Source organism: Neorhodopirellula pilleata (genome assembly GCF_007859915.1).
Taxonomy (GTDB): Bacteria; Planctomycetota; Planctomycetia; order Pirellulales; family Pirellulaceae; genus Rhodopirellula; species Rhodopirellula pilleata.
In genome coordinates this window covers 499,919-557,589 of record NZ_SJPM01000002.1, presented here as the reverse complement: position 1 = coordinate 557,589, position 57,671 = coordinate 499,919, and the positions used below count along the sequence as shown (strand labels likewise).

Genomic DNA, 57,671 nt, shown 5'->3' with positions numbered 1-57,671 from the left:
TGCAGTTGGGGGCGTTTGACTATCTCGCCAAACCTCTCGCCGTCGATCCACTTCGCGACTTGGTCGATAAAGCCATCGAGCAACGCAAGCTGACCTCGGTTCCGGTCGCGCTGTCTGCCGACGAAGGAAAACCGTCTGATTCGAGTGAGCTGTTCATCGGTCGCAGCAAAGCGATGCTGGACGTGTTCAAGGACATCGGCCGGGTTAGCAAGCAAGACGTGCCGATTCTGATACGCGGCGAGAGCGGCACTGGCAAGGAATTGGTGGCTCGTGCGTTGTTCCAATACAGCCATCGGTATGAAGGTCCGTTCTTAGCCGTCAACTGTGCGGCACTGCCTGACAACTTGCTGGAAAGTGAACTGTTTGGCCACGAGAAGGGCGCTTTCACGGGCGCGGAGTCGCGTCGAATCGGCAAGTTTGAACAGTGCAACGGCGGGACCCTGTTCCTGGACGAGATCGGCGATATGGCTCCGTCGGTTCAGGCGAAGGTGCTGCGTGTGTTGCAGGATCAACGATTCGAGCGTGTTGGCGGCAATAATGAGTTGACGACCGATGTGCGAATCATCGCGGCGACCAATCGACCGCTCGAACAGATGGTAGAAGACGGCGACTACCGCGAAGACTTGTTGTATCGTCTCAATGGTGTCACGATCGAATTGCCACCACTGCGTGATCGTAAGGATGATGTAAAATTGCTGATTCAGCATTTTCTCCGACAGGCGAAGGTGGAACTGAAGAAACCTGCACTCGAGGGACTCGCGCCAGACACTCTTGAATTACTGACGGCCTACGATTGGCCCGGGAACGTTCGCCAATTACGCGCCGTCATCCGTCGCTGCGTGCTGGATGCGTCGATGTCAGTGATTTTCTCAGACGTTTTACCGAAGGAGATCCAGCGACTCGATCCAAACAATGTCGATACATCCGCCAAACCCAGTAACTCGCCAGAAAACGGAGCGGGATTGCCCGCCTTGGTGAAACGGTTGCTCGCGGAAAAGTCGAGTAACATTTATGCCGAGTCGATGGAGTACATGGAACGCTATGTGCTTGTGGAAGTATTGAAAGCGACCGAGGGCAACCAAAGCCAAGCCGCGGAGGCGCTGGGGATTACCCGAGGCAAGCTGCGCGACAGAATTAATAGTTACGGGATTGTGCTCGAAAGCGGCGTCTCGATGCAGGGCGACGTTTAGGTATCTGTCCGGAGCAGTGAGCCAACGGCGCTAACCGCAGGTTCCGACTCCCTTAACCGGTGGCTTTCACCACCTTGATATTTCATCATCATCGGAGAATACAGTGACTGAAGAGCAAAGAATTCGTTTCGCGGAGGCGCTGCAACGACTCGCAGGCGACGAAGATTTGCTAATCGCGATGGGAGCGATGGTGCTGGACGACGCACCAGTGGTGATGGCGGAGTTGCAACAGCAGATCGAAGAGGCCCAGCTCTCTCAAGCGGCTTCGACTGCGCACAAACTGAAGGGGCTGCTCAGCACATTTGATGTCGGCGGTTGTCTCTTAACGATTCAACAAATCATCACGGCAGCCAAGGCGGACGACCAAGCGGAATGCGCCCAGTCATGGTCGAAGTGCGAACGCGAAATACGCGAGCTGCTCGCGGAAGTTCGCGCTGTGGTCGATCCGGTGTCGACGTGAACGACTCGATGAGTGATGAACGCAGCCGGGCCGATTACTTGGTTTCCTCAACGTTGACCATCGCCCTTTGCATCCTTCTCGTTTTTGCTGCACTTGCCCTGACGATCGTCGCTCGACACGTTTTGATCCTGATTTTCGGAGCAATCCTGTTTGCGGTGGTTCTCAATCGCATTGCATCGAAGCTGTTGTCCTGGGTTCCGCTTCGTTGGAGCCGCTCAGGAATGGTCGGTGTCGTGCTACTGCTGCTGGTGATGTTGTTGATCGCCGCGGTTTTTGGTTTTGCAGGTTCAATTGCGGATCAAGTTGACTCGCTTTCCACGCAGTTGAATGATTCGGTTTCGCGTGTTCGCGAAGCGGCCAAGTCGAACCCTCTATGGAAGCGGGCTAAGGAAAGCGATGTGGGCCTGAGTTCGCTGCTGCCAAGTTCCGATTCGTCGATGGGCGTCGCCCAAACTTTCTTCTCGTCGACGTTTGGGATTGCGACCGACGTACTGATCTTGTTGGTTCTTACCGTCTATTTCGCGGTCTCACCTGCCGCCTACCACAAACCGCTGATACGATTGGTTCCCGTTGCCTGGCGAGAACGATTTCGCGAGATGCTGAAACAATCGTCCACCACGCTTTGGCATTGGATGCTCGGTCAAGTTGTTTCGATGACGGCGGTGGGCGTCGCGTTCGGAGTCGGGTTGTGGTTCTTGGACGTGCCGATGGCATTTCAACTGGGACTGTTCGCTGGCTTGGTGACCTTCGTCCCAACGATTGGCGGAATCGCGGCGGTGGTGCCCGCGATGTTGCTCGCATCGGGTGAAGGGGCGTCGAATGTCTGGAGCGTGCTGGCGCTGTACGCGGTCGTTCAATTTGCCGAGAGCTATCTGCTGACGCCGATCGTTCAGAAACAGCAAGTCAACTTGCCGCCTGCGATGGTTATTCTTTCGCAAGTGATCGTCGGATTGTTGCTAGGTTTTTGGGGTGTCGTCTTTGCCACACCACTATTCGCCGTTGCCATGCTTTGGGTCAAAGAACTATATGTGAAAGACTGGCTTGAGAAGGACGAGGCCGGCGTGCCAGCCTCGGCAACCATGTCCGGTTAAACGAGACATCAGGAATCGTTTAAGCAACAATTCCTCAACCAAAGTCTGTCCGGATGATGCGCTGCAAACGCGGCGATGTCTTTGACTTCGGTTTCACTTCATTGGACTGGCAATAAGTCCAGGATTGCGGAGAAGCGACGTCGAAGTCCACGGGATGGTCAAGAGACCGGCGTACGGCGGCTTGAAACGAAACCTTCTCGAGCGGCTTCGCAACGAAAGCACTCGCGCCCGCCTGCATCGCGAGGTGCTGCACATTGTCGTCGTCCATACTGCTCATCACGATCGCCGGGATTCTGCGAATCGCAGAATCAGTGTCCGTTCGCATTTGATAAACTAGATGAAGGCCGCTTAACTCAGGCATGTCGATATCGGTGACAAGCAGATCGGGCGTTTTCTCGCGAACCGACTGCAACGCGGCGGTTCCAGTGTCCGCAACACAACAATCGAAATCCAGCTCGGTGAGCCATTGGGTGACTTGCTCGCGTATGGAACGCAGGTCGTCCGCAATGACGACCTGACGTTTAGGTTGCATATTCATGGCGAGTTTAAAGCTTTACCGTCGCGTTGATGTCTTCGTCGACGGTCGCTTGCTCACCGGACAAGTATGCCTTGCCCGCCCGCCACAAGTATTTGATGCCTTCCAACCCTGAATTGTCCCAGTACTCGCCCGAACTCGGATCGACTTTCAAAAGTACCAGCGAGGGGTCGTCCTTGCCGTCGGGGAACCAAACTCGCCAAACTTCCGTCCACATCGAATCTATCAAACGTCGATCTTCGTGAACGCTTGCAGTCCCCGATAGCGTCACAAACTTCCGGCCGCTCTGCATCGTCATCGCAACTTTGGAATCTTTATCCAGTGATGCGATCTTCCCTGAGTCACGGTTGGTCGCAAACCACATTGATCCGTCATCGTCCAGCCTTGCAACCGCCATCGGCCGAGCGTCAATTCCTTGAGCGTCATGCGTCACAAGCATGACGGTGTCAAAGCCCTGAATCAGCGACATCAATTTTTCGTTGGTATTCATCTTCGTTTCCTTTGAGAGAAGTGCAGGTGAGTGGAGAGTCTCCACGCAATCAACGTGCCGTGATTGAGTGTGCAATGGCCGGGAGACCGCGAAGTGACACTGCACCGCGAAAACGAATTGACTTGGCTTGGTAACCCGACGCGTTCGTTTTGAGGTTGCGATTTTGCTTCTCTTCCAGGCCGAAGGCCTAGTAATTTACCTAGCCCAGTCCAACGGGCTGGGTAATCGACGTGTTTATCCTTAAGGGCCGAAGGTCCGGCCGTTTGTGTTCTCATCCGTTTGCGGCGATCAAACTGCCGGGCCTTTGGCCCTACCATTTCCAATGTTCTCCAAAACCCAGCCCGATGGGCTGGGCTAGGCAAACGGACAGGGCTTCGCCCCTAAATCAAAAAACGCAACGTCAAGTCGTTCTCGAGGCACTAGCCCGTCATTGGATCCGTCGCCTTCTGGCTTGTCGTCTACTTCTGCTAGCCGTGCATCGTTTGGCACACGGAATGCATCCAGCACTCTGCAGTTCGTCGTGCGGCGAACGAAAGAACCTCCCTCAGTTTACGAGAAATGAAGATGAAATTTACATTGGCCGCTGCCCTGATGACTTGCTTTGCCGTCGCTGGCTGCGAAGAAAGTGTGCTGGATCAACAAGCCGATCGCGTTCGTGATGTCTCGCAAGAGCAAGCCGAAGGTGTTCGAGACATGACTCAAAACGCTGCCGAGGAGATCCGTGAGGGTACTCAAGCGAAGGCGGAGATGGTTCGCGATCGCTACGATAACGCATCCGATAGCGCCGAAGCAAAAGCCGACGCGATCGAAGAGCAAGGCGAAGCGGCCGCGGATAATTTGGAAGAACGCGGCGAAACCAAGGCTGACAATCTGGAAGCAACCGGCGAGCATAAGGCCGACGCCTTGGAAGCTCGTGACGAATAATTCGCTTGTAAAGCGATGCTTCTCATTCTTCTTTAGCCCGATTTCAAAGGTGCGACTATCTAACAGTGGTCTCTCCGTTTGTGTCGGGTTAAGGTGTTCACTCACGGTTGAATACGTTCGATGTCGAGTCCTCAAACCGAGCCGACGTGGCGATCTCAGTTGTCCACTCTTTTCACTCAGTGGGCTTCGCATGCAGACGATGCAGCGGATATCGCAATGCGTCGGTTGCGTAAACGCTGGGGACACGTCGGGATCCCGCAGATTCAGGCTTACACGGGCTATCGAACCGATGTTGGCACGCACGTTCGTGGTCGTGTACTCAACAACCCAGTGGAGCCACCCGATTTCGCCAACGATGATTGGTGGGATAACCTCATCGACACCTACCGGCGATTCGCTAGCGACGAGGTACCCAACGTTGCATTGGAAGTCACCTTCAATGGGCGATCTGTTCGCTGTATGAGCGACCGCGAAGGATACTTTCATGCAGTCGTGCCAGACGCAAATGAGAACGATCCTCGACCGTTTTGGTCAAAAGCGTTGGTGCGAATTGTCGGACATCCCAATGTTGAACCGGACGCTTCGATGACCTTCGCCCGCGTTCTCACGCCGTTGAATCTCGCTGATTTCATGGTCATTAGTGACATTGATGACACGATTATGCATACCGGTGCAACGGAGTTGTTAACGATGGCCAAGTTGACATTCTTTGCGAATGCAAAAGCGAGGCTACCGCTGCCGGGCGTCGCAGATCTGTATCAGCGTTTGCAGCGAGGTGGGGAGTTGTCGCATGAACCTCGCAATCCCATCTTTTATGTTTCCAGCTCGCCTTGGAACTTGTTCGATCTGCTGGAGGATTTCCTGGAAATCAATGGGTTGCCGGATGGGCCGGTACTGCTTCGCGACCTTGGAATCGACAAAGATAAGTTTCTCTCCAGCGGTCACGATCACAAACTCGAGAAGATTCGTGCGCTGATGCTCGACTACCCAAGCCTGCCTGTGGTCCTCTTTGGAGACTCAGGTCAGGAGGACGCGAGATTGTATGCGCTCGCGGCCGAGGAGTTCGGTAAACAGATCCGAGCCATCTTCATTCGCGATGTAGACCCGGGAATCGCAAGTTTGTTCGACGACCATGTTGAGCCGTCGATACGACGCTCCAAACATGCAGGAGTCCCGATGTACCGAATCGAATCAAGCGATGATGCGATCGAACGATTAAAGGCATTGAATTTGCTACCCAACTGAATCGCCTCTAGATCGCTCTCAAATAGATGATCCATGTCAAACGATGAGCGTCAATCGTCACGTTGACGACCAAGTACGCATCATTGGATCGAACTTAAAAGGAATTCCAAGTGACCAACGAAGACAACATCGTCACTGAAGTGAAGAACGCTGTGACCGACAACAGCGAGTCGATCGACAAGAAAGCTCCTGGCACGTCCTTTGGGATCGTTGCTTTAAGTTACCTGGGCGTTCTCGCCGTAACGTGCGGCGTCATCGGATTCGTGATTTGGGTTTCTCGGTGATTGAGACGCATTCGTATTGAAACCATCCCCCCTAGCCCACAGAAGTTGAATGACACCACAAATCGAAGCGACCCTTTCGGACCTGACCACCATGTACTGCAAGGCCCTCGCGACAGGCGAGATACTGGACACTGAACGAGTCGACGCCTTGGTAAAGAATTTATCGACCAACGGTTGGAAACGTCACTCTCAAGACCAGGCACCGTTGTCGACGCAAATCGAAGAGCGAGTGAAGCGACAGTGCCCCGAACCGTCGATGCACCGCGGCGCGGCGATCGGCGGATGGATGAAGCAGTTGGACCAGGCATACGCTAATGCCAGCCGCTACGAAGCGTCCAGTCCGGCGGACGAAAATCAAGACCAGCCCATGCCGCCGAGCACACAAGGCTAGCCGAATTGGCGATCGAACCGTTCGTCGAACTCGGTGAACAGGTTCGACACGCCGGGGCGCGAGAGTGCTTCCTGAACCTGACTAGCGGTCTTGTCGAGCTCCACTGGCACGTCGAGGTCGTTCGCGGTATCCACAATGGGGCGTGCCGCCGTTTTCGCCGAAGCCGTCGCACTCGCTTGCCAGTCTTTCACTCCGGCAAGTGCGTCGCTAATCGCCGCTCGGACGACTCGCAAGTCCATTCCAGCGAACGCAGCTTCGAATGCGACCCTCACGTCCGCTGCTGACGTACCCGGTTTGTCGAACCTACCGCTGCGGAGACAGCGATCTAGCGTTCGACCAAGCAAGACCATTCGCATTACCTCGAGCGGCACGCCGCGTACTGATGTGCCGATTGACACTAATTTACGAATTGGAAAAAGCAGTAGCTTCAGTGGGGCCTTCGCGACGACCCCGACGCAGCCGGTTAGACAGCCGCCATCGCCAGAGTAAAGTGGCTCGAGAGATTTCATCGACTGGTCGGTATCGTGTTTGGCGAGCGTACGCGAGATCACGAATCGCTTGCACCGATCTCGGACCAAATCGTCGACGAATGGTATCGGTATAAATCGTGCGGACGCCGAAACTATCCCAGCAATGATCCACTCGTGCATGAGTGATTCGGGCGCCTGGGGTGATTTGTTCAACGAGTCTGTCACCGCTAAAGCTCCTCGATAGAGAATGAATGAGTGTGGGCTATTGAGTGAACGACTTTAGGCAATCTAATCGTTTAACCGTTAGCCGAAGGCGTACGCAAGGCTTGCAACGCACGCCCTCGGCTGACGGTCACAAGGATGTCAGCCATTCTCACACGAGGTCAACGCGTAGCGAGTGAACAAACTGCAATTTTGGGACCACGGCGGGCACAAACACCTCCGGTACCAAGTCCAACAATCCCATGTCACGATTGAATTCGTTCGCCATCACCCCAACTCTTGCGTAACCGCGAATGAGGCCATCAAACGTATCAAGTTCCAAGTTTGTCACGCCAAAGTGGTTGGCGGTGGCGAGGACGGTGAGCATATCGTGATAAGCTCCAAAGGTCTCGGCGAAATCTTCCCAGGGGTGCATCGACGCATAGGCGGATACAAATTCCGTCCGCCAGTTCGAGGGTGCCCCTTGGTCATAGTATCGCTGCATCGCCGTCGAATAGTCTGGGTTTGTCTCATCGCCAAAGAGGGCATGGAACTCTTTATTGCGTTGACCGCGGACCAGTCGATCCCAAAAGTAATGTCCAAGTTCGTGCCGAAGATGGCCAACCAAGGTTCGTTGGGGTTCACCGAAATTCACACGAGCAATTTCGCGGGCGACGCTGTCGGCCTCGCGAATGTTGACAGTAATTCGACCGTCCTCGTGGCCAGTCATGACCGGCAAGTTCGTGTCTGCTTTGAACTCAAAAGATAGCCGAGGAGCCCCACCCTCCACTGGAAAACCACTACGCTCCATCGCATACAGCACCCGCTGTTTCGCACGCTCGAGTCGTTTCCACAATTCGATGTTGCCGGGTACCGTCAAATCCGGCAGAACCGTTGTCAGCCGGCAGTAGTCGCAAAGCTGCGAAGCCCCCGATGGGTCAGTTGGAACCAAACGATTGCAGATACCGTGGTCTACCCCATTCTTGCATCGTAAATAGGTAGTCGTGCAAGAGTCTCGATTGCACTGCACGCCATAAGTCGAACCGGCGTCCAAGGCGGTCAATTCATCGCAACTCGGGCACATCGCCACCGATGCGCCGCAGTTGAGACAGCGATCATTATGAAAAAACAGTTTGCTACCGCACTGGCACAGGTACGTTTTCAAGGAATGCTCTGCATTTAGAGTGACCTAAACTTAGTACTCTTGAAGCTGTTTCCAAAGAAGCTTGGCCGATTCGGCAAATACAACCGCGAGACGGACGAAAAAAAGCTGCCCCGTGATCACACGGGGCAGCCAATTATTTTAGCACCGTCTCAAATTTGAGATTACTGCTCAATGTCGCTATGAACGCCCGAGTGAGAATGGGCATTGCCTTTGACATTGTACATTTTATTCAGTCCGGCCATGAACTGCTTGTCTGCAGCACTTGGCCAGCGGTCTTGGTTGAAACCCTTGGCATTCTCAAGCTGTTGCTTGGTCACATCGAGGCACAGGTGGTAATCGTCGCCGTCTTGTTCCTTCGTGCATTTGAACGCTTTGAATGGGACTGCGAATAGTGAATCTCCCAATCCAAACATGCCGCCGTAGGAAACCGCGACGTACGCAATCTTGCCTGTCGATGCGTCCATCACCACGTCGTTGATTTCACCGATGCTTTCTTCCGCTTTGTTGTAGATATTCTGTCCGATCAATTGGCTGGCACGAATCTGACCAACCGCCGTCACATCGTCCAAAGTTCCAACTGCGGATCCGGAAGTGCGGCCGACCTCGTGCTCATCGGCACTTACCGAAGACAACGCGTTAAAGCTGAAGGCGGCGATTGAACAAACGGCAAGGCTGTGTGTGAAACGTTTCATCGTGGAGGTCTCCTAAGTCGTGAAGATTAGGGCTGCGAGTGCGAACCCTTTCAATGATGATTGATAATCGCAAAGGGTGTGCCGCAACGGATCAAACCGGTGACTTACCGCCGGTTGCACCGAAGACCTCGGCCGTGACGTAGCTCGCTTCGGGACTGGCGAGCCACACGTAGAGCGGTGCGAGTTCGATGGGTTGAGCTGGCCGCTCGAACAACGTCCCCTCACCAAACTTTTCAAACGCGGCCTTTGGCATCGAACCGGGGATCAGCGGCGTCCAGACTGGTCCCGGAGCGACCGCATTGACGCGAATCCCTTTCTCCATCGCCAATTTCGCCAACGCTTTGGTCATCCCTAGGAGTGCTGACTTCGACGTTGCATACGGCAGCAGTTGTGGCGACGGGTTGTATCCTTGAATCGAGACCGTGTTGATGATGCTGCCTCCCGGCGGCAAATGATCCAATGCAGCACGACAGAGCCAAAAAGTTGCATAGACATTTGTCTTGAAGATGCGGTCGAACAGTTCAGTCGACATATCGTCAATCGTCTCACGGGTTTCTTGATACGCGGCGTTGTTAACCAAGATGTCGATTTTGCCCAAGCCATCAACGGTCTTCTTGATCAACGATTCGCAAACCGATTCTTCCCGCAAATCACCCTCGATGGTGATCGCCTTCGATCCAGCTTGCTCGACCAACGCGCACGTTTCCCGAGCGTCCTCGCTCTCGGAAAGATAGTTGATCACCACGTCGGCGCCTTCACGTGCATAGCAAATCGCGATCGCCCGGCCGATGCCACTGTCCGCTCCCGTTATCAATGCGGACAAGCCTTTCAGCTTACCACTGCCACGATACGTTTCCTCACCGTGGTCCGGTGTTGGGTTCATTTCGCCGGTCGTTCCCGGCATCTCAATTGGCTGTTGCTTGGAGAACGGCGGCCTTGCATACGCTTGGCGTGGATCGATCAACTGGACAGCTTCTGTGGTGGTACTCATCAATCTTGCCTTCTGGTACATGCGAATGGTTCTGAGGAAGCAGACGCAACGAAGCACACGCCGTGCCACGCCGATGTCGCAGATAGAAAGGTGGTGGCACGTTATCTGCGTCGCCATTGATCCACGACACTTTCATTACCTCAACCACGGACAAAACGATGAACACGAAAAATCTTGATGGAAAACGAATCGCCTTCTTGGCAACCGATGGCTTCGAGCAAGTGGAACTGACCAAGCCGTGGGCAGCGATCAAGGAGGCGGGCGCGGACGTCAAATTGATCTCTCCAAAGACTGATAAGATTCAAGGCATGAACCATTTCGACAAGGGTGACCGCTTTCCGGTCGACCTGGATGTTGCCGATGCATCGGCCGAAGACTTTGATGGGTTGGTCTTGCCCGGCGGGCTGGGCAACCCCGATGCACTGCGAACGTGCGAAACATCGGTCAGTTTCGTCCGCGATTTTTTCAAGCAACACAAGCCGGTCGCCGCGATCTGTCACGGGCCGTGGGTGTTAATCGAAGCCGACGTCGTCCGCGATCGAAAGGTGACATCATGGCCGAGTCTTAAAACCGACTTGACCAACGCGGGTGCAACGTGGACTGACGAGGAATGCGTTTGCGACAACGGTCTGGTGACCAGCCGCAACCCAGACGACATCCCAGCGTTCTGTGCGAAGGCGATCGAAGAGTTTGCCGAGGGCAAGCACGCCAAGCAAACGGTTTGAATTGACACAACGACATTCGCTTTTATTCCCGATTCCGGATCCGAGACTGCATCAAAGCCGTCTCGTCTGCGGGATCGGGTTCCACTTTTACACGATAAGGCTTTTATGAATTGCAAAGACGACGCTCCGTTGAATCAAGTTCCTTGTCCTAAGTGTGGCGAACCGGTAGATGATCGAGCGGTGGGATGTCCAAGTTGCGGCGAAAAGATTTACGTCGAGCACCCCGCCGACATCACATCAACCAAGCACCCACCGCTGAGTCAATGACTTGCTTGAGTCAAAGAACGCTGCACCGCGCGAGCATGGATGCTGAGCGTCCACGCTGGCCGGTTGGCAGACATGATCAATCGCCCCCATCCCTGCCTAGGTGCAATTTTCACCCGTCTGCGAAAGAAAATGATCTGCTTGAGCTCAATTGGCATGGCAATCGCAATTGTAGTGTTTCCGCCGAGAGATGATTCCCATCGAACCGGCTAATTACCTTTCACCTCTTGGAGAATATCATGTTGAGTTGGGCACTTACCTTTTTGGTCATCGCGTTGATTGCTGGCGTCTTGGGCTTTGGCGTGATCGCTGGTACCGCGGCGACCATCGCGAAGATTTGTTTCGTCGTTTTCCTCGTCTTGTTCGTTATCGGCTTGGTAATGGGCCGTCGCGGACCCGTTGTTTGATCGAACATCGACGACGGCGTTCTGCCTCGGATTGTACGCGGAAGCGATTCCGCGTTTGGATGGTGTGTCGTTCCGATCTGGCCTTGCCGGTCATAAGTTCGTGGTTGCACGACGAGCGGCAAATCGAGCACCCAAGGCTTTTGGGCTGGCACTTAGACGAGCCGCGTCCAACGACAGCCATTCGCTAGCCAACTGTGTAAACGCCGAGTTGCATTTGCAGCACAGCGTCCAGACTGTTGAAGCGCGGTTGCCTGAGCCATCATTGGTCCTGTGGATTAGTGCACACGGCTCCGCCAATTCGCGTGCGTTCATTCGCCGTTTGGTTTGACGTCAGCTCGCAGCTGGAAAGAGTGACGTTCGACAATCCCATCGTTCAAGGCGGTTTTGAGTTCCGCATCGTCGTCGACGATCACTTGGCGAAGAAGCGTGAATTCCACACTCGCATCAAACTGCTTTGATGAGAAAGGCCAACGATCGACGTGGATGATGTCGTCGGTTTTGCGAATGTAATAGGTCGTTCCGCCCGCTGTTAACAATTATGAACTTGTAATTGCACACTCGACTGGAGATAACCGAATCTGACGTGTCTGCGTCGGATGTTGGTTCAACTTCAACGGTCATTTGTCCTTGGAAAGTTCGCTGTGCTACTTCAAAACGTTGTTGCTCTCATCGACTTTCAAGTAATAAGCCGGAATTTCTTCGCTGCCGTCACGCGTAACTTCGCTGCCGTCGATTTTCCGGGGCACTTTCTTGGTGAAAACGGATTGCACTTCGCCGCGCCAGTGACCGTTTCCCGGCGTGTCGGTTGAACTGTTTAACAGTTAGCCGGAGGCGTACCTTCCGCACTTCGAGTACGCCTTCGGCTGGCTGTTAAACGAAAGCAACTTGCCCCCGCAGTGAATCGGCAAGCCGTTTCCCCAATTCCACTTGACCTTCTGCCCTCGGGGTCCTTCGTCACGTTAGTTCTTTGCGTATCTGCGAGTCGACAAAATTATTTAGCCAACACAAAGGCAAAGGCTGTGCCAAAGTGTTAGTCGCAATGCGACTCCTTTACCCACTGAGGCCCTGAAGTGACGTGTCAATTGAGTGGGTTGCTTCGTTGGCCGATTTCGGTCCGCCATGTGCTTTCAACAACCAACGACGCAGGACGATGCCTGGGTACGACCCCCGCGGCTTGCGAGCAGACAGTTTTGAAAACACAGAGGGAATCGTTTGATGGGAAATGTAAATGGCGTTTTGATGCAGTTCTTCCACTGGTATTCGCCTGATGATGGTTCGCTTTGGCGAGAACTGGGGGAACGGAGCGAGGAATTGGCGGGCAAAGGCATCACCGCCCTGTGGTTGCCGCCGACCTACAAGGGCAACGGCGGGGTGAAGGACGTCGGGTACGCCGTTTACGACATGTATGATCTGGGCGAGTTTGATCAGAAAGGATCGGTGCGGACAAAATACGGCACTCGCGAGGAATTGATCGAGGCTACACAGAAGGCGCGGTCGGCGGGCATCCAGATTTACACCGACGTCGTGTTGAACCACCGTATCGGTGGCGATCATGAGGAGGAGATTCTTGCGACGCCGTATCACGACGACAATCGAAACGAACGAGCCGGTGAACCTCGTGTAATCAAGTCACATACGCATTTCTCTTTTCCCGGCAGGGCCGGAACGTACTCTGACTTTCAATGGCGGTGGCAACACTTCACCGCAGTCGACTTCGATGGTCATGAATCAGCAGAAGGCGTCGTCTTTCTATTCGACGGCAAGGAGTTCGATCAAGAAGTTGACATGGAGAAGGGTTCATTCGATTACCTGATGGGCTGCGATGTCGACGTCAAGCATCCGGAAGTGCAGGCTGAGATCAAACGTTGGGGCGAGTGGTATCACGACACCGTTGGGTTGGACGGAGTTCGCTTTGACGCGGTGAAGCATGTGGAGGCCGGTTTCTTCCCGCAGTGGCTGCACCATGTCCGCGAGTACTCGCAATCGCCCGTGTTCGCGGTAGGCGAGTATTGGTCTTACGACGTCGAAGCACTTCACCACTTCATCGGAGCCACCGGTGGCAACGTGGCATTGTTCGATGCACCGCTGCACCGGAACTTTTCCGACGCCAGCAAGTCGGGCTCTGATTACGACCTGACGCAGATCTTCGATGGCACGCTGGTCAAAAATGAACCAGCGTTGGCGGTCACGCTGGTCGCCAATCATGACACGCAACCTTTGCAGGCACTCGAATCGGTTGTCGAAGCCTGGTTCAAGCCAATCGCCTATTCGTTGATTCTCCTCCGTCGTGACGGCTATCCTTGTATTTTTTATCCCGATTACTACGGCGCTTCCTACAAAGATGTGGGCCGCGACGGCAACGAGTATGAGATTGAAATGGCGAGTCACCAGTTTCTCATCGACGTCTTCTTAAGCGTCCGCAAGGAACGCGGCTTTGGAGAGCAGTTCGACTATTTCGATCATCCCAACACGGTCGGCTGGACGCGCACTGGTGACGAAGAACACCCCGGCGGCCTAGCAGTTTTGATCACCAACGGCGAGGCGGGGACAAAACGCATGAAAGTGGGTTTGCAAAACCAATCCTACGTCGATGCCACCGGGCATGTCGCCGACGCTATTGTCACGGATGAGAACGGCGAAGCCGAATTCCGATGCCAAGCAAGGAGCGTCTCGGTATGGGTACCGGCTTGATGTCCACGCCGATGTTCGACAAAGCGTCGGTCGAAACGGACGGCGAAGAGGGTGTCGTGGATTTCACCGGCAACGATTTTGAAGTGTTCGTCTCCGCTGCGAAGAAACATCGAATCTGGGATCGCGAATCGAAGGTGCGTTCCTCTTCTACGAATCGTCACTGCAGTCGCCAGTGACAAGAATTGCTCGCTCAGATCCCTGCATATGGCGTTGAAATGATTTTCTCGTCCACCAAAGCTGCAGTGCAATCACCGGAAACATGAGCAAGACCAACCAGGACCAGGGCGTCCACTGAGCAAACTCTCGCGTCCGTGGGTTGGCAAGAAACTGAATTCCCCCCAGCACGAGGATCGTCTGGAAGCCAATCCAAGCAATCAATGTCTGCAAAGCAGTGTAGGCATGAACGACTTGACGACGACGCCACAGGGCAACGACCAAGACAACGACTGCCAGATAGCATGCCACCATAAGCGACGCGAACATTGTCGAACCGAACCAAACCGCAGCAAAGGCGAGAGGCAGCATCCAAACGCTCGCACCGAGGCCGCTACCGAACCATCCTCCAGCATTCCAGCGGAACGCTTTGTGAGTAACCCGTCCGTCATCGGCGGTCACTTGAGTCTGCAGTCGAACGGCCTCTCGCTGTAGCCGCACGGACTCGCGGACCGGTTCACCGTCTGCCTTCGCCTGATCTGCGATTCGCTTGTAGCCGCGAACTCCCCTCCAGATCCAGACGCAGTTGATGGCTTGAGTCAGGACTAACAATCCAATCAATAGCATGCCGAACCGTGTGTTGGACTCGACGAAGCCCCGCGTCCTCGCCATTACCAGCAGGCCAAGCAACAAAAGAAAGACGACCAATCCGGCAACGAATAGCAATGTCTGTCGCACGATGAACTTTTGTTGACGCTCGTACTCACAATTCTTCCAGCTCATCCAGGTACCGAAAGCTCCGCCTGCAAGTCCAATCAGCGGTCCCAAAACCGAGCCTGCAAGAGCCGAGGTTGCGGTCGCGGCACCACCGCTCGCCTTTCCAGTCGCCGCCGCCGTTGCCATGGCACCCGCCGCATAAGTCTTCGATGGCAGAGTCGCCATCACCAGTGCAGCGAACGCCGCCTTGGGCGCCGTTTCGCACAACGTTTGGCGAATCGTTTCTGACACATCCGCACGCACCATCTCGCGACCTCGCTTGAGTCGTTGGCGAATGGTCGATTCGTTCTCGCCCAAAGCGATCGCTACCTCGCGAGTCGATTCTTCGCAGCGATAGAACAATACCATCGGCTCGCGATAAGCTTCAGGCAGCCGAGCGAGCAGGGACCACACCAATTCGCGTTCTTGATCTTGAGACATCATCGCCTCCGGTGTTGGCTGCCTGGGGTCATGGAATTCAGTGGGCAGGCTGTCCAGCGAACCATCTTCGCGAGTGGCCTTCGCGGCCCGGACGGCGTCGATTGCCCGACGTCGCGCCACGGTGCAGATCCAGCCGGGAAATTTTTCTGGTTCTTGGATCGAGCTCAGATTTTTCCAAGCCTCGACGAACGTTTCCTGGCCGATGTCCTCACTGAGCGAGAAATCTCCACAAACGCTGTACGCCACCCCGGTGACAACGGCAGCGTGTCGGTGTACCAACCTTTCAAAGGCGGCACGGTCCCCCGTCGAAGCCGCAAGCACCAGCTCGGTCGTTGTTTCAATGGTCAAGCGAATTTCTCCTCGTAGAACGCCTTCGGTCAAATTTTTTTTGCAGCTCGCGAATCGCGCTGCCAATGAGAAGTCGAAAGCCAGACCAAGATTGTGACAGAAAATTGCTGATTCAGAAAAAGAATAGGTAGCGTTTTGGTTGGGCCTGCACGAAGCCAGCGGAGCACGCCGTCTACCGAACGCTCCCCCGTTTTGCATAGAGGTTCAAAACTGGCGTTGAAACATTACTGTGAACCATCAAGGAGATAGCGATGGTCGTCAGCACGATGCCGCTCAGCAGTTCGGTTGTTGCATCGTCGAGGTTCTTTCCGACAGCGAAGGCAAGATAGTAGAGCGAACCGATCCCGCGAATTCCGAAGAACGCGATTAGCCCTTTCTGCACGCCGCTGACACCGCTGCGCATCAGTGCGACATAGGTTGAGATGGGGCGGACGACTGCGAGTACGAACAACGCGATCCACCAATCGTTGGTGATCGTCCAATGCGAAGCAAGCAGGCATCCGGTAAGCACGACTAACGCGACTTCTAAAATCTCGCCGAAAGTTTGATTGATCCCAGCAACTTTCTTGACCAGTTGCTCCGCCTCGTCATCGGAAGCGTCTTCTTCCTCTTCTGCATAGCATCGTATGGCAACTCCCGAGGCAAAAACGGCGAGAAATCCATACGCGTGAATTGCCATGGCGGCTCCGTAGCTGATTCCAATCAGTCCCAATGTCAATAGTTCTTCGCACGCCGCCGCGTTTGCCGCGTATCGTTTCAGCCAAATGGTCATGCGGCTGATTACATACCCAACAATCCAGCCGCAACCGATCCCGCCGATGACCGCCCATACCAAGTCAATCGCGAACCAACGCCACCATCCGTCGCCAAGGTCGTGGAGGCCCAGCAGACCAAGGCCCAGCATCACAAACGGAAACGCAGTGCCGTCATTCAGGCCCGCTTCACCAGTCAGTGCGTAGCGAAGTTTGTCACGATCTTCGGGGTGGCGGACTTGAACATCACCCGCGAGGACCGGGTCGGTCGGAGCCAAAACCGCACCAAGCAAAACGGCCGCACCCAAGGGCAGTGCGAGTGCAAAGTAACCGAGCATGGCGATGCCGAACACGGTCAAAGTCATCGCGACGGTGGCAAGTGGAATTGGCGAGCGACGCAGATGCGACCAGGAAGGCGTCAGTTTAAGCCCAGCGGTCAGAAGGCTGACGAGCACAGCAACTTCAGTGAGGACCTCAATCAGCTTGGAGTCGCTTTTGATATCAATTTCGAGCAGACTGAGTCCCCACGGTCCGATCGCCAGTCCGACGCAAAGATAGATCGCGGGCATCGAGATCGGCAAATTGCGGAGTGGCCCGCGAGCTAGCGAGGCCAATAAAAAGACCGCTCCAACCAGTAACGACCAGATCGCTACCTCGTTCAATGTTCGACTCGATTTGTGGTACCGGAAGTCTCTTGATAGATCTTGCTGGGCGATTCGATTGATCCAGATTGACCAATGTTTTCGTGCATCTCGCGACGCCATGCTTCAACGACGATCGCGGCGGTTTCGCTGCAGGCTTGCAGGCCGTACGAATAGGGGCGTTTGCCGATCGTATTGGGGAATGCAATGTCATGGATCCGCGTGTTGGCAACACCGTCATCGCCGATGACACGGTAGACGCTGTCGATGTCAATCCCGGCAAGCTCCAACGCAGCGGTTTCCCCGTCGATGACTCGATCGCGTTTGTCATCGTCTAGCTCGGGGACGCTGTTGACATCCGCAAACGCCACTCGGGCGGAGCGAATGCGTTTGTCTTGGACCAGACTATCGAAGGGGTAATCGTGAACCTTCAGCGGCGACTGACCGCTGCAATCGACGAACATTCGATAGCTGCTCTCAGTCACGTCGTCTCCATCGGCCACTTCGATCTGTGTTTCGCCGCGTTCGTGCCCGGTCACTTTCACGCGGCCAGTGACGAGTTCCAGGCAACCTGCGTCATGGAGTGCGAGAAGCGTTTTCGCCGATTGCAGTGGCAGTGCTGCAATGACATTCATGAGGAAGGGCATCACCACACCGTGCAATCTCAAATGATCTTCCGCCGACATCAGCTCGGCGTGATAGCTAAGCGTGTACATCAAATCGTCAATCACTTCCTTCCAGTGCACAGGTCGGTCGTGTTCGACGGAGATTCTTGCTTCAGGCAATTCGGATCGCATTCCGGCAAAAGCATCGTCGTAATCGTGCTCGCCGCTCATCCGCTCGACAAAGTCATCCATGTCAAAATCGGCTTGGCCCAGCGCGTCGACAATGTCGTTTCGTTTGTCTCGGGTGAAGGCTTTAACAAGTGCGGGGCGGCAGACCTGGTCGAAGTAGGTGTCCAGCGTTAAGAAGCCATCATCGTTCCTCAATCCCAGAATCTGCTCGCGAGTCGTGTGGCGATAGATTTCGCGAAATGGTTCGCGTTGCTCATATTGCAGGTGCGGAAGCCAGCCTTGGGCCGAATGCATGACAATACGGAAACCTTTCGCTTCGGTTTCCAAGATGAATTCGTAACGATCTTCCGTTCGGATGAAGCGACCATGTCGATGGGCCAGTGAAGCGATCACGTCAAACGCACTCAGCGATGCCCCGAGCGTGCCAATCGTGAAGTTGTAGTACTGATCATTGCCGGGAATCAATTTGTGCATCGGCCATGGCGACGCGAAGTAGCCTGCGTCGGGCTGATCCTCATCGGCGAACTGATGGCCGGTAGCCACCACGACGCGATCCACCGTGAATTGCTCGCCATTATCGGTCACGATCGTGAGCTCATTTTCGGCGTTGCGGTCGACGATATCGACGACTTGCGTTGGACAATGTTCCGTCACCTCGATGCCCGATTTTCGCAATCGCGTCACAGAGTGCTTCCACTGATCTTGAAAATACTGGCCGAGCGCAAGTCGGCAATACGTTTCGTCCTCGCTGATGTTGGCGCGGTCGATCGCCCAATCACTCAATCGTTCGTCGTCGCAGGCTCGCAACCAGTCGGCGAACTCTTCGTCCAGCGGCGGAAGCTCTTCGGACGAGATATTGCAAAGATTGAACCGATCGGTGGTCTCGGCGCTGTACGGCATGCCGACGCCCATTTGATCGCTTCGCTCGAAAACGTCGACGTGACGTAGGTCTCGTGAAAATTGGTCCAGATGTTGCGTCAAGTGGTGGAGCAAGTACAAAGCGGTCGGTCCGCTGCCAATGATTGCGAGTCGCCGCGGGCGATCGGGCATGATAGTACTTTTAAAATTTGATTGGAGCGAGCTGGTGGCGTTAGAAAGAAAGATCACACTTCCTGTCCCAGGCAATAGCACGTTTGGTACCAATTCTGAAGTCGGCCCCGCCCATCACGAAGCAGAATTGCGGATCGAAGCGTCGCTGGAAGCGATCTTCATCTCCCCTGGCCACGATTATTGGACGCAAGAGGGTGCGGGCCGGATGACTCATGGGATTCAATCGGTCAGCCAGGCGGAATGCGTCGCGGGAAGGGGTGTCCGAGGCGATCGGTACTTTGAAAAGAGACTGAACCACAAAGGCCAAGTGACGTTTATCGACGCGGACGTAGTGGACGACCTGCGAGGCCAGTTCAAACTTCCCCAGCTTCCCGCGTCGATCCTACGACGCAACTTGGTCATTCGAGGAACAACTCTCGCTTCGCTCTTGGGCAAGACGTTCTCGTTCCAAGGAGTGCTGTTCGAGGGTGCTCAGGAGTGCACGCCATGTCAATGGATGGACCGCGTCATTGCTCCGGGCGCAAAGAATTTCCTGGCGGATCATTTCCGCGGCGGTTTGCGAGCTAAGATCTTGACCAATGGGTTGATTCGGGTGACGAACTCCTTGACAAGTGGTTAACAGACTTGTTTGCGTGCTTAGCACGAGCGGGAATCATTAATACGCCGTCTGGATCGACCATTGCTGTTTGACCGTCCAGATCGAGCTACAAACGACCACCCAGGACGTGACCGATGGTCTCGCTCCCAGGGCATCACCCCTAGCCACCGCTTGTCGTATCGTGTGACCAAAAATTGGTATGCGAAGTGCGATAGGTGGAGTAGTTGGGGAGCGGTCTTCCAGCGTACTCATTCGGAGCGCGGACCATTCATCCTGCCGTTGTAAAAGAGAGGCGTAGCGATGCGCACTTTGATCGTGATCCTAGTAGTCGTCGTTGTTCTCGTCATAGTTGGCTGGGTGCGATTCAGTTCGCCCGATGGCGACCCTACAATTCAGGTGGACACCGACAAGGTGAGGGGTGATACCGCGGCGGTCGTCGACAAATCGAAGCAAGTTTTCGACGATGCAGCACAGAAAATCGACGACGGCCTCGAGCGAGCCAAAACGGCCGAGTAAAGGTCACACCTTTTCTGTTCCGTCCGAAAACACATGACCTGAGCGGCCTTTGGCTACACCGCTGATGCATTTGCCTTGCCAATGACTCAGAAAAAGTCGACGGTACCGTGTGGGAGGGCTCGCGTCCGGGCTGACTCGCGACCGGCTCGGTTCGCCTTAGGCCAAGTGAGCTGGTTGACTCATGTAAACGCGATCGCAGTTGGACAGCGTCGACTCGTAAATTGTCGGTTCAAAGGTTAGGCTATGCGCCGCTTCCTAGCTGGCCAGATGCACTTTGGTCGAGTTCTTTCGCAATCCGCTGGATTTTCGAACGAACTTGCCGTATGGGCTTTGTCTTGTTTCATTTTGCAAGAATCGAGGCTACCGTCGGTTGTAGGATCGAGAGGAGCGCTGTCCAGCCAGTTGCCACACAAAGCAGGCTAGAATTTACTTGGAAACGGGTGCCGATCTCATGAGTGACATGCAGCGATCAAGTGAAAAGCTTGCGGCGGAATCGGAACGTGAACTCTCGGAGACGCGCGGTCAGTTCGACAGATTGACCCAGGACTACGAAGCGGCGATTGAACAAGTAAAATCGGCGAACGAAGAATTGACTTCGCTGAACGAACAAAAGCGGTTGGCGAACGTCGAGCTGGAAACATCTAAGGAAGAAGTACAGTCGCTGGCCGCAGCGCTGGAGCGCACCAACAGCGATCTCGATAACCTGCTTCGCAGTACGCAGATCGCGACCATTTTTCTGGACGGCGACTTTAACATCCGCAGGTTTTCTTCAGCCGCCACGTCGATCTACGGCCTCGTTTCCACTGACATCGGTCTACCGCTGAATGGGTTGACGTCGATGGTCGCTGACATGCCGCCGTTGCCGGAGCGCGAGTCGCTTCAAGTCCATCAACCAATCGAACATCGTGTCCGGTCCCGCGACGCACGAATTTACATCCGACGAGTGGTTCCGTATCACGATCAATCTGGCAATCTTGATGGGGCGGTAGTCACGTTCACCGACATCACCAATCAAGAGCTGGCACAGATGCAAGTCGAAGCCAGCCAACGACAACTACAAACCTTTGCCGACGCGATCCCAAGATCGATCGCGATTGTCGACACCCAAGAAACGTTTTTGTTTGCCAACCAAGCCTGCTGCGATCGTTGGCAACGCGGCGTCGATAAATTCGTCGGTCACCAGATCAAAGACGTGGTCAGCACCGAAGCCTACGAAGAGATCAAGCCAAAGATCGCGGAGGCGTTCAAGGGCAAGCGTGTAACGTTCGAATTGAAGCTGAAGCGTCCTAGCGAAGGCCGACCGATATACGAAGAGGTTCACTACGTACCCCAAGTCGGACCCGGCGGAACGGTCGAAGCCGTCCTCGTTATCATTACCGATATCACCATACGTAAGCGGCGCGAATTGAATTTCGCGATGATCGCCGAACTGCAAGTTGCACTCATCCCGCTCCACAGCGTCGAAGAATTACAACAGATCGCTTGCCAACGGGTGGCTGAATACATGCAAGCGTCGCGATGCTGTTTCCTGCAAGTCGACGAAGACGGGCAACACCTACACGTCACACATGATTACTCGCGAGGAAAAATTGCCAGCATTCTTGGTCGATACAAGCTGACCGATTATCACACCGACGAAGAACAGCACGCATTCCAATCGGGTAAGCCCGTGGTGATTTGTGATGTTCGATCTCAAGTCTCTGCGGATCGGCGTCCGCGGTTTGGAGCACTGCAGGTTGAGGCGGTTTGCAACGTCAGTTTTAGGCGCGAAAACAACGTCCATTATGTGCTGGCAACGCAGATGGACCATCCGCACGATTGGACTGACGATGAGATCCTGTTGCTGCAAAACGTCATCGACCAACTGGGCGTGCGCATCGAACGTGCCGAAGCAGTTCTGGAACTTTCCAACGCCAAACAACAGATGGACCTGGCTTTGGAGATCAGCCGTGTCGCTTCGTGGACGTGGGACTTTGACGCCAACAAACCAAATCACAATTCCAACTTGAACCGCCTATTCGGCTTTGATCCCGACACCCTGCCCTCGCTATCCGAGTTTGTTGACCGTATGGATGCCGACCATCGCGGCCGTGTCACCGCCGCGATCGAGCAGGCGCTGACCTACGGCGGCACTTATGACGAAGAGTATCCGATCCATTTGCCCGGCGGCGAGGTCCGTTGGGTTCATGCCATCGGGCGGGGATCGGGGCCTGGAAAATCACCGCGACAATTCTTGGGTGTGGTGACGGATGTTACCGAACGAAAGCGACGGGAAATTGAACTATCTGATCGCGAATCACATTTACGCCGAGTCATCAACAATCAACTCGGACTGGTAGGCGTCATCGATAAGAATGGCATTTTGTTAGAAGTTGATGACCGTTCGCTGGCGATCGCCAAAACACGCCGCGAAGATGTCGTTGGCAAGCACTTTGCGGATGCCCCATGGTGGAGCTACGATCCTAAGGTTGCCAAAGGGATGCGTGATGCGATGGATCGCGCGATGATGGGCGAGATCGTTCGCTACGACCTCTCGTTGTTTTCACATGGAGACGATGGTGTCTTGATCGACTTCATGATCGCGCCGGTGACCAATGAGGCCGGCGAAGTGGAGTATCTAATCCCTTCGGGTGTCGATATCCGCGAGCGGGCCGCATATGAGCGGTCACTCAAAGAAACGTCACGTCGGATGGAAATGGCGATGCGTGCCGGTCGCATGGCAGCCTGGGAATGGACACCCCAAGAAAGCGTGTGGACTGAACAGCTCTACAATTTGCTTGGCATTGATTCCGACCAGGAACCCTGCAATGAACTGTTTTTCTCAATCGTTCATCCCGAAGACATTGATAACCTCAAGTCGGATTGGCAATCGGCTGTCGATGGAACGGACTCCTATGACGTCGAGTTTCGTATCGTTCGTTCCGACGGCCAAGTGCGTTGGATCAGTGGCATGGGCGAGGTTGTCAGGAGCCACAGCGGAAAAGTCGTCAAGATGTACGGTGTTAATTGGGATTCGACCAGCGAGCATGAGCAGGCGGCCGCGTTGCGAGAGAGTGAAAAGCGTGCTCAAGCGGCCAGTGCTTCCAAGAGCGCGTTTCTCGCAAACATGTCGCACGAGATTCGCACTCCGATGACCGCGATTTTGGGATACACCGACTTGCTCCAGGAATTCGTACTTGCCGCTGAGGCGAAGCAGCATCTGCAGACCATTCGTCACAACGGAAACTATTTACTAGAAATCATCAACGACATTTTGGACCTCTCCAAGATCGAGGCTGGCAAGTTCGAGGTGGAACGTGAGCGATTCGATCCCGTGCGGGTCATTGAAGATGTTCGCAGTGTCATGGATGTGCGAGCTCGCGAAAGCGGTTTAACGCTGACGGTCCAATACGATGGCAAACTTCCGCTGGTGATCGAATCGGACGCCAAGCGTCTCAAGCAAATTCTGATCAATCTGGTCGGCAACGCGATCAAGTTCACGCACGAAGGCCGCGTCAACGTCCGCGCTCGATTCGATTCGGAGACCAAGACCCTTTGCTTCGATGTGATCGACACCGGCATCGGGATGACGCAGCAACAACTCGACCGCCTGTTCAAGCCATTTTCTCAAGGCGACTCCAGCGTATCGCGTCGCTTCGGTGGTACCGGGTTGGGACTGGCTATCAGCCAAAAGCTCGCAGAGCTACTCGGTGGTGAGATCGTAGCAAGTAGTACTTTGGAAGTCGGCAGCACTTTCACCGTCACGCTTCAGACGGGCGACATCGCGGACCAACTCCTGGTTGACTATTCGAGCGGCGAAATAAAACGCGAATCATCGAGTGCGGAAAGCAAAACTGCCGTTGATGCAGTCCACAATTTAAACTGTCGCATTTTGGTCGTCGACGACCGCCGCGATATCCGTTTCCTCAGCAAGCATATCTTAACCAAAGCGGGAGCAACGGTCGTGGAATGTGAGGACGGGCAGATTGCTGTCGACTATGTGGCAGGGGTGCTGGAAACAAGCGAGCGACCTGATCTGATCTTGCTAGACATGCAAATGCCCAATCTTGATGGATATCAAGCGGCACGCAAGTTGCGTGAGCTTGGCTATACGGGCCCGATCATCGCGCTGACCGCCGATGCGATGCAAGGCGATATGACCGCCTGCTTAAAAGCTGGGTGCAACGATTACTTGTCCAAGCCAATCGACCAAGCGGCTATGTTGCAAAAGATTGCCCGCATGATTTCATAATCACGGCTACATCAATCGTCGCCACTCTTTAAGCGGTCCTACAGTGATTAGCGTCGCGGGATTAATAAGTGAAGCATTTGTAGTGGATCTTGTTAAAGATCCTCCGGCAATTGGTTCTTTAACGGCGTGCCGAGTTACTCAGGAGATGGTTTGCTTTCGTTTAACAGTCAGCCGAAGGCGTACTCGACGAGCGGAAAGTACGCCTCCGGCTAACTGTTAAACGATCTAATCGACACGCCGTTAACGAGATTCACTACTTCAATTGATAATCCCGGGATGCCTACGCCATAGCATTAAACGCTGATCATCTTGTTTCGGTAATTGTGTCATTGGGTATAACGGTCGCGAACGAGTACGCAATAACGAACGATCTAAAAGGTTGTCACCCGTTGAACTCAGTTGCGATCTACGTCTCGCAACATGCAATAGGATTCCACTACCAAACCTCGAACGCGACTCGTTCCTCCACCTTTCGCGCCGCTCGAATTAACGAGGAATCGCCGAAGCGTTTCGCATCGCGAAACGCCCGGCGAGCACGCATCCGTCCATTGACCAAGCGGTGTGATACAAATAGCGCCGGTTCTAAAATGACGGAGTATTTCGTGTGCCTAGCGAGGCTTGCTGGTGCGTTCGTGGATGCGGTTGTAGGCATCCATCGCAGCCGGTCGAGCTTCGTCCCATGTCATGTGCTTGGAACCACCTTCCGTTTCCCAACGATGCCGCGCGATCGCTTCCCGCGTTGCCCAATCTTCATTCGTGTCGGGGTCAAACGCTTCCCAACCCGATTGGTAGGCCGTTCGGTAGTGATCATACCCGTACGAATCATTGTGGTAGGGCCGACTGGCGTATTCCTGTTCCCAGTAGGCTGCCTCCACCGTCGGATCAATTTCCTCTGCGACTGCCTTGCCGGCATAGCCGCCCGCAATGCCGCCAATGATCGCACCGGCGACCGTCCCGATGGGTCCCGCGACCAAACCCGCCGCTGCACCTGCTGTTGCCCCACCCAATGCCGCACCCACGCCCGAGCCGACCGGATGGGAACCTGGTTCACCGGTGATCGCATCTTCGTTGCGAAGTTCTTCTCGCGTTTCTTCGCGGCTTGTTTTTTTAACTGACATGTTCGTCTCCAGATGTTTGGTTTTGGTCGCAGACACGAACATCGCGTCGCCGGCCCGCCTTAGTGGCAATCAACTAGTTCGCATTTGCCGTGCCATCGGCGCGTTAGTTGCAACGGACAAGCATTCAATCAATTCAAAAGGACTCCAAGCATGAATCATGTTCGTCAACTCGCCGTCGCCTTAGCTACCGAAGACGCAGTGTTTTCCGTGGTGCAAACGACGATTGGTCGTCAGCATGAAAGTGATTGGGAACGCAAGCGAATTGTCGTCAGGGGCGCAGCACATGGAATCGGCTTGCCCATCCCGCGACGGGTGGCAGACCAGGATGATCGAAATGCCCTCAATCCAAAGCTTGCGCGAACAAGATGCGGCAATTGCTAAAACCTGAACGAGTTGACTTTTTTCTTCCCCCCTTACGCCAATTTTGGAGACGTATCCATGTCCATGAAAACCCTTGCAGATGCATTCCTTGACGAACTTCGCGATGTATTGAGTGCGGAAAAGCAACTGACAAAAGCGCTGCCGAAGATGATCAAGAGTGCTACGTGTGAGAAACTAACCGCCGCGCTGGAAGACCACCTTGCGGAAACCGAGAAGCAGATTGAACGGGTGACGCAAGCGTTCGACGAGACCGGCAAAGCAGCCAAGGCGAAAACGTGCGAAGCGATGAAGGGTCTGATCACTGAAGCCGAGGGCATGCTGAAAGAAGAGGCCGAAGCGGCGGTGAAGGATGCGGTGATCATTGCCTGCGCTCAAAAGATTGAGCACTACGAGATCGCCACTTATGGAACGCTTTGCACTTGGGCTGACGCTCTCGGCTACAAGAACGCGTTGAAGTTGCTCAAGCAAAACATCGACGAAGAAGAAGCAGCCGACAAGAAGCTTTCGCAACTCGCGAAGGCGATCAACAAAGACGCGCTGACCGTTGGTTAAACGAAAGAGCGAAACGTCGCAGCCACGATTTCGGCTGCGGCGTTTCGTTTCGTGGGTCTTCAACCCGATCGGCTCACCGAACCGCGATGGAGTCGCTGGGGAAGGTGGTAAATGTGCTTCACCACGCACACTTTTTGCTGAACACCGGTGTCCCCCATCGGAAAACATTCCGTTTAACCGTCAGCTGCAGGCGCACGAGCGGCCGTTGGCGACGACACATTACGTGCCGGTGTTCGGTTTGCTCGAGTTAGCTGTGGAATGGAGATGCCGGGTGGTGGCAGCATGGCTCATCGCGTATTCGTAAACGTGACTATGCTACTGCCTATCGTTCCAGGGGACCGCCTTACTCACCCTGGTCTCGAAACTGCCAATTCTATCATCGAAAGAGAAGCTTCATGGACGTGCGAGAAAAGTTGTCAGTTCTAGCTGACGCTGCGAAATACGACGCTTCATGCGCCAGCAGCAGATCGAAGAAGACTCGCGCAGGTAGTCAGATCGGATCGACTGAAGGCATGGGGATTTGCCATAGCTACACACCGGACGGTCGCTGCATCTCACTCTTGAAAATTTTGCTTACAAACTACTGTATCTACGATTGCCAATACTGCGTGAATCGAATCTCCAGCGACACTCCCCGCGCCCGGTTCACCGTCGACGAAGTCGTTTCGCTGACGATGGAGTTCTACAAGCGGAACTACATCGAGGGGTTGTTCCTGAGTTCCGGCATCATTCAGAATTCGGACTACACCATGGAGCAACTCATTGCGGTTGCCAAAAAACTACGCGAGGAACAGCGCTACGGCGGGTATATCCATCTGAAGACAATCCCCAACGCGACTCAATCGCTGATCGACGAGGCTGGACGTTGGGCCGACCGGTTGAGTGTGAACATTGAATTGCCTACCGACAGCGATTTGCATCAACTGGCACCGGAAAAGAAGAAGCCACAAATTGTCACGGCGATGTCGGGCATCCGGGACAGGATCGACGAAAACAAACAAGAACAGAAAGCAGGATTCAAACCGCCTGTATTTGCACCGGCGGGCCAGAGCACGCAGATGATTGTGGGCGCGACGCCAACGCCGGATGTGGAGATTTTGAAAACGGCGTCTGAACTTTACACTGGCCAGCGTCTTCGCCGAGTGTACTATTCGGCTTATAGCCCGATTCCGCACGCGGATGCTAGGTTGCCCGGATTGTCGCCTCCATTGGTCCGCGAGCACCGTCTTTATCAAGCGGACTGGCTGATGCGGTTCTACGGATTTGAGGCCAACGAAATCGTCGCGGAGAAGGGCCAGAACCTATCCTTGGATATGGACCCCAAGTTGGCGTGGGCGTTGGCGCATCGGGAATTTTTTCCCGTCGATGTCAATCGGGCGAGCCGCGAAGAGCTGTTGCGTGTTCCAGGGATCGGGGTGAGCAATGTCAAACGCATCTTGAGTATCCGTCGCTACCAAACCCTTCGCAGCGTAGACTTGAAGAAGCTACGGGTCGCTTGGAATCGGACGAAGTTGTTCGTGTTGACGGCGGATCATAATCCGAACCTCGTCGATCTGGATCGCCCGGGACTAGTGACCAAAGCCAAGCCAAAGAATCAACAACTGATGCTGTTCGATGCCGCCACCACGTCCATCACGGGAGAACTCTAACGTCGCTTTGGCTTGATGCCGAAGTTGCGGATTTTGCAATGACACGCTTTCTTGAAGTCGAAACGTTTGAACAGTGGCGAGCTGAATCACGACGACTATTGGAAGCCAATGTTGCGCCTGATGATGTGGTGTTCTCTGCCGACGAAAGTCAACCACTGCTGTTTGCGCAGGAGCAGAGCAGGGATGGTTCGCAGTATGAAGTACGACGCTACGACGTGCCGAATCGCTTCATGGAAATGGCAACTCATGTGGCTTGCCATCGTGATCCCCAGCGATGGGAGTTGCTCTACCGAACGCTATGGCGACTGACTCATGGTGAGCATCACCTGATGAATATCGAAACCGACGATGACGTCTATCAACTCAGTCGCATGCAAAGGGCCGTGTCACGCGACGTCCACAAGATGAAAGCGTTTGTGCGGTTTCGCAAAGTAAGTCACGGTGATGAACGCGAAGAGTTCGTGGCTTGGCATCGCCCCGATCACCGCATCTTGCGACTTGCCGCGCCGTTCTTTTCGAGACGCTTCAAAGCGATGAGCTGGTCGATTTTGACGCCAGACGAATCTGTGACTTGGGACCAATCCGAGTTGCACTATGGGCCGGGGTTACCAGTCACCGAAGCCCCCGACGGCGATGCCTTGGAAGAACTCTGGAAGACCTACTACGCATCCATCTTTAATCCCGCGAGAGTCAAAGTGGCGATGATGAAGCGGGAGATGCCGGTTCGCTATTGGGCTACCATGCCCGAAACCGAACTGATCGACGACCTGCTCGCACAAGCACCTTCACGAGTGGATGCGATGATCGCCAATCGAGAGGGCTTTGCGGACACGGCGACCAAGTTCATTTCAACGCAACGGGATTTACCATCGCTGCGAATGGCGTCCGCAGCGTGCCAAGCTTGCGAGTTGCACCAGCATGCGACGCAAACCGTGTTCGGAGAAGGACCACTCGACGCCAAGCTGGTGATCGTCGGCGAACAGCCCGGTGATTGCGAGGACATCGAAGGCCATCCATTTGTTGGGCCAGCGGGAAAGCTACTTCAAGAAGCGATGACGGACGCAGGGATCGAGCGCAAGGACGTCTATCTGACGAACGCTGTAAAACATTTCAAATTCGTTGAAAATGGAGGACGTCGATTGCACAAGAAGCCCAGCTCGCGTGAGATTTTCGCTTGTCGACCTTGGCTGGAAGCCGAGTTGGCTGCAATACGTCCCGAGACCGTGGTGTGTTTGGGAGCAACGGCAGCTCAATCCCTGATCGGGCGTGACTTTCGGATCACTGCGAGTCGGGGGAAAATTCAAACCACTGAGTGGTGCGACCGAACGATCGCGACCTGGCACCCGTCAGCGATCCTTCGCGCAATTGACGAGACGCGAAGATCAGAAATGAAGCAGCAATTGGTCCACGATCTGCGAATTGCGGCAGGGTAGGTTACCGGTTTCTTACGACTACACCATGATTCGATTCGCACAACTTTACGCTTCGCTCGACGCGACGACGAAAACGAACGAGAAGATTGCTGCGATGCGAGACTACTTCGTATCGGCGCCACACGACGACGCAGCCTGGGCAGCTTCGGTTTTGTCAGGCAGTAAACTTCGTCAGCTTGTTCCCACCAAATTGCTGCGTGTTTGGGCGGCCGAACAAGCGTCGATTCCACTGTGGTTGTTTGAAGAATCTTACCACGCGGTGGGCGACTTGGCGGAGACGTTTTCGTTGGTCGTTCCACCGGGCAAGCTCGCCAGCGATGATTCACTCACGCATTGGATCGAGCACCGTTTGAAGCCGCTGCGAGCTAAAGACGAAGCTCGGCAGCGTGACGAGATTATCCAGATTTGGAACGAAACGACTGCCCAGATGCGATTGGTGGTGATGAAGCTGGTGACGGGATCGTTCCGTGTTGGTGTCAGCAAGCGATTGGTCACGCGAGCAATCGCCGAATCCAGCGGTGTGCCCATCGACGTAATCTCGCATCGCTTGATGGGCAATTGGAAGCCGACGGCTGCATTTTTTGAGTCGTTGATTGACCCCGAGATCCAAGATACGCGAATCAGCCAACCGTTTCCGTTTTGTCTGGCTCATCCCATCGACGCAGTGGCAGGACCCCAGTCGCTTGGGGAGCCCGATGATTACGTCGCTGAATGGAAGTGGGACGGAATTCGCGGTCAAGTCATCCGCCGACAAGGCAGCACCTTCATCTGGTCGCGAGGCGAAGACTTGATGGAAAACCGCTGGCCGGAAATCGAGTCGGCGGCGCAGTGCTTGCCCAACGGAACGGTGCTGGACGGAGAAATTCTAGCGTCGCATCCTGACGGTGAAGTGTTGCCGTTTGCTCAGTTGCAACGTCGCATTGGCCGTAAAACGATCGGCAAGAAGTTGCTAACCGAAGTTCCCGTGATCTTTCATGCTTTCGATTTGCTGGAGCAGGGCGGTGAGGACTTGCGGGCGTTACCGTTTTCACAGCGTCACGAGAGACTCGAGCAGACGCTAGCCAGTGTCGAGCACCAACACCTTTCGTTGACTCGATTGATCCCCGGCGAGAGTTGGGAGGATTGGGCGAAGATACGAGAGCAGAGTCGCGAAAAGAACGCCGAGGGCTTGATGTTGAAACGCAAGGTGTCGCCTTACGATGTGGGGCGGGTCCGCGGCACTTGGTGGAAATGGAAGGTGCAGCCGTACACGATCGACGCAGTATTGATCTACGCGCAAAAGGGTCACGGACGCCGCTCGGGATTGTTCACCGATTACACCTTCGCCCTTTGGGACGGCGACACGTTGGTACCGTTCGCCAAAGCTTACAGCGGCCTTGATGATGCCGAGATCCGCAAGGTCGATGCGTTCGTTCGCAAGAACACGAAGGATACTTTCGGTCCAGTTCGCAGTGTGGCGCCAACGCTGGTCATGGAACTGGCGTTCGAGGGTTTGCAGCGGTCAACGAGACACAAGAGCGGCATCGCCACTCGATTCCCTCGCATTGTGCGTTGGCGACATGACAAGCAACCCGCGGATGCCAATACGCTCGCGGAGTTGCTTCAACTTTTGCCGGAACATGAGTCAACGTGAAGACGCAGTTAGTCAATCAGTACTTTGACTCGATCGGTTGGAAGCCATTCCGGTTCCAGCGATCGGCGTGGCGCGCGTATCTGGACGGTTGCAGCGGCATGGTTCACTCTGCAACCGGTACCGGCAAGACGCTGGCGGTATGGATGGGTCCGATTCTCAAGTGGCTGAAAGAGAATCCAGATCGTTCACGTTGGAATCCGAAACGGCCGCCGCCTTTGCGCGTTCTCTGGATCACCCCGTTGCGAGCCTTGGCCGGAGATACTGAGAAATCATTGCGGATGCCGATCGAAGGTCTGCAACTCCCATGGCGTTTAGAATCACGAACCGGTGACAGCAAAGCCAGCTTGAAGGCCAAGCAACTCAAGTCGTTGCCGACGGCGATGGTGACCACGCCTGAAAGTTTGTCATTGATGCTGACGCATGAAAAGCTACTCGAATCGTTGGCGGGTGTTGAAGCCGTGATTATTGACGAATGGCATGAACTATTGGGCACAAAACGTGGCATCCAAACCGAACTCGTCCTCGCACGACTTCGTCGACTCAGCCCGAACCTACGAACTTGGGGTGTCTCCGCGACGCTCGGGAATTTGTCGCAAGCGTGCGATTCACTGACCGGCATAGGAGGTTCCGACAAAGTGAAAGTGATCGAAGGCGTCAAGAAGAAGCGACTTAAGATCGGTTCGCTGATTCCGAAACGAATGGATCGTTTTCCTTGGTCCGGTCACATCGGGACTCGCATGGTTCCTCAGGTGGCCGAGTTGGTCGAGCAAGTTCAGAGCACATTGATCTTTGCCAACACGCGTTCACAAACCGAAATATGGTACCAACACCTACTGAAAGAGCGTCCTGACTGGGCCGGCAAAATTGCGATCCACCATGGGTCGCTCGATACGTCCGTCAGGTCGTGGGTCGAGAACGGTTTGCGAAACGGAAGCCTGCGGGCGGTTGTCTGCACCAGCAGTCTTGACCTGGGTGTCGACTTTACCGCCGTCGACCTGGTCATTCAGATTGGCAGTCCCAAAGGCGCGGCGCGGTTGCTGCAGCGTGCCGGACGAAGCGGCCATCAGCCGGGCGCCGTCAGCCGGTTGGATTTTGTCCCGACCAATGCAATCGAATTGATTGAACTGGCCGCCGCACAGGATTCGATCAAGGTTGGCAACCTGGAAGCTCGCCCGCTGTTGACCAGCCCGCTGGACGTGTTGGCCCAGCATGTCGTCACGGTGGCAATCGGCGGCGGTTTTCGATCGGATGAATTATTGAGCGAAGTCCGATCTGCTTATGCGTACCAAACGCTGAGCGATCAAGAGTGGCAGTGGGTACTGGATTTTGTCGTCCGTGGCGGGGCGTCACTCACAGCTTATCCCGAATTCCACCGCGTCGAAGTCGACGACGGCCGCTACCAAGTCACTCAACGACGAACAATCACCGCCCATCGCATGAACATTGGGACGATCGTGTCGGACGCGGCGATGAAGGTGAAATACCAAAAGGGCAGCACGCTGGGAACGGCCGAAGAGAGCTTCCTTTCCAAATTGAAACCAAGCGACAAATTCTTGTTCGCGGGAAAATTGGTTTCCTTAGTCCGCATCCAAGACAATGTGGCCTATGTCAAGCGAGCAACGGGTAAGCCGGACACCGTTCCACGATGGATGGGCGGACGCATGCCGCTGTCCTCCGAGCTTAGCGCAGCCCTGCGAAACAAAGTCGGCGAGGCGGCAGATAAGAAGTTCGTGGGCCGCGAGATGAAATCACTGGAGGGACTGTTCGACATCCAGCAGCGTTGGAGTACGGTGCCACGACCTGATGAATTGCTGATCGAAGCGATCAAGACGCGTGACGGTCACCAACTGTTCTTCTTTCCGATGGACGGTCGATTGGTCCACGAGGGTCTGGCGGCCTTGATCGCCTATCGAATTTCGCAAACAAAGAAAACCACGTTCACGATGGCCTGCAACGATCACGGTTTCGTGCTCCAGTCGCCGCATGAGGTCGACATTTCGGCGGCGATCGCAAGTGGCGTTTTAAGCAGCACCAATCTGATGAAGGATATCTTGAGCAGCATGAATGCGACGGAAATGGCGAAGCGGCAGTTTCGCCAAATTGCTCGCGTCGCGGGTTTGATCCAACAAGGGTTTCCAGGGATGCGGAACACGGCCAGTCACATTCAAGCGAGTAGCAACCTGTTCTTTGACGTGTTCACACAATACGACTCTGAGAATTTGTTATTGACTCAGGCGCGTCGCGAAGTACTGGACCTGCAACTGGAGGCGGGCCGAATGATGGCGGCAATGGATCGAATTGCGGGCAGCCGTATCGTCATCGAACGTCCCGACAAAATTACACCCTTTGCGTTTCCGCTATTGGTCGACAAACTCAGAGAGCGGGTGAGCAGCGAATCGTTGGCAGACCGAATCGCTCGCATGCAGGCCGAACTGGAGAAAGCCGCGGATGCCAAACAAGCGGTGTAGGCTCTCGGCGTGTGACTGCATCGATGACTCAGCTTCGTCAGGGTCTTCGATTCTGAAGGCCAACATTTCGTTTTGAGGATTCCCTTGTCACAATCGATTGACGTTCAGCTTGCTGGACAATCGTTTCAGTTATTGGCCGATCGCGGACTGTACTGGGCGGATGAACAGACGCTGTTCGTCGCCGATACGCATTTCGGAAAGGAAGCCACGTTTCGTCGGCACGGGGTGCCCGTTCCCATGGGTAGCACCGATGCCACGCTGGATGCCATCCGTCGCATGATCCACGAAACCAAGGCGAGCAGTTTGATCATTCTTGGTGACATGTTTCATGCCCGATCCTCGCTGTCGCCGGATGTGGTTGAATCGCTAACGACTTTTTTTGAGGCGTTGCCCGCGATGACGTTCACTCTGATCCGAGGCAATCATGACGCGCTTTTGGGACAGTTGCCTGCCGCTTGGCCGTTGGAAGTCGTCGAACCTGTAATGCGGATGAACCGCGTCGCGCTTGGGCATCACCCGATCCCTTTGCCTGACAAGGCGGACCTGTACCTGTGCGGGCACCTCCATCCGGCACTCAAGCTCGGATCGCAACGCCACGCCATCGGAAAACTACCGTGTTTTTGGTTGTCTGGCAGGTGCCTTGTTCTGCCCGCGATCGGTAACTTTACTGGAACCCACGCTGTCAAACTAAATCCATCCGACCAAGCGTGGGTTGTAGCCGACAACGAGATCTACTTCCACAATCCCAACGCATAGGCTTACAACACGCGCATCACTCATTCACTGTTCGACCTGACAAGCAACCGTGTAGGAATCGCGAGCAGATCAACGGCGATGTCGGCCAGGATGGCGCGACCTTTCGTCAGCCACGCGCCGGCGAACGACCAAACGGCGACCCACTCCATCCAGAACAGAAAGTTGTAGTCGTTGAGCCACGACTTCCACTGGGATGGAACGACGAACAGGTAAGCGCCCATCGCCATCATGCTGGCCAAGATCACGAGCCCGCTGATTCGATAGATCAGATTTCGCTCGGCGATGTGCGGGGCGAGTTCGTTTTCATTGTCACGATCACTGGGGAAGTGATACAGCGAGTAAAATGCCAGCGTTAGGAAGAAGGCTCCACCACTCAGCGTGTGCAGATAGCCGATCACCGATTTTTGAATCAACGGGTCGCTGTTTGCATCGAGCGGGAACAAGGCAACGCCGACGGCGGAGATGCAGCCCAGGTTCGCTGTCCAGCTTTCGATCCAGTCATAGCCACGATAACACAACAGGAAAATTCCGATGCCGCACATCGAACCGACGAATACGTCTCGCAGCGCCGTATGGTAGTAGCTGCTGATGTTGTCTTGAATCGGAATGTCAAAGATCAGCCAACCAATCGGTCCCAGAACGATGGGAAGCAACAGCCCGATCAGTCCCACACCGCGGCGGATGGCGAGATAAGAGACGACGAGTGTTTGCGTTCTATCGCTGAATTGTTCGATCATTGCCTAGTTTCAAACTCTTGAGGTGAGTTCGGCTGCCTCTTCCTCGTCTGTTTCACGGCTTTCAAGCGGCTCTTGTTCTGTCTTGCGTGCCGGTTCGCATTGCAGATCTAACAACATCGGAAAGTGGTCCGATCCAACCCAGCCCAGGCGTTCGATCCGTCGCAGCGTGAAGTGAGGGGAATGAAAAACGTGGTCGAGTGGGAAACGCATCCACCAATGCTTTGCATTGAATGAGTTGAAGAAACCACGCCCGCGTCGTGGATCGAGCATGCCGCTCAGTCGCAGAAACAATCGAGATGTCGACGACCAAGCAACATCATTGAGATCACCGCAAATGATTGCAGGATCGTTCTCCTCTTCCAGATCACGACCGTACATGATTAATTCAGCGTCACGAGCGGCGGAATCATTGTCGCGAATCGGTTCCGGTGGTCTTGGGTGAACCGCCAAGACTCGCACGTTCTCACCCGATGGTAATTCGACCAACGCGTCGATGGACGGTACATCGTCGCTCACTCGGAAACGAATTTCGCTCTCGATGATCGGAAACTTCGACAACAGGAGCATCCCGTACCAATTGTCCTGTGGATATGAGATCTGATGTTCGTAGCGTTTGCGAAAAGGCTCGATCGCTGCCATCCACCGATGGTCGATTTCCAAAACGATTGCCACATCCGGGTCCGCTTCGGTGATCGTCTTCATCCACAGTTCGTGTTGTGTATTCTCCATCTCAACGTTGGACACCACCACGCATAGCCGATGATCGTCATTCAGACTATCAGCGATCTTGGTCTGTGGCGAAATCAAGGGCGTGTAAGGCGTGATCCCGTAGGCGAGCCACCCAAGAATTAAAACGGCCAATGTACCGATGATCCAGTTCAACGATGCATTCGTTTCATAAAAACGAGCGGCGATGAAGTAAATGCTTGCGGCGACGAGGGTGATCACACCAAGCTGAACGTGCGGGAAGTCCCATGCTCGGATGAGCCAGTGAGGATGGTTGCTGAGAGTTGAAAGCGATCCAATCGCAATGATGGCCAGCAGAGCGGTTGTGAAGACAGAGAACGGAAACACGGTACAGACCTATCATGGCATTGTTTCGGCACCGGCTACTGCAAGTGCCGGGAAGGGCGTTGTCCCTCTGCGCGCTGGTGGTTTGCTCGTTTAACCGTTAGCCGCAGGCGTACGGTGATTATTCGCGTACGCCTGCGGCTGACGGTTAAACGAAAAGTTCATTGCACAACTTCAGATACCGGTCCCATCCAGGTCAAATTGCCCGGAAGGCCTAAACCTGCGTAACTGGGAGACCAGAGGCGCGGAATGCGATCAAGGTTTCAGCTTCCAGCCGACCAAGATTCCAAGACCGAAGCACCAACACGCGGCGACATCGGGTTTTTCCCTCGCGTATTCTTTCATCAATGTCAGCAGATCCTTGGCCGGTTCGGCGACGTAGTGCCTGGCCGCAACCTGGCCTTGTTGGGCAGCGTAAGTAGCAGCACGCTCGGCCGTTACTCTGGCTGTGTCACCAATTGTGTCGAGCGTTGACGGCGACGATGCAATGTGCCCGGGGTGAGTGACGGGTGTTGAAGTGGACATCGGAAACTACCTTTGTTTAGGAAAGGGTGGAGAGGCTGTCGACGCTGCATGGTACGATCGACCATTCGCCTCGACAGGGTCAGGGTAAGACTCGGAACGTAGTTGATTGCGAGCGGATGTATCGGGAGAGATGATCGTTGCTTTGATCCAACGAAGATTCTCAAGGAATTCGGACTTGGTTTCCGCCAGTGCGGACGAGGCAGCACGTAGCAACCGGAACGCGATCCCGGCCAACGTAACGATTAACACCAGCGTCACAGCACAAACGATCAACAGCGAAAGACCAACCGTGAGGTCTGCTTGCTCATGCAAAAGAAAACCGAGGGCGATCATTAACACTGTGATCATCGACGCGCCAAGAGTTGCGGCGCTGCCGCCGAGCGCAAGTGCTGAGATCGCTTTGCGTCGGGCCTCTTGAGAGTCGACAGATAGTAGCTCAAGCTGCAGTTCGAACAAATCGCAACAGCCTCGAATGACCTGACGAAATCCACTTTGAGTATTTGGGGCATTCATCGGACTAACCATTCCACTTTCGTTTGACGAGCCATCCGAGGGCGACCCCAACGATGGCCGATGCGGCAACCGCGACAATCGGGTACTTCCCAACTACATTGAAGATGCGATCGCCCGTGGGTTTCGCAACATGCGACGACCCAATTTCACCTAGATCCATCCTGGTTGGCTCCATGTCCGGTTGGCGATGCCGCGGCACTGTGTCATGCGACATCTTCATCGGGGCGATCATGACAACGCCTCGCTTGTTGAGTGAATGCCGCCCACGGTCGGAGGATGAGCATCATTCATTACCGATGTCCGACTTGGGGCTTGCATGAATGACTGCGACAGATGCTGCGCGAACAGCGAAGTGCCGGATCTTAATGCCATGGTCGCCGCAGCAGCCACCAATCCGCTAAGCAACCCTCGCTTCGCCGCTTTCGCTTCTGTCGTTGAATTGCCACCAACGTTTCTGACAATGACTTCCGATCGCTTTCGCGATTGTGGAACCAACAGGTAGCCAGCGATCGCGACTGTAGCCATGACGGCAACGGGATGTTGCCGAAATTGGTACTTCCAGTCAGTCATCTGACGAACCTGTTGACGAGCCATGTCGACGTCGTATGGCAGATCGCTACGAATCTGCTGCATTCTTGCACGAATGGCTTCAGATTGTTTACGAGTGGCGAGTGTATTCGTCATTGCTTTTAAACTTAATGCAAAGAGTCTTAGCCATTGGCTTATCGCCTACGGCCCATGAAAAACAGTGCGCCGGCGGCCAAGCCAAGACCGAACGCAATCGCGAGCGATTCGTTTGGTTTGCTACGAACGGTCTCAGCAACTTTAGCCGAGTACTCGCCCGTCTGGTTGACCATGCGGCGAGCATTCTGTTGCACGTACTGCTTCGCTTCGTCCGCGTATCGCTGTGCAGCTTCGGCGACCTGAGAGGCCCACGGATTTTCTGGTCCGAGCACATTGGTTAAGAACTGTTCGACCTCGCGGCGCGTCGCTCCTGTCTTTTGCTGTACGACTCCGACAAGTTGATCCGCTGAGCCTTTAGCTCGCATCAAATCGTCGTCGGTAAGTTGTCCCCACTGTTCTTTCAGGCGACCGGTGACTTCGTTCCAGTGACCCTTCAATTCTTCTCGTGTAACCATCATCAACTCCGTAACAGGTTTGTAATTTGCAAATGCGACTAACGCGTTGACAGAGCATTGCATTTGACGTGCCAAAAGACCGCGACTTCAGAATGGTGGGCGTATTCGTCAACGTGTCGCGGGAAATTGATCGCCGGCGATCCCGGCTGGTCGGTGATTGACCACCTGTGCAGGTACGGCAATTGCAACTTCACGAGTACCTCGGCTCTCTTCAACTTTCAAAGCCCCCGATGATTGCTTTCCAACTCTTAAAACAAACGGTCAGTGGATTTGGTGAACATCGCTGTGGCACGCTCGCCGCGTCGCTTGCCTACTACACATTGTTTTCGTTGCCGCCCCTCCTTTTTTTACTGGTGTTCACCCTAACGACGTCGATCGGGTGGTACTACGGCAGCGAAGAAGCCGAAGCAAAGGCGTTCACAGTGGTCGAGCGTCAAATCAGTAACATGATCGGCAATCAAGCAGCCGAAGACGAGATCGGTAAGATCATGCGAAGCAGTGCGAATGTCGGTGGCGCCGGCTGGAAGGCACTGATCGGGCTCATCGGAATCTTGTTTGGGGCAACCGGAGTCGTTGCATCCCTACAGAGTTCACTGAACCTGGTGTGGGGAATCAAAGCGGACCCGGAGGCATCGTCGTGGAAGAACTTCGCCACCAAACGGCTGCTTTCCTTTGGAATGATTCTTGGTCTCGGCTTTGTGTTGGTCGTTTCGTTCGTGATCAGCGGTGTGATGGAAGCGGCCACGCAGTTTGTCGGGGGCTCGATCGGTTTCAATGCCGAACTCGGTTCAGCGATCAATCAACTCGTGTCGTTTCTGGTCATCACGGTAACCTTTGCTGCGATTTTTCGTTTCATGCCGGACGCCAAAATCCGCTGGCGAGACGTTTGGGTCAGCGCGGCGTTTACCTCAGTCCTGTTTCTGCTCGGGCGTTTTGCACTGTCCGTCTACCTGTCTTACTCCGACCCCGGTGAACAACTCGGCGCGGCGGCAGGATCGTTGGCAGTGATCCTGGTGTGGGTCTATTACAGCGCCATGATCGTATTGCTGGGAGCGGAGTTCACGCGAGTCTGGGTAACGCACTCAGGACGGCATCTAACGCCAGAACCGGGTGCGATTCGATTTGTTGAACAGATTGTTTCCCAGGCTGATGGCCTGGGCTAGGCAAACGAACGGCCCCTTGGGCCGGAAGGCATCTTCGGGCCAAAGGCCCAGCGGTGTACGCAGGAGTAAGGCAATCGTCGCAGTCAGGACGGGTTTGGTCCAGCAACTGCAACTACGGTGAATGAGTATTGACGAACGGACGAACCACGACGCGGCTGGATTGCCATCGCTCAAGGTGGTTTGCCACCGACCATTCTTTCCTTCCTCGCACGATGCGTGACCCAATGCGTTTTCGATTTTTTCTTACATTCATCCCGATCTTTGTTCTGCTAGCGTCGCTTGCCACCGCTCAAGATTCGGGTCAGCAATCCTCGCCGGTCGCCGATACGGTCGCGGCTGACGAGATCGAGAGCGGTCTCGCCGAGGTGGCAGCCGCGTCGGATCTGGACGAGACGCTCTCGCAATCGCTGACCGAGCTTTACAAGCAAGCGAAGTCTTATCAGGCCAGCGCCGCGTCGAGGACCGAAAACGCGAAGTCGTTTCAACGGATGTCCAAATCCGCCGCAGACGATATCGTGAATTTGACAAAGCAGCTCCAGTCAGCTGCCGAACTCGAAGTCGAACCGGTGAGCGAGCTCACACCTGAACAATTGCGGCAAGAGTTGACTTCGACCCAAGCCGAAGTCGAAACGCTGAGCGAAACGATCAAGGCGGATGCGTCCGAACCCGCGACGCGACAGAAGCGGTTGGCGGAAATCCCGAACCTAGTGGCTGATGCGGAAAAGAAGTTGCGCGAGGTCCAAGACCAATTGGAACTCCCCACACCCACGACCGAGGAGCCGATCGAAACCCGAGCACGGCTGGTGCGGACGAAGTCGTTCGCGTCGGCACTGCAAGCCGAAATTTCGGAATTGAAAGCGGAGCAGGCCGCGTACCTGGCCACGGTCGATCTTTTACCACTACAAAAGCAACGAGATGAGCGGCGTCTTCAGTTGTTGAAAGAACGCCTTGAGCGAGTTCGCGAAGCTTCGGTCGCTCAACAACAAGAATCGAACGATGCCGCAATCGCGAGCCTTCGCCGCGCGGTATCAAACGCGACACCAGAGTTGAAGCCTATCGCAGAAGAGAATCTTCGATTGGCGAAGGAGCGACAGGCACTGGTCGCGGAAACCGCTGAGGCCACGGCGCTGATGTCGCGATTGAAAGAGAAACGCACTGAAGTCGAGGCCTCACGGATCGCTTCCGAGGATCGATTAGACGCCGTCGGATTGACGCAGGCCATGGGCCAGTTGCTTCGTAGCAAGCGTGATGAATACCAAAAGCTGCGATTGCAATTTGAAGAGTCGACGTCGATGGGGGAACAAACGGCCGAGTACCAAGTCGCATCCTTCGAGTTGGAGGACCGGTTGGCGGAGCTGAACGAGTGGCTCGCGTCGGCAGCATCCGACGATGAGTCTTCGGAACGAGCGTTGCTGTCGGTTCAGCGCGATCAAATTCAAGAGACGCTGCAGTCTCAGAATTCGCTCCTGCAAACGCTGCTGTCGATGGAGACCGAGAACCGGCAGCTTCAACAAGCGATCGACGACTACATCGCATTCGCTGACAAGAATGTCTTCTGGATTCGTAGCGCCACTCCGGTTTCGGTTAGTGAAGTGTTTGAGATTCCTGAAGCAACCATGTGGATGCTCGACGTGCGAAACTATCAATCGCTTGGAACTCAATTCACGTCCGGCATCCTCAGCCTGCCGATCGTATCGCTGATCGGCGCGATCGCGGTGCTGTACTTGTTTGCACGGCGGCGAACTTTTCGTCAGCGAATCAACGATACCGGAAAAGCAGCCGAATCGTGGAATGCAAAGTTCAATTCGACAACCCAGTCACTCGTCGCAACGGTGATGCTTTCACTTGCTTGGCCTGCGCTCGCCGCTTACTTGGGCGGCATCGTGATCGCCGGGTCGGTGGACACGTTTTTCACGCGCGGCGTCGGCTACGCATTGATCTACGTCGCCCTATTCACGTCTTCGCGACACTTGCTCAGTCAAACGTGCCGAGACGGTGGTTTGGCTGACAAGCATTTCGGATGGAGCGAATCGCTTCGAAAGAGCCTGCGAATTAATTTGCGGTGGTACACCACTGCGGGTGTGCTGATCGTGTTTGTGATGATCCTTTTCCACCAACATCCTGACGCGACCGTGCGATCGGCGATCTCGCGATTTTCAGCAACGCTCTTATTTTTCGCTACCAGCGTGTTCCACCACTGCATCGCTCGACCATCGAGTCCCGTGTATTCGGATGTGCGGCTTCGTGACCCCGGGTCCAAGATCTACCGCTTTCGACGAATCATCTGGGCGATCGCGGCTGGCTTGCCAATGTTTTTCGCGATTCTGACGTTGCTGGGTTATTTGGACACGGCCTATCGCTTGGGGCAATCGTTGCAGTCGACGATGCTGTTGTTTGTCGCCCTTGTTGTGGCCGTCGCGTTTGCGTTTCGTTGGCTTCAATTGCAACAAGCCAAGATGGTTCGCGAGCAAGCCTTGGCGATGCGTCGGCAGAAGCTTGCCAGCGAAGAGAATGAATCAGGCGGCTCGTTGGCGGCAGATGTTGGAATCGAAATTCAGAAAGAGGCGATGGAGGACGTGCCGGCGCTGAGTGAGCAGACGCGAAAGCTAGTGTTTGTGATCGCCATTGGGGCCGGCATTGCAGGGTTGTCGTTGGTTTGGAAGGACGTTTTGCCCGCGATGGAACTGCTCGACCGCTTTGAGCTGTACAGCATCGGAACGGGCGACGCGATTGACCGTGTGACTTATCGCGACATCCTGCTGGCGTTTATCGGAATCGTGGCCACGGTGATTGCGGTCAAGAATGTTCCCGCGCTGCTAGAGTTATTGGTGCTACGACGAACGGGGCTTGATAGCGGGGCGCGCTACGCGATGACGACCATCCTGCGGTATGTGTTGACGATCAGTGGTGTGATCTTGACGTTGAACTTCCTCAGTCTGCCCTGGACAAAGCTTGGCTGGCTCTTGGCTGCTGCGTCCGTGGGACTCGGGTTCGGCCTGCAAGAGATTTTTGCCAACTTTGTGTCAGGAATCATTCTATTGCTCGAACGACCCGTACGCGTTGGTGATGTCGTCACCATCGACTCGACAACCGGTGTAGTATCGCGGATTCAAATGCGAGCTACCACGGTGACGAGTTGGGATCGAAAGGAGTTGGTTGTACCGAATAAAGATCTTGTCACCGGCAAGCTGCTCAATTGGTCCCTGTCAAACGTCATCAATCGTTTGACGATCAATGTCGGCGCAAGTTACGACTCCGACGTCGATCAAGTTCGCGAGATCTTGCAATCGGTTGTTGCGGACCATCCCGATGTGATGGACGATCCCGCACCGTTGATCAATTTTGAGGCCTTTGGTGATAATTCGCTGAACTTCGTCGTTCGCTTTTTTCTGTCGAGTCTCGATCGCCGCGTCGGTGTGATGCACGAAGTCAACGCGGAGATCCTAAAAAGATTCCGAGCTGCGGGAATTTCGATCCCGTTCCCACAACGGGAAGTGAGGATGATCACGCAGTCATCGACAGAGTCGGCGACGCATGAGAATGGCGCGAGCGGGTAAACGGTCGGGCCGTTGGCCCTGTCCATAGGATTAAATGGCCCGCGACCCAGGCCGTTGGCCTTGATTCAACCCGACGCCGAAGCGCAATGTTTTCGCAGCGCTTCGGTCAGCTTCTTGGCGTCGATGGGTTTGCTGAGGTAATCGGTGTAGCCGGCCTCGAAGCAGGCGTCGCGGTCGCTGTCCATTGCGTTGGCGGTCAGGGCGATGATGGGTTTGGTGAAGCCTTGACGGCGAAGGGCTCGTACGGCGGTGAAGCCGTCCATCTTTGGCATTTGCACGTCCATCAAAACCACGTCGATCTTGCGACCGGCGGCGTGTTCCGTGTCGACGGCTTCGATCGCTTCGATACCGTTCTCTGCCGTGATCACTTCGCCACCAAGTTGTTTGACGAAGTGCTGGGAAAGGAAGCGGATGTCGCGGCGATCGTCGACCACGAGGACTCGAATGTTGAGCTGTCCGCAATCGAGCGGTGAATCGACCTTGCCGTCGCTCGCAGCGACCGACTCAGTGGTCTCAGGTTCCGTGAGCGTCATCTCACAGGGGATGGCCAGCGTGAACGAACTGCCCTTGCCGAGTTCGCTGGTCACTTCGATCCGGCCGCCAAGCAATTCCGCTAGCCGCTGGCTGATCGCGAGACCGAGTCCGCTGCCGCCGTACTCACGCAGGATGGATGAATCAGCTTGTGAGAAGGGACGGAACAATTTGCGTTGCTGCTCAGGCGTCATGCCGATGCCAGTGTCGGTGACCGTATAGAGCAACTCGCACGATCGTTCGTCGTAGGACATTGTTAACTTGACGGTACCGGTGTCAGTGAACTTGATCGCGTTGCCAGTCAGATTGATCAGCACCTGGCGGAGCCGGATCGGATCGCTGCGCAGGCTGCTGGGCAGATCGCCCGTGTAGGTGACACTGAGGTCCAATCCCGAATCGACCGCTCGCACCGACATCAACGAAGAAACATCTTCGAGCAGCTTGGCGGGACTGAAGGTGATCGGGTCCAGTTCAATCTTGCCAGCTTCGATTCTCGACAGGTCGAGAATATCGTTGATCAATTCCAACAAGAACTGCCCGTTCCGTCGGATCGTTTCGACTTTTTCTTTTGCGTCGGGGCTTTCAACTTCTAGTAGCTCGGCGAATCCCAGAATGGCGGTCATCGGCGATCGAATCTCGTGACTCATATTGGCCAGAAAATCCGACTTGGCTTGATTCGCCGCATCGGCCAGTTGCCGCAATCGTTGCAGCTCTTCCTGGAACCGCACCTTTTCGGTGATGTCTTGACCGGTCGCCAGGATGAAGGTCACATCGCCGTCGTCATCCCGAATCGGTGCCAGAACGAATTCGGTGATGCGTACGCTGCCGTCGGCAATGCGGAAGCTCATGTCCTTGGTGAAGTCTTCGCCTTTTGCCGCACAGGCGATCGCCTCTTTGACTTCCGCTTGCATGTCGGGCAAGTCACGCCACCAAGACGTTTCCCAGAATGGTTTGCCAATCTCATTCGCCCGTTCGTAACCGCATATTTTGGTCGCGGTTTGATTGACATCGGTCAGCACTCCGTCGAGCGTCAATACACCGGCGTAGTACCGGCTTTGATCAAAGAACACGCGTGCTTTCGCTGATGAGTCGATGGCTTGCTGCGCGAGCGCGGCCAGCTTTGCTTGGTCCCTTCGACGATCGGTGATATCAGCCACCGTTCCGAACATCCGAATGGCTTTTCCGGCGTTGTCGAATAGCGTGGTCGCATGCGTTTCGATCCAGCGAACTTCGCCATCGGTGCGGCGAATACGACAGGCAAAATCCCAGTGCTGTTGATCGCTGGTATTTTCCAGGAACTCTTGAATCCAACCGCGATCATCTTCATGAACATGTTTCAGAAATGAATCCATGCCCCATGATTCAACCGGTTCGGCGTATCCGAAAATAGAATCATGACGCGCTGAACGCCACGATTGATTGGCGATCAAATCCAAATCCCAAGCGCCCAGATCGCCGCCTTTGAGTGCCATTTCTAGTCGTTGTTGACCAACTCGCAGATCGGTCACTTCCGAGAACGTCAGAATCAGACCGTCTGCTTCCTTCGTCGCTGTTTTATAAGGAAAGACGCGGCGGATGAACCAACGACCGTCTGTCGTTTCGATCGTATCGTTGCCGGCATTTGGATCGGCGGCTAGTTGTTCAAATGTGGGCAGCGGTGGCCGCATGACGAACTTGCTGGTCAACTCTGACAATGGCCGACCGATATCCACATCACGCAGATGATAGATCGCCGACATCGCAGGAGTGAAATTGCGAATGCAGTTCGACTTGTCAAGAAACAACGTCGCCGTGTTGCTGCTGCGGAACAGATTTTCCAAGTCGCTGTTGCTGCGGGCGAGCGTTTCGTTGCTGGCCTGAAGTTCCTCCTTCGATGTATTGAGCTCTTCGTTGGCCGATTGCAACTCTTCATTCATCGACAACAGTTCTTCGTTGGTCGATTTGAGTTCCTCGTTGGCGGTTTCCAATTCCTGAACGGTGCGTTCCAGATCGTTGCGGGTTGCGGCGAGTTCACTCTCAAGATGGTCGATCAGCGAACCCGCTTTCGCTTGCGAGACAACCGACAGGCCGGAGCCTGCGTCCACAGCATCATCGCGATGCATCGGCTCGCCCGCTTTTTGAAACACCACAAAGTGCATGCTTGTTTCGTTGCCCGCCTCAGGCATCGGTTGCACAGTGATATTGACTCGCTGCAACCCGCCGTCGACGGGAATCGACAGATTTTCCGAGACGACACGGCGGCGATGCTTTTTTGCCTCGGAAAACGCAGCTCGCAAGCCGAGCTTCAAACCGCTATTAGCCATTTTGATGATGTTGTTCTCGAACGCGCCCGCAGAAAGCTGCAAGAACGCTGACGTGTCCGCTGAAAGAGTTTGGATTCGCCCTTCGTCGTCGATAATCGCCCACTGAGGCGAGAATTCGTCCAGCATGATTCGCTGGCCGTACTGATACAAATCGACATCTGTTTCAGATTCATGCCTCGGATTGGAGTGGATGCCTAAACTCAGCGCTGGCATCTCGGTGACGCTGGGGCCGGAGATCGCCGTCGACTTGCGCTGATAGATGCGATGCTTGACGTCGATCGCCGTGAATAACTCTTTGTGCGACGACATCGACTCTGATGGACCGAGAAACAAATGCCCGGACGGTTTGAGTGCGTAGTGAAATAGCGGAATGAGTTTGCGTTGCAGGTGCGTCCCGAGATAGATCAGTAGATTGCGGCAGAGGATCAAATCTTGTTTGGTGAACGGCGGGTCGCTGATCAGGTTGTGGGCCGAGAATACAACCAGCTTGCGAACTTCTTTGTTGACGAAGTACTTGTTGGCTCGTTTGTAGAAGTAATCTTTCAGCCGTTGTTCGGAGACCTGATCCGAGATTCCGATCGGGTAGGCACCGGCTCTCGCGACTTGTAACGCCCGGTCGTCCAAGTCCGTCGCGAAAATTTGGACGGGAATGGTTTTTCCAATCCGCTTCATCTGTTCGAGCAACAGGATCGCAACCGTGTAGGCTTCTTCGCCAGTCGCGCATCCAGCAACCCAAATTCGCAGCGGGTCGTCTTTGCCGCCATCTTTCAAAGAAGTTCGCTCGTCGATGCACTTGGATAGCACGGTGGCCGCGAGAATCTCGAAAGATTCCGCGTCGCGAAAGAACTCCGTCACGCTGATCAGCAACTCGCGGAACAGCTTTGTGGCTTCCTCGCGAGAGGATTGCAGCAATTCGATGTAACTGTCGACACTCTCAATTTTCAAAACTGCAATCCGACGACGAATCCGGCGAACCAGCGTCGTGGTCTTGTAGTGTTTGAAATCGTTGTCGGTATGTTTGTCGATCGCTGCGGTGATCAACGGGATGGCGGCAATGATCTGTTCGGTCAGGTCCGCGTTTTCACCGTTGTTTTCGTCTTCGGACCGCGTGGCTAATTGCAACAGCTCACGACTAATCTCTGCGGGTGAAAGCAGGTAGTCGACCATGCCGAGCGACTCAGCCGATTCGGGCATCGACGTCTCGGACGCCGTCTTGGGCGTTTGAACGATCGTGGTACCGCCCGCTTCGCTGATCTCGCGCAGACCGAGAGTACCGTCAGTCACGTTGCCGGACAAAATCACGCCGACACCGTCTCGCTTCGCCTCTGATGCGATCGAGTTGAACAGGTGATCAACGGGCGAGTGTGGGTTTTCGCCGGTCCAAGGGTGAGCTACCAGTTTTTCGCCATCGAGCTCCAGGTTCGTCTTCGCCGCAGCCACATAGATGCGCCCTGGAAGGAGCTTCACCGGCTCAGTCACCTCGCTGATCGGGAAGTGGCAACGATTCCCGATCTGTTGCAAGACTGATTTTTCAGACGGCTCTTTTTCGCCGACCACCAAGACAATCGCCTGGGACAACCGGCCATCTAGGCCGCGTAGCACGTCCAGGAAATCCGTCAGCCCTGCCGACGAGCATCCGACACCAACGATTTGAAGCGGAGCTTTGTTGTCTGAAGCTGGCATGAGCACGACAGAATGGGAGGAAGACGGTAGAGCGGTCCATTATCCCGATATGACGAGGTCACGGTAGCCTAACTCTCCTGGCATGAGCCGAGATAGCAGCATGGATATCGTTCGTTTCCGATCCAGACCAACGGCCCAGCAGACCTATTCGTCCGATCGTTTCCCAGGCCGATGGCCTTTTCTAGCATGGTCAAGAGCCTTTCTGAAGATTGTTTTGTTAGTGTCTTTGCGCACCGCTTTCAGGCTGTTTTTGATTCGTTTCAAAAACTTGCGGGGTGCTTTCGTCTTTCAAGTCGCGAGGGTGCTCGGCGGGGGCGAGAGCCGTCTTCTTGAAATCGCCTGCTTGTCACACGGCATGGATCTGAAATGTCCTGTACCTTTTGCCTCGGGTGTCCCAACGGAGTGGCATTTTTACATTGATACCGTAGCTCGACGCGGGCAGCGAATTGGCTTCATGGAGGATTGCTTTCAGAACCGTGTTCAGGGACGCCTTGAAACTGGGCTTGGGCCTCACGTTAGACGCGGATGCCGAAGGCTAAATGGCGAAGGTCGTCCTTGAACAAACGGCTGACTTCAATAATGAGGGACTCTCGGGTCTCCTACTTCATTAGGTGGTGAGAACGGGAATTGGAGGTACTTCAGTCGACGATCATGCGGCATTCACTTTGACGCGACGACGGCGGCGATTTCGCTTCTCAAGCGGACGTCCCGGAAATACTTTCGCATAATCGAACGCTTCTTCGTGCGTGTGGGCGAACCAAAGCGAGCGACTGAGTTTGCGCATCAATGCCACCAGGCCTTTCATCTTGCGGTGTTCGCTGCTACGTCTCTGTCCACTGGCAGAGGATCTCCGTCCAACTTTCTGGAAGTCAGCGTACCAGCCTTTGAGCTCCGGCGTTTGGATCGCTCGCAGAGCCCAAAAGTAGAGGTACTTGCGGACCAAACTCGGACCGCGTTTGGTGATCCCCAGTTGCCCTTGATGCTTGCCGCTGCTGCGCTCCTTCAGATTCAGCCCGATCGCCTTGAGGAACGCTCCGGCGCTGTCGTAGTTGCTCGGATCACCGACCAACGACCAGATGATGCACAGCGTCACCGCACCGACGGCACCGACGTGTTCTTGCATCCCGGGGTGCGCCGCAGCCATTGTTTCAAGTCGTTTTTTGCTGGCCTTGACTTCCAAAATACATCTCTTCAATTCAGCCGCTGATTCTTGTAACCAGGCCATCTCACCGGGGCCGATCGGCACACCAACGGTCGTTTGAGCGGACGCGATGACCTGATCTATCTTTTTCTTCTTGAGCAAACCGCGGCCCCAACTGCGTAGGTTTTCTGCCGCCTCAGGATCGGCCGCCAGAGCGGCCGGACTGCCGTAGTGCGTGATGATCTTGTTGAGCGTGGAGCTTTTGAGCGTCAACAAACCCGTCACCTCGGGCCAGTGCTTGGCGAGCATCGCTTCGATGCGTCCACACCACTGTGTCGCCTGGACATGAAAGACTTCGAGTCGCTGAACTTGATGGCGAATTTCTTGATCGGTTTCGCTGGCGAGTTCAAACGTCCAAGGGGTTCCTTTGCCGTAACAGGTCAGCTCGGCGATGATCGCGGCGTCTTTCCCATCATGCTGGCTGGGAACACCATCGAAGATCTCTTTGTAATCGCTAGAAGCCTTACCGCTGATCCGATGAACCACCAGGAACGCCGTCGTCATGGCCGCACGCACAGCTTCGCCGTAAGTGCCGGTGGACTCCAACCCGATCGTCAGGCCGCCGCAGAGTTCTTTGAGCGAAACAAGCCGCGCAATCAGATCTGAGATTTCTGATGGATTCTTGATGCTCCAAGGACATTCAAACGCGCCGTCCGCCCATCGCACGACGGCAACGATTTCGGTTTTGCCGATGTCCAGGCCGACACAGGTTCCTGGGCCTCCCTTAAGACTGGCGATTTCTTGGAGCGACTCCAAGGAAACATTCTTGACGGGGCGACGCCGGTACATTCTCTTAGCAGTCATGGGGATGACCTCCTATTTGCTGGTCTATTGAAAGAAAAAACCAGTTTCGGGGCATCCCCTGTTTTTTTGTAGTATCCATTCGCCAGTGTATAGCCAACTGGGCTGATGAAAATGTTTCGCGAAGGCTTTTACTGCAACCCGGATGAGTTTGCTGCTTCTTGGTAGGCGAGTTGGCGTTTTGCGGCGAGCGTGCTGCCAAGTTCTTGTTTCACCCATTGGTCAACTTGCTTCGTGCTAGCGATTGATCAATCGCAGCGATGTTTGGATGACGCTTTGGCATCGTCACCAGCATTGGATGTCATCAGGTATCCGACTAAATCAACAGGACGTGACGCGTCGGGTTGTGGATAATCCGCACTACGCATCACGTAAACGGAAGTTCGAGCTTATGACCGGCACTGGACCAATCGAACGGGCCACCAAATCGGCAAGATGGCGTTGGTATGCTTCAGGAAATCCGTGTTCGGCCGCACCGCGAATCACATGCGCTGCATACCAGTCGGTGGTGGCTAAATCAGATCGGATTTTCTCGGCGACGGCCTGATAAAGGAACGTGCGACGCGGCTCGTTTTCCCCATCGATCATGACATCAACGGCCGCCTCCTCGTATCCCACGCCGAGTGACTCGCACGCATCCAAAAACGTTCTTTCGCTCGTCCAACATCGGTAGATAACACCGTAAATTCGATCGCTTGGATCGCCGGTGAAGAATGCATCAGCTTTGGCCGTGCCGTCCATGCCTACTTTGTGAAATCGCAACTGCCGTCCGATCACGAACCCCCACGCCAATGGCGTCGCACTGGGGCACCTCGCTCTGAGTCGCTCACTCGATAAGTTCGATCCGTAGGCAAAATGGTCGAAATGACTGGGGACGCACTGGTCACGCTCGAAATGAAGTGGTTGGTTCAAGGTCCAAGGATAATCGGGGTAATGGAACGAATCGCCTAATCATACCACAGCGGTCAATGACAACATCTCGTCCGCCGAGCCCAATCATCGGCGTGGCCGACTGAACGCGATCCGAGGACTTCGCTGGCAAAATCGGGAAATTGTTGCATCTTGGGCCGCAGCGCGTCACAATGATCGCCCTGCCACAAGCCCTCCCCACCTTCCCCCCTGTCTGCCGTGAAACGAAGCGTCTCGCTGCTTCTTCTAATCGTCGTTTCAAGCATTGCTCTCGGCGATGGCTTGATGGCTGATGATCGGCTTGCGTTCTTTGAAAAGAAGATCCGTCCGGTGTTGGTTCAACGATGCTACCAGTGTCACTCGACCGATGCCGAGGAAGTCGGCGGCAAGTTGTTGCTCGACAGTCGCGACGGGATGCTCGGCGGCGGTGAATCCGGGCCGGTGATCAATCTTTCCTCCCCCGACGAAAGTCTCTTGTTACAGGCTCTGCGTTGGGACGGCATCGACATGCCGCCGGATGAACCATTGCCACCGCCGGTAATTAAAGATTTCGAAACCTGGATCGCGATGGGAGCGGCTGACCCGCGCGACGCACATGCGGTACGCGAAACGTCGGCCGCTGCGGTTGATCGCGAATCCCTTTGGTCCTTCTATCCTCGTTCAAAACCTCAAGTACCCGTTGTCCAAGATTCGCAGTGGCCGCAAGACCCGATCGATCACTTTGCGTTGGCGAGTATGGAGGCGGCTGGTCTGTCGCCGACCCAAGACGCCGACGCCGAAACGCTCGGACGACGCCTCTACTACGATCTGATCGGACTGCCGCCGACAAGGACGCAGCTCGAATCCTTCGTTCGTCAATGCGAGACTGATCGACAACTCGCCGTCGAGCGGCTCGTCGACACGTTACTGGGAAGCCAACAGTTCGGTGTTCGTTGGGGTAGACATTGGTTGGACGTGGCTCGGTATGGAGAATCCAACGGCGACGACGGATTGGGACGCAACGCCACGTTTCCCCACGCCTGGCGTTACCGCGACTATGTCGTCGATGCATTCAATTCCGATGTTCCCTATGATCGCTTCCTGACCGAACAGATCGCCGGCGATTTATTGCCTGCCGAAACCGCTGAGCAACGCAATCGTCAACTAGTTGCGACGGGTTTTTTGGCGATCGGTTCGAAGCCCGCCGTGGCGATGAATCAAAATTTTGCCATGGACGTAGTCGACGATCAGATCAACGCGGTGTGTACCGCCGCGATGGGATTAAGCGTCGCTTGTGCCCGATGTCACGATCACAAGCACGACCCGATTCCGACCCGCGATTACTACGCATTGGCGGGCATCTTCGCCAGTACCCAGACGCTCTACGGGGCCGCCGGAAACGAAAAACTCACCGCACCGCCGACTCCGCTTCATGAACTGAAGTCAGATTGGAACCCTGATCAAAAACCGGTCGATCGAACAGCGCCGCCCCAGTTTCCGGCCGACTACAACGAAATCATTGATCGCCTCGCTCCGGCAATCCACGAGAAATTCAATGCCCCGCCGCAAGCACTCATCGTGCCATCCGAGGTGACCTATTCCGCGACGACGTTTGCGACCGTTAAAGAAACTACGATCTCGGGCAAACTGCAAACCGTCGATCCTTCGTATTCGGTATCGTTGTGGTTCTTCAATCGAACCAACAATGACGCAAGGCCGATTACCGCGTATTTGTTTTCACGTGCGAAGCTTGGCGACAAGTCGCTGCCTGGAGGTCATTTAGGAATCGGCGGTAATCACGACAAAACTCGCACCGGTCGAATCTTCGTTTTCAACGGCAACGGGGCAAAACAATCGACCGTCGGCACCACCGTGATCCCTCCGAAAACTTGGAACCACGTGACCTTGGTGCGAAACGGCAAGCACGTCAAAGTGTTCCTCAACGGTCGTTTGGAAGTCGCCGGCGAACTACCCCACACGTTCGGTGAGACCGAAGATTTCTGCGTCGCCAATCGATCCGACAACTTCGCCGCGTTGGACGGGCATCTGGGGCAATTCGCGTTGTTCCCCCGTGCGCTCAGCGATGAAGAAGCCTCGCAATTGCACGCCGCGTCGGGTCAACCTCGGGGGCTACCACCGATGCCACCGAGCGGACTGGCCATGGGAGTGCGTGACAAGTCCAAACCGACCGATTGCAAGGTGCATATCAACGGCGAAGGCGGCAAGTTGGGACCGGTCGTCCCTCGCGGCGCCTTAACCGCTTACCAATCGTTTGCACCGGAAAATGATTTTGCTACGGCGGAACTGGCACTCGACTCCGGAGGTAGCGGACGAGCCGCACTGGCCGCTTGGTTGACCGATCCGAATCATCCACAGACGGCCCGCGTGATGACCAATCGCATTTGGATGCATCTGTTCGGGCGAGGTTTGGTGACGACACCTGACGACTTTGGTGTCTACGGTGCGCGGCCGAGTCACCCGGAGCTATTGGACCATCTCGCCCAGCGTCTGGTCGACCAAGGTTGGTCGATGAAACGATTCATCCGGTCGATCATTCTTTCCCGAACCTACCAACTCGACAGTCGTTGTGAACCGGAAACCGCATCACGAGATCCCGAATGTGAATTGCTGACACACCATGCACGTCGTCGCTTGGATGCCGAAGCGCTGCGGGACAGCATGCTGCAGGCCAGCGGCGCGATCGACTACGCCCCGGCTTCCGGTTCGGCGATCGAGCAGGTCGACTCATTGATCAATTGGCCGCCCGGCGAAGCAACCGATCTGCACCGAAAACTCCCCAACCGCAGCATCTACTTGTGTATGCTCCGGCACGCGCCGCCCAAAGAATTGGTCGCTTTCGATTTGCCCGATGGCGTCGGAATCGCGGGCCAACGCGAAACGTCGACGTTGCCGACCCAAACGCTGTTTTTGCTCAATAGTGACTTCGTTGTCGAGCAAGCCGACACGTTGGCCGGCCGATTGCTCGAAAACCAATCGATCGACGATCACCAACGTCTTGATGCGATGTTCTCGGCGATCTTGCATCGCGGCCCCGGCGATGACGAGACCTCGCAAACGTTATCGTTTGTGCGACAGATCGAACGACAACTCGCCGACGAATTGACCGAACCGGACCGACGTATCCGGAAAGCTTGGGCGACGGTGTGCCAAGCTTTATTAATGACCAATGAATTTCGCTACGTGGATTGAGAGCTGAGATGACTTCACGACGACAGTTATTGCAGACGGCCGGATGCGGGTTCGGCTATTTAGCGTTTCAATCTCTCTGTCACGCGACAGCTTCGGCCGCGACGGTGGGTTCCCCTACCTCGCCGATTGTGGCGCGGGCCAAGCGTGTCATCTTCATGTGCATGAGCGGCGGCCCGGCGCAGATGGACACGTTCGATTACAAACCACAAGTCGGCAAGAAGCCACATCCCGGATCGGCGTTTGCTTTCCAACAACACGGCGAGAGTGGTTTGTGGATATCGGAGCTGCTACCCGAAACAGCCAAACATGCCGACCGACTGTGCGTGATCAACTCGATGTACGCCGACACGGGAAATCATGCCCAATCGTTCTTGCAAATGCACACCGGGGAACGACTGCGAAAACGACCAAGCATGGGATCGTGGATCTCTTATGGGCTGGGCACCGAGAACGAGAACCTGCCCGGTTTCATCAGTCTCAATGCCGCCAAACCATCCGTTTATTCAAGTGCTTTCCTACCTTCCGAGTATGCCGGCACGCCGATCGGAACCAATGGTGAGGACATGTCCCTTGCGACGATCCGTGACATCTCTAGCGGCCATCTGCCACCGACGGTCAAACGCGGCCAGTTGGATTTTGTGCAACAAATGAACCATCGGCATCTAGCCGCTCGGCCCGACGACACCGAACTCGAAGGCGTCATCGAGTCGATGGAACTCGCTTTCAGGATGCAGACGTCTGCACCGGAGTTGCTCGACTTGAGCGACGAGACCGAGGAAACCCTCCAGCGTTACCGGGTCGGAAAAAAACTATCGGTGGGAACATGTCGTCCGACCGATTTTGGCCGGCAATGCTTGCTCGCTCGACGTTTTGCCGAAGCCGGTGTGCGGTTTATCGAAGTCAATCACGGCGGTTGGGATCAACACAAGAATCACCGCCGCGATCTCAAGGCGAACTGCGAAACGATCGACGCGCCCATCGCAGCGTTGCTCGAGGACTTGGCCACGCGCGGTTTGCTTGAGGATACGCTGCTGGTTTGGGGCGGTGAGTTCGGACGCCCCGGATTGACGCCCGAGGACGGAAAAGACGAAACCGGACACAACGAAAAGGGCTTCACGTTTTGGCTGGCCGGTGGCGGCGTGAAGGCGGGCTATGTCCACGGAAAGACCAGCGAAACCGGGGCGCGTGCGGTCGAAGACAAAATCCATTTTCGCGATCTACACGCAACGATCTTGCACTTGCTGGGGCTCTCTCATGACCAACTCTCGTTCGAACACGGCGGTCGTTTGCACCGTCTAACAGGCCCCGAACAGGCGATCGTTGCCAATGCTCTGATCGCTTAGTAGTCGCCACCTGATCAAACTCTCACCCTTCTCGAAAAGCCACCAAGATGAACAACCGCCGTCAATTCATGCTCGCTTCGGCCTCCGCTTTGGCGGTTGGCCAAACATTGCTCACCCGGCAAACCTCGGCCGCAACCGCCGATCGCAAGCATCCGATTTGCGTGTTCACCAAACCGTTCAATTCGCTTTCATTTGACGAACTCGCCGACCGCATCGCGGAACTCGAATTTGATGGAATCGAAGCACCGATCCGCCGTGGCGGTCATATCGAGCCCGAGCAAGTTCCCGATCGCTTGCCTGAATTGGTCGACGCTCTTAAACAACGTGACTTGGAGATCACGGTAATGACGTCGGACATCAACGACCCCGACGATCCGCTGACGGAGAAGGTACTACGCACCGCCGCGATACTCGGGATCAAGCGTTATCGAATGCAATACGTCGACTACGATCGCAAACAGCCCATTGCGAAACAGCTTGCTAATTGGAATGCCCAGTTTCGTGATTTAGCGGCAATCAATCATGACCTCGGAATCCTCGGCTTGTATCAAAACCATGCAGGTGCCAAGAACATGGGCGCGGCCATTTGGGACCTCGCCCGAGTCTTGGACGGAATCCCGGTTGAGGATCTCGCGGTGGCCTATGACATCCGACATGCCATGGTGGAGGGAAGCCAAAGTTGGCCGGTGGCGTTTCGCATGATTCAGCCGCACATCGATACCGTGTACGTGAAAGATTACGACTGGAACGACCAAAAGTTGGAAAACGTTCCGTTGGGCGAAGGCTTCGTGAACGAATCCTTTTTCAAGTTGCTCCGAGAAATCAACTTCGCCGGTCCGATTTCGCTACACGAGGAATACCTCGATCACCGACGTCCCGAGTTGGTGCCCGACCATCTGGCCGCGATTAAGGATGATATGGAACAACTCGAGCGATGGTTGTCAAAATGAATTGACTAACCGTTGAGGGAGACACGATTAGAAAGGACAATTGACGGGGTCAACGACGGTCTTTCTACTAGGGCAATAGCGACATCATAAAAAGCATTTCGCTACAGATCTGAGCCGAACGTTCGTCATAACGCTGGGTTTCAAGCTCTGTGTCGTCAGCAACTTTCGGATCTTCGTATCGGATCGGCATGCGGAGATCGCAGCCCATCACCAGCGGACAGGCGTCGTCGGCCTGCGAACATGTCATCACCGCACAGTATCCTTGGCTCGGATTCGGCGAATCGCCATAGGTCTTCGAGAAACAAACCTGCGGAGCGGATGAATCGGAGGTATAGACGCTGTAGCGTGGATTGCTCGCAGCAGGATCGTCGGCAACGATCTTCAGTCCACATCGCTGCATCGCAGCGACTGCTCGGGGATTGAAAGCGGTTGCTTCAGTGCCACCTGAAAAAGTCTCAACGCCGACTAAGCCGTAGTATTCAGCAGCGACTTGTGCCCAGATCTGCGACAGATGGCTACGTCGCGAATTGTGCGTGCAGATAAAGGTAAGCTTCGCTGGCTCGGACTTCGACAAGCGTTCTCGAACGTAGTCGGCAACTTTCGCCAACTCGGTCTTTCGATCGGTAGGGATCGATTCAAATTCCGTGACTCGTTCATCCAAATATCGGAGCAGTTCAGGATACAGTGAGCTACCTGACGGTGCGGGCTGCTTGACGGTCATCGTTGGTCTTTCTTCTGCCTTGATACGAGTTAGCTGGGTCACAGTTCTCGGTTCCGCCGAGAATCGAGTTGCTGTGGTCAGCTACGGAAAGTATCGATTTTTAGCATCTTGACGATCGCCGGGGAAGACACAACACTTGCACGCTGACGCAAATGTGCATTAAAAAGGGGGGTTAACTATGAAACCACAGGAAGCATCTCAATGTTGCGGTCCGATAGATGATCTGCTCGACGCCGAACTATTCAAAGCGTTGGGTGAGCCGACGCGGCTAAAACTGCTTTCATGCCTGGCGAAGTGTGGTCGTGCCTGTTCGGTCACCGAATTGACGGAGTGCTGCGTCGTCGACTTCTCAGTGGTCTCACGGCATTTAGGAGTGTTGGAGAAAGCTGGCGTTGTCACCGCGACGAAACAGGGGCGAACGGTCTTCTACGAAGTTCGCTACAAGCACCTGACAGTAGCATTTCGCTCACTGGCAAAAGCAGTCGAAGGCTGTCGTCCAAAGCGTGGTGCTGCGAAAGCATCGCTCTAGCTTTCCCCAAGTTCATTTTTCGCCGTGACGGGCCAATCCATTCGCAGTGAAGAGCGATCAACCGTCAGCCGTTCTCGCACGGCAGAGTTAATCAGCCATCGAATCCCTCACCCTACGAGATGATGGCGTCCCTCGATAACACCGCACTTTACAATTTGTGAGAATCGACAATGGCTACGTTTTCCTTGCGAATCTGCACTTTAGGCGATCGCCTTCAGGCGGGCTAGGTTTCAGACCGCCAATGCCAGCAGGCGTTCGATTCGGTCGTGGAATTTCGTGTTGTCAGGTACGTCGGGCAGATCGATCAAAAATGCTTCATG

The 57,671-nt window shown here is 55.0% G+C and carries 49 protein-coding genes (1 of these 49 cut by a window edge); 27 read left to right on the top strand and 22 right to left on the bottom strand.

Going from position 1 to position 57,671, the window contains the following annotated elements; all coding sequences use genetic code 11:
• The 3 genes from Pla100_RS07160 to Pla100_RS07150 all read left to right on the top strand — a co-directional run.
• On the top strand, window positions 1-1,190 hold the 3' portion of the coding sequence (locus Pla100_RS07160; protein ID WP_146576986.1) for a sigma-54-dependent transcriptional regulator. It extends 271 nt beyond the left edge of the window; 1,190 of the gene's 1,461 nt are visible here — the last part of the coding sequence; the start codon falls outside the window, past its left edge; it ends in the stop codon at window positions 1,188-1,190.
• A gap of 103 nt (window positions 1,191-1,293) precedes the next feature.
• Complete coding sequence (locus tag Pla100_RS07155; RefSeq protein ID WP_146576985.1) at window positions 1,294-1,650, top strand: Hpt domain-containing protein; 357 nt, start codon at window positions 1,294-1,296, stop codon at window positions 1,648-1,650.
• An 8-nt stretch (window positions 1,651-1,658) separates the two neighbouring features.
• Window positions 1,659-2,741, top strand: a complete 1,083-nt coding sequence (locus tag Pla100_RS07150; protein ID WP_146576984.1) for an AI-2E family transporter — start codon at window positions 1,659-1,661, stop codon at window positions 2,739-2,741.
• 34 nt (window positions 2,742-2,775) lie between these two features.
• On the opposite strand, the gene Pla100_RS07145 is transcribed toward Pla100_RS07150, so the two are convergent.
• Window positions 2,776-3,279, bottom strand: coding sequence for a response regulator (locus tag Pla100_RS07145; RefSeq protein ID WP_146576983.1), 504 nt, complete (start codon window positions 3,277-3,279; stop codon window positions 2,776-2,778).
• Between the two features lie 7 nt (window positions 3,280-3,286).
• The gene (locus Pla100_RS07140; protein ID WP_146576982.1) at window positions 3,287-3,766 is read right to left on the bottom strand and encodes a pyridoxamine 5'-phosphate oxidase family protein; all 480 of its coding nucleotides are present in this window, start codon (window positions 3,764-3,766) and stop codon (window positions 3,287-3,289) included.
• 564 nt (window positions 3,767-4,330) lie between these two features.
• Between Pla100_RS07140 and Pla100_RS07135 the strand changes: the two genes are divergently transcribed.
• From Pla100_RS07135 to Pla100_RS07125, 4 genes are all read left to right on the top strand, one after another.
• Window positions 4,331-4,690 carry a hypothetical protein gene (locus tag Pla100_RS07135; protein ID WP_146576981.1) on the top strand — a complete coding sequence of 120 codons (360 nt, stop codon included), beginning with the start codon at window positions 4,331-4,333 and terminating at the stop codon, window positions 4,688-4,690.
• Window positions 4,691-4,810: 120 nt separating this feature from the next.
• Window positions 4,811-5,935 carry an App1 family protein gene (locus Pla100_RS07130; RefSeq protein WP_146576980.1) on the top strand — a complete coding sequence of 375 codons (1,125 nt, stop codon included), beginning with the start codon at window positions 4,811-4,813 and terminating at the stop codon, window positions 5,933-5,935.
• Window positions 5,936-6,045: 110 nt separating this feature from the next.
• Window positions 6,046-6,219 carry a hypothetical protein gene (locus Pla100_RS30415; protein WP_197167755.1) on the top strand — a complete coding sequence of 58 codons (174 nt, stop codon included), beginning with the start codon at window positions 6,046-6,048 and terminating at the stop codon, window positions 6,217-6,219.
• 49 nt (window positions 6,220-6,268) lie between these two features.
• Window positions 6,269-6,610, top strand: coding sequence for a hypothetical protein (locus Pla100_RS07125; protein ID WP_146576979.1), 342 nt, complete (start codon window positions 6,269-6,271; stop codon window positions 6,608-6,610).
• Here Pla100_RS07125 and Pla100_RS07120 read toward each other — a convergent pair.
• From Pla100_RS07120 to Pla100_RS07105, 4 genes are all read right to left on the bottom strand, one after another.
• The gene (locus tag Pla100_RS07120; protein ID WP_231602797.1) at window positions 6,607-7,161 is read right to left on the bottom strand and encodes a hypothetical protein; all 555 of its coding nucleotides are present in this window, start codon (window positions 7,159-7,161) and stop codon (window positions 6,607-6,609) included. The two genes, Pla100_RS07125 and Pla100_RS07120, sit on opposite strands and share 4 nt — an antisense overlap.
• A gap of 292 nt (window positions 7,162-7,453) precedes the next feature.
• Window positions 7,454-8,446: a zinc-binding metallopeptidase family protein gene (locus Pla100_RS07115; RefSeq protein WP_146576977.1), complete on the bottom strand. Its 993-nt coding sequence runs from the start codon at window positions 8,444-8,446 to the stop codon at window positions 7,454-7,456.
• Between the two features lie 161 nt (window positions 8,447-8,607).
• Window positions 8,608-9,138 (bottom strand): PRC-barrel domain-containing protein, encoded by a 531-nt coding sequence (locus Pla100_RS07110; RefSeq protein ID WP_146576976.1) that lies wholly within the window; start codon window positions 9,136-9,138, stop codon window positions 8,608-8,610.
• Window positions 9,139-9,229: 91 nt separating this feature from the next.
• Entirely contained in the window at window positions 9,230-10,129 is a 900-nt protein-coding gene (locus Pla100_RS07105; RefSeq protein ID WP_146576975.1) for an SDR family oxidoreductase, read from the bottom strand.
• A gap of 158 nt (window positions 10,130-10,287) precedes the next feature.
• On the opposite strand from Pla100_RS07105, the gene Pla100_RS07100 reads away from it, so the two are divergent.
• From Pla100_RS07100 to Pla100_RS07090, 3 genes are all read left to right on the top strand, one after another.
• On the top strand, window positions 10,288-10,854 hold the full coding sequence (locus Pla100_RS07100; RefSeq protein WP_146576974.1) for a type 1 glutamine amidotransferase domain-containing protein: 567 nt from the start codon (window positions 10,288-10,290) through the stop codon (window positions 10,852-10,854).
• A 105-nt stretch (window positions 10,855-10,959) separates the two neighbouring features.
• A complete protein-coding gene (locus Pla100_RS07095) occupies window positions 10,960-11,121 on the top strand; it encodes a zinc ribbon domain-containing protein (RefSeq protein WP_146576973.1) in 162 nt (53 codons plus the stop codon).
• 236 nt (window positions 11,122-11,357) lie between these two features.
• Window positions 11,358-11,525 (top strand): DUF1328 domain-containing protein, encoded by a 168-nt coding sequence (locus Pla100_RS07090; RefSeq protein ID WP_146576972.1) that lies wholly within the window; start codon window positions 11,358-11,360, stop codon window positions 11,523-11,525.
• A gap of 308 nt (window positions 11,526-11,833) precedes the next feature.
• Here the strand turns inward: Pla100_RS07090 and Pla100_RS07085 are convergent, their stop codons facing one another.
• Together Pla100_RS07085 and Pla100_RS07080 are read right to left on the bottom strand one after the other, a co-directional pair.
• A complete protein-coding gene (locus Pla100_RS07085) occupies window positions 11,834-12,061 on the bottom strand; it encodes a hypothetical protein (RefSeq protein WP_146576971.1) in 228 nt (75 codons plus the stop codon).
• A gap of 108 nt (window positions 12,062-12,169) precedes the next feature.
• Window positions 12,170-12,346 (bottom strand): HVA1 family protein, encoded by a 177-nt coding sequence (locus tag Pla100_RS07080; RefSeq protein WP_146576970.1) that lies wholly within the window; start codon window positions 12,344-12,346, stop codon window positions 12,170-12,172.
• 394 nt (window positions 12,347-12,740) lie between these two features.
• Between Pla100_RS07080 and Pla100_RS07075 the strand changes: the two genes are divergently transcribed.
• Window positions 12,741-14,216, top strand: coding sequence for an alpha-amylase (locus Pla100_RS07075; protein ID WP_146576969.1), 1,476 nt, complete (start codon window positions 12,741-12,743; stop codon window positions 14,214-14,216).
• Window positions 14,216-14,392, top strand: coding sequence for a hypothetical protein (locus Pla100_RS30410; protein ID WP_197167753.1), 177 nt, complete (start codon window positions 14,216-14,218; stop codon window positions 14,390-14,392). Before Pla100_RS07075 ends, Pla100_RS30410 begins: the two co-directional genes overlap by 1 nt.
• Here the strand turns inward: Pla100_RS30410 and Pla100_RS07070 are convergent.
• From Pla100_RS07070 to Pla100_RS07060, 3 genes are all read right to left on the bottom strand, one after another.
• Window positions 14,364-15,914, bottom strand: a complete 1,551-nt coding sequence (locus Pla100_RS07070) for an RNA polymerase sigma factor (RefSeq protein WP_197167752.1) — start codon at window positions 15,912-15,914, stop codon at window positions 14,364-14,366. The two genes, Pla100_RS30410 and Pla100_RS07070, sit on opposite strands and share 29 nt — an antisense overlap.
• Before the next feature lie 172 nt (window positions 15,915-16,086).
• Window positions 16,087-17,280 (bottom strand): cation:proton antiporter, encoded by a 1,194-nt coding sequence (locus tag Pla100_RS07065; RefSeq protein WP_261344784.1) that lies wholly within the window; start codon window positions 17,278-17,280, stop codon window positions 16,087-16,089.
• Window positions 17,281-17,324: 44 nt separating this feature from the next.
• Window positions 17,325-19,151 (bottom strand): FAD/NAD(P)-binding protein, encoded by a 1,827-nt coding sequence (locus tag Pla100_RS07060; protein WP_146576966.1) that lies wholly within the window; start codon window positions 19,149-19,151, stop codon window positions 17,325-17,327.
• On the opposite strand from Pla100_RS07060, the gene Pla100_RS07055 reads away from it, so the two are divergent.
• From Pla100_RS07055 to Pla100_RS07045, 3 genes are all read left to right on the top strand, one after another.
• Window positions 19,150-19,770 (top strand): MOSC domain-containing protein, encoded by a 621-nt coding sequence (locus Pla100_RS07055; protein WP_146576965.1) that lies wholly within the window; start codon window positions 19,150-19,152, stop codon window positions 19,768-19,770. The two genes, Pla100_RS07060 and Pla100_RS07055, sit on opposite strands and share 2 nt — an antisense overlap.
• Window positions 19,771-20,049: 279 nt before the next feature.
• Window positions 20,050-20,265 (top strand): hypothetical protein, encoded by a 216-nt coding sequence (locus Pla100_RS07050; protein WP_146576964.1) that lies wholly within the window; start codon window positions 20,050-20,052, stop codon window positions 20,263-20,265.
• 451 nt (window positions 20,266-20,716) lie between these two features.
• The gene (locus Pla100_RS07045) at window positions 20,717-24,496 is read left to right on the top strand and encodes a PAS domain-containing protein (protein WP_146576963.1); all 3,780 of its coding nucleotides are present in this window, start codon (window positions 20,717-20,719) and stop codon (window positions 24,494-24,496) included.
• 608 nt (window positions 24,497-25,104) lie between these two features.
• On the opposite strand, the gene Pla100_RS07040 is transcribed toward Pla100_RS07045, so the two are convergent.
• Window positions 25,105-25,614: a hypothetical protein gene (locus Pla100_RS07040; protein ID WP_146576962.1), complete on the bottom strand. Its 510-nt coding sequence runs from the start codon at window positions 25,612-25,614 to the stop codon at window positions 25,105-25,107.
• A gap of 438 nt (window positions 25,615-26,052) precedes the next feature.
• Here Pla100_RS07040 and Pla100_RS07035 point away from each other — a divergent pair, with 438 nt between their 5' ends.
• From Pla100_RS07035 to pdeM, 6 genes are all read left to right on the top strand, one after another.
• Window positions 26,053-26,547 carry a YciE/YciF ferroxidase family protein gene (locus Pla100_RS07035; RefSeq protein WP_146576961.1) on the top strand — a complete coding sequence of 165 codons (495 nt, stop codon included), beginning with the start codon at window positions 26,053-26,055 and terminating at the stop codon, window positions 26,545-26,547.
• Window positions 26,548-26,942: 395 nt separating this feature from the next.
• Window positions 26,943-28,196 (top strand): putative DNA modification/repair radical SAM protein, encoded by a 1,254-nt coding sequence (locus Pla100_RS07030; protein ID WP_146576960.1) that lies wholly within the window; start codon window positions 26,943-26,945, stop codon window positions 28,194-28,196.
• 38 nt (window positions 28,197-28,234) lie between these two features.
• Window positions 28,235-29,629, top strand: a complete 1,395-nt coding sequence (locus Pla100_RS07025; RefSeq protein ID WP_146576959.1) for a UdgX family uracil-DNA binding protein — start codon at window positions 28,235-28,237, stop codon at window positions 29,627-29,629.
• 25 nt (window positions 29,630-29,654) lie between these two features.
• The gene (locus Pla100_RS07020; RefSeq protein ID WP_146576958.1) at window positions 29,655-31,262 is read left to right on the top strand and encodes an ATP-dependent DNA ligase; all 1,608 of its coding nucleotides are present in this window, start codon (window positions 29,655-29,657) and stop codon (window positions 31,260-31,262) included.
• The gene (locus Pla100_RS07015) at window positions 31,259-33,730 is read left to right on the top strand and encodes a ligase-associated DNA damage response DEXH box helicase (protein WP_146576957.1); all 2,472 of its coding nucleotides are present in this window, start codon (window positions 31,259-31,261) and stop codon (window positions 33,728-33,730) included. Before Pla100_RS07020 ends, Pla100_RS07015 begins: the two co-directional genes overlap by 4 nt.
• A gap of 84 nt (window positions 33,731-33,814) precedes the next feature.
• Window positions 33,815-34,486 (top strand): ligase-associated DNA damage response endonuclease PdeM, encoded by a 672-nt coding sequence (gene pdeM, locus Pla100_RS07010; protein ID WP_146576956.1) that lies wholly within the window; start codon window positions 33,815-33,817, stop codon window positions 34,484-34,486.
• A 20-nt stretch (window positions 34,487-34,506) separates the two neighbouring features.
• Here the strand turns inward: pdeM and Pla100_RS07005 are convergent, their stop codons facing one another.
• The 6 genes from Pla100_RS07005 to Pla100_RS06980 all read right to left on the bottom strand — a co-directional run bounded on the left by Pla100_RS07005 (window position 34,507) and on the right by Pla100_RS06980 (window position 38,474).
• Window positions 34,507-35,223: a hypothetical protein gene (locus tag Pla100_RS07005; RefSeq protein ID WP_146576955.1), complete on the bottom strand. Its 717-nt coding sequence runs from the start codon at window positions 35,221-35,223 to the stop codon at window positions 34,507-34,509.
• 9 nt (window positions 35,224-35,232) lie between these two features.
• On the bottom strand, window positions 35,233-36,297 hold the full coding sequence (locus Pla100_RS07000) for an endonuclease/exonuclease/phosphatase family protein (protein ID WP_146576954.1): 1,065 nt from the start codon (window positions 36,295-36,297) through the stop codon (window positions 35,233-35,235).
• A 252-nt stretch (window positions 36,298-36,549) separates the two neighbouring features.
• Entirely contained in the window at window positions 36,550-36,819 is a 270-nt protein-coding gene (locus Pla100_RS06995) for a hypothetical protein (protein WP_146576953.1), read from the bottom strand.
• 6 nt (window positions 36,820-36,825) lie between these two features.
• The gene (locus tag Pla100_RS06990) at window positions 36,826-37,332 is read right to left on the bottom strand and encodes a phage holin family protein (protein ID WP_197167751.1); all 507 of its coding nucleotides are present in this window, start codon (window positions 37,330-37,332) and stop codon (window positions 36,826-36,828) included.
• A 228-nt stretch (window positions 37,333-37,560) separates the two neighbouring features.
• Window positions 37,561-38,016 (bottom strand): hypothetical protein, encoded by a 456-nt coding sequence (locus Pla100_RS06985; RefSeq protein ID WP_146576951.1) that lies wholly within the window; start codon window positions 38,014-38,016, stop codon window positions 37,561-37,563.
• 38 nt (window positions 38,017-38,054) lie between these two features.
• Window positions 38,055-38,474, bottom strand: coding sequence for a CsbD family protein (locus Pla100_RS06980; protein ID WP_231602795.1), 420 nt, complete (start codon window positions 38,472-38,474; stop codon window positions 38,055-38,057).
• 227 nt (window positions 38,475-38,701) lie between these two features.
• On the opposite strand from Pla100_RS06980, the gene Pla100_RS06975 reads away from it, so the two are divergent.
• On the top strand, window positions 38,702-39,634 hold the full coding sequence (locus tag Pla100_RS06975; protein WP_146576950.1) for a YihY/virulence factor BrkB family protein: 933 nt from the start codon (window positions 38,702-38,704) through the stop codon (window positions 39,632-39,634).
• Between the two features lie 224 nt (window positions 39,635-39,858).
• Complete coding sequence (locus tag Pla100_RS06970) at window positions 39,859-43,191, top strand: mechanosensitive ion channel domain-containing protein (RefSeq protein WP_197167749.1); 3,333 nt, start codon at window positions 39,859-39,861, stop codon at window positions 43,189-43,191.
• Window positions 43,192-43,256: 65 nt separating this feature from the next.
• Here the strand turns inward: Pla100_RS06970 and Pla100_RS06965 are convergent, their stop codons facing one another.
• The 3 genes from Pla100_RS06965 to Pla100_RS06955 form a co-directional block, all read right to left on the bottom strand.
• Window positions 43,257-47,708 carry a CheR family methyltransferase gene (locus Pla100_RS06965; RefSeq protein ID WP_146576948.1) on the bottom strand — a complete coding sequence of 1,484 codons (4,452 nt, stop codon included), beginning with the start codon at window positions 47,706-47,708 and terminating at the stop codon, window positions 43,257-43,259.
• Window positions 47,709-48,357: 649 nt separating this feature from the next.
• Window positions 48,358-49,713 carry a transposase gene (locus tag Pla100_RS06960; RefSeq protein ID WP_146576947.1) on the bottom strand — a complete coding sequence of 452 codons (1,356 nt, stop codon included), beginning with the start codon at window positions 49,711-49,713 and terminating at the stop codon, window positions 48,358-48,360.
• 357 nt (window positions 49,714-50,070) lie between these two features.
• Entirely contained in the window at window positions 50,071-50,622 is a 552-nt protein-coding gene (locus Pla100_RS06955; protein WP_146576946.1) for a gamma-glutamylcyclotransferase family protein, read from the bottom strand.
• Between the two features lie 282 nt (window positions 50,623-50,904).
• Between Pla100_RS06955 and Pla100_RS06950 the strand changes: the two genes are divergently transcribed.
• The 3 genes from Pla100_RS06950 to Pla100_RS06940 are packed head-to-tail and all read left to right on the top strand — an operon-like array spanning window position 50,905 to window position 56,101.
• Window positions 50,905-53,808, top strand: a complete 2,904-nt coding sequence (locus Pla100_RS06950; protein ID WP_146576945.1) for a DUF1553 domain-containing protein — start codon at window positions 50,905-50,907, stop codon at window positions 53,806-53,808.
• Window positions 53,809-53,816: 8 nt separating this feature from the next.
• On the top strand, window positions 53,817-55,151 hold the full coding sequence (locus tag Pla100_RS06945; RefSeq protein WP_146576944.1) for a DUF1501 domain-containing protein: 1,335 nt from the start codon (window positions 53,817-53,819) through the stop codon (window positions 55,149-55,151).
• 47 nt (window positions 55,152-55,198) lie between these two features.
• On the top strand, window positions 55,199-56,101 hold the full coding sequence (locus tag Pla100_RS06940; protein WP_146576943.1) for a sugar phosphate isomerase/epimerase family protein: 903 nt from the start codon (window positions 55,199-55,201) through the stop codon (window positions 56,099-56,101).
• A 67-nt stretch (window positions 56,102-56,168) separates the two neighbouring features.
• Here the strand turns inward: Pla100_RS06940 and Pla100_RS06935 are convergent, their stop codons facing one another.
• Window positions 56,169-56,822, bottom strand: coding sequence for a low molecular weight phosphatase family protein (locus tag Pla100_RS06935; RefSeq protein WP_146576942.1), 654 nt, complete (start codon window positions 56,820-56,822; stop codon window positions 56,169-56,171).
• A gap of 178 nt (window positions 56,823-57,000) precedes the next feature.
• Between Pla100_RS06935 and Pla100_RS06930 the strand changes: the two genes are divergently transcribed.
• Window positions 57,001-57,351: an ArsR/SmtB family transcription factor gene (locus Pla100_RS06930; protein WP_146576941.1), complete on the top strand. Its 351-nt coding sequence runs from the start codon at window positions 57,001-57,003 to the stop codon at window positions 57,349-57,351.
• Window positions 57,352-57,671 lie beyond the last annotated feature (320 nt).

What these genes read in the sequence shown, in the direction of transcription:
- Pla100_RS07150 (WP_146576984.1), top strand. Translation starts at nt 1,659, where the DNA reads ATGAGTGATGAACGCAGCCGGGCCGATTACTTGGTTTCCTCAACGTTG.
- Pla100_RS07145 (WP_146576983.1), bottom strand. Translation starts at nt 3,279, where the DNA reads ATGAATATGCAACCTAAACGTCAGGTCGTCATTGCGGACGACCTGCGT.
- Pla100_RS07140 (WP_146576982.1), bottom strand. Translation starts at nt 3,766, where the DNA reads ATGAATACCAACGAAAAATTGATGTCGCTGATTCAGGGCTTTGACACC.
- Pla100_RS07135 (WP_146576981.1), top strand. Translation starts at nt 4,331, where the DNA reads ATGAAATTTACATTGGCCGCTGCCCTGATGACTTGCTTTGCCGTCGCT.
- Pla100_RS07130 (WP_146576980.1), top strand. Translation starts at nt 4,811, where the DNA reads ATGTCGAGTCCTCAAACCGAGCCGACGTGGCGATCTCAGTTGTCCACT.
- Pla100_RS07125 (WP_146576979.1), top strand. Translation starts at nt 6,269, where the DNA reads ATGACACCACAAATCGAAGCGACCCTTTCGGACCTGACCACCATGTAC.
- Pla100_RS07110 (WP_146576976.1), bottom strand. Translation starts at nt 9,138, where the DNA reads ATGAAACGTTTCACACACAGCCTTGCCGTTTGTTCAATCGCCGCCTTC.
- Pla100_RS07105 (WP_146576975.1), bottom strand. Translation starts at nt 10,129, where the DNA reads ATGAGTACCACCACAGAAGCTGTCCAGTTGATCGATCCACGCCAAGCG.
- Pla100_RS07100 (WP_146576974.1), top strand. Translation starts at nt 10,288, where the DNA reads ATGAACACGAAAAATCTTGATGGAAAACGAATCGCCTTCTTGGCAACC.
- Pla100_RS07095 (WP_146576973.1), top strand. Translation starts at nt 10,960, where the DNA reads ATGAATTGCAAAGACGACGCTCCGTTGAATCAAGTTCCTTGTCCTAAG.
- Pla100_RS07090 (WP_146576972.1), top strand. Translation starts at nt 11,358, where the DNA reads ATGTTGAGTTGGGCACTTACCTTTTTGGTCATCGCGTTGATTGCTGGC.
- Pla100_RS07075 (WP_146576969.1), top strand. Translation starts at nt 12,741, where the DNA reads ATGGGAAATGTAAATGGCGTTTTGATGCAGTTCTTCCACTGGTATTCG.
- Pla100_RS30410 (WP_197167753.1), top strand. Translation starts at nt 14,216, where the DNA reads ATGTCCACGCCGATGTTCGACAAAGCGTCGGTCGAAACGGACGGCGAA.
- Pla100_RS07055 (WP_146576965.1), top strand. Translation starts at nt 19,150, where the DNA reads ATGATAGTACTTTTAAAATTTGATTGGAGCGAGCTGGTGGCGTTAGAA.
- Pla100_RS07060 (WP_146576966.1), bottom strand. Translation starts at nt 19,151, where the DNA reads ATGCCCGATCGCCCGCGGCGACTCGCAATCATTGGCAGCGGACCGACC.
- Pla100_RS07050 (WP_146576964.1), top strand. Translation starts at nt 20,050, where the DNA reads ATGCGCACTTTGATCGTGATCCTAGTAGTCGTCGTTGTTCTCGTCATA.
- Pla100_RS07045 (WP_146576963.1), top strand. Translation starts at nt 20,717, where the DNA reads ATGAGTGACATGCAGCGATCAAGTGAAAAGCTTGCGGCGGAATCGGAA.
- Pla100_RS07040 (WP_146576962.1), bottom strand. Translation starts at nt 25,614, where the DNA reads ATGTCAGTTAAAAAAACAAGCCGCGAAGAAACGCGAGAAGAACTTCGC.
- Pla100_RS07035 (WP_146576961.1), top strand. Translation starts at nt 26,053, where the DNA reads ATGTCCATGAAAACCCTTGCAGATGCATTCCTTGACGAACTTCGCGAT.
- Pla100_RS07030 (WP_146576960.1), top strand. Translation starts at nt 26,943, where the DNA reads ATGGACGTGCGAGAAAAGTTGTCAGTTCTAGCTGACGCTGCGAAATAC.
- Pla100_RS07025 (WP_146576959.1), top strand. Translation starts at nt 28,235, where the DNA reads ATGACACGCTTTCTTGAAGTCGAAACGTTTGAACAGTGGCGAGCTGAA.
- Pla100_RS07020 (WP_146576958.1), top strand. Translation starts at nt 29,655, where the DNA reads ATGATTCGATTCGCACAACTTTACGCTTCGCTCGACGCGACGACGAAA.
- Pla100_RS07005 (WP_146576955.1), bottom strand. Translation starts at nt 35,223, where the DNA reads ATGATCGAACAATTCAGCGATAGAACGCAAACACTCGTCGTCTCTTAT.
- Pla100_RS06995 (WP_146576953.1), bottom strand. Translation starts at nt 36,819, where the DNA reads ATGTCCACTTCAACACCCGTCACTCACCCCGGGCACATTGCATCGTCG.
- Pla100_RS06990 (WP_197167751.1), bottom strand. Translation starts at nt 37,332, where the DNA reads ATGAATGCCCCAAATACTCAAAGTGGATTTCGTCAGGTCATTCGAGGC.
- Pla100_RS06985 (WP_146576951.1), bottom strand. Translation starts at nt 38,016, where the DNA reads ATGACGAATACACTCGCCACTCGTAAACAATCTGAAGCCATTCGTGCA.
- Pla100_RS06980 (WP_231602795.1), bottom strand. Translation starts at nt 38,474, where the DNA reads ATGATGGTTACACGAGAAGAATTGAAGGGTCACTGGAACGAAGTCACC.
- Pla100_RS06975 (WP_146576950.1), top strand. Translation starts at nt 38,702, where the DNA reads ATGATTGCTTTCCAACTCTTAAAACAAACGGTCAGTGGATTTGGTGAA.
- Pla100_RS06970 (WP_197167749.1), top strand. Translation starts at nt 39,859, where the DNA reads ATGCGTTTTCGATTTTTTCTTACATTCATCCCGATCTTTGTTCTGCTA.
- Pla100_RS06965 (WP_146576948.1), bottom strand. Translation starts at nt 47,708, where the DNA reads ATGCCAGCTTCAGACAACAAAGCTCCGCTTCAAATCGTTGGTGTCGGA.
- Pla100_RS06960 (WP_146576947.1), bottom strand. Translation starts at nt 49,713, where the DNA reads ATGACTGCTAAGAGAATGTACCGGCGTCGCCCCGTCAAGAATGTTTCC.
- Pla100_RS06950 (WP_146576945.1), top strand. Translation starts at nt 50,905, where the DNA reads ATGGCTGATGATCGGCTTGCGTTCTTTGAAAAGAAGATCCGTCCGGTG.
- Pla100_RS06945 (WP_146576944.1), top strand. Translation starts at nt 53,817, where the DNA reads ATGACTTCACGACGACAGTTATTGCAGACGGCCGGATGCGGGTTCGGC.
- Pla100_RS06940 (WP_146576943.1), top strand. Translation starts at nt 55,199, where the DNA reads ATGAACAACCGCCGTCAATTCATGCTCGCTTCGGCCTCCGCTTTGGCG.
- Pla100_RS06935 (WP_146576942.1), bottom strand. Translation starts at nt 56,822, where the DNA reads ATGACCGTCAAGCAGCCCGCACCGTCAGGTAGCTCACTGTATCCTGAA.
- Pla100_RS06930 (WP_146576941.1), top strand. Translation starts at nt 57,001, where the DNA reads ATGAAACCACAGGAAGCATCTCAATGTTGCGGTCCGATAGATGATCTG.